The 56651-nt window shown below is 54.7% G+C and carries 58 protein-coding genes and 2 tRNA genes (2 of these 60 cut by a window edge); 27 read left to right on the top strand and 33 right to left on the bottom strand.

From position 1 onward, the window contains the following. On the bottom strand, positions 1-242 hold the 5' portion of the coding sequence (locus AAIR21_RS06790; RefSeq protein WP_020883561.1) for a DeoR family transcriptional regulator. It extends 568 nt beyond the left edge of the window; 242 of the gene's 810 nt are visible here — the first part of the coding sequence; it begins with the start codon at positions 240-242; its stop codon lies off the left edge, out of view. Between the two features lie 251 nt (positions 243-493). On the opposite strand from AAIR21_RS06790, the gene kbaZ reads away from it, so the two are divergent. The 11 genes from kbaZ (at position 494) to AAIR21_RS06735 (ending at position 12581) form a co-directional block, all read left to right on the top strand. Continuing rightward, entirely contained in the window at positions 494-1789 is a 1296-nt protein-coding gene (gene kbaZ, locus AAIR21_RS06785; protein WP_020883560.1) for a tagatose-bisphosphate aldolase subunit KbaZ, read from the top strand. 19 nt (positions 1790-1808) lie between these two features. Then, positions 1809-2282, top strand: a complete 474-nt coding sequence (agaV, locus tag AAIR21_RS06780) for a PTS N-acetylgalactosamine transporter subunit IIB (protein WP_014171751.1) — start codon at positions 1809-1811, stop codon at positions 2280-2282. A gap of 10 nt (positions 2283-2292) precedes the next feature. Beyond that, positions 2293-3072: a PTS N-acetylgalactosamine transporter subunit IIC gene (agaW, locus tag AAIR21_RS06775; RefSeq protein WP_020883559.1), complete on the top strand. Its 780-nt coding sequence runs from the start codon at positions 2293-2295 to the stop codon at positions 3070-3072. Continuing rightward, positions 3062-3940 carry a PTS N-acetylgalactosamine transporter subunit IID gene (gene agaE, locus AAIR21_RS06770; protein WP_020883558.1) on the top strand — a complete coding sequence of 293 codons (879 nt, stop codon included), beginning with the start codon at positions 3062-3064 and terminating at the stop codon, positions 3938-3940. Before agaW ends, agaE begins: the two co-directional genes overlap by 11 nt. 15 nt (positions 3941-3955) lie before the next feature. Further along, on the top strand, positions 3956-4390 hold the full coding sequence (gene agaF, locus AAIR21_RS06765) for a PTS galactosamine/N-acetylgalactosamine transporter subunit IIA (protein WP_183516731.1): 435 nt from the start codon (positions 3956-3958) through the stop codon (positions 4388-4390). Further along, complete coding sequence (gene nagA, locus AAIR21_RS06760) at positions 4387-5520, top strand: N-acetylglucosamine-6-phosphate deacetylase (RefSeq protein WP_183516732.1); 1134 nt, start codon at positions 4387-4389, stop codon at positions 5518-5520. The genes agaF and nagA overlap by 4 nt, the downstream gene beginning before the upstream one ends. Positions 5521-5766: 246 nt before the next feature. Continuing rightward, positions 5767-6915, top strand: a complete 1149-nt coding sequence (locus tag AAIR21_RS06755; RefSeq protein ID WP_183516733.1) for an SIS domain-containing protein — start codon at positions 5767-5769, stop codon at positions 6913-6915. A 12-nt stretch (positions 6916-6927) separates the two neighbouring features. Beyond that, positions 6928-7800 (top strand): tagatose-bisphosphate aldolase subunit KbaY, encoded by an 873-nt coding sequence (gene kbaY, locus AAIR21_RS06750; RefSeq protein ID WP_014171757.1) that lies wholly within the window; start codon positions 6928-6930, stop codon positions 7798-7800. 118 nt (positions 7801-7918) lie between these two features. Next, positions 7919-9490 carry a maltose/glucose-specific PTS transporter subunit IIBC gene (gene malX, locus AAIR21_RS06745; protein ID WP_020883553.1) on the top strand — a complete coding sequence of 524 codons (1572 nt, stop codon included), beginning with the start codon at positions 7919-7921 and terminating at the stop codon, positions 9488-9490. Between the two features lie 12 nt (positions 9491-9502). Next, positions 9503-10675: a MalY/PatB family protein gene (locus AAIR21_RS06740; RefSeq protein WP_183516734.1), complete on the top strand. Its 1173-nt coding sequence runs from the start codon at positions 9503-9505 to the stop codon at positions 10673-10675. Positions 10676-10691: 16 nt separating this feature from the next. After that, positions 10692-12581, top strand: a complete 1890-nt coding sequence (locus AAIR21_RS06735) for an enterotoxin (RefSeq protein WP_183516735.1) — start codon at positions 10692-10694, stop codon at positions 12579-12581. A gap of 36 nt (positions 12582-12617) precedes the next feature. Here the strand turns inward: AAIR21_RS06735 and rsmI are convergent, their stop codons facing one another. Beyond that, positions 12618-13478, bottom strand: a complete 861-nt coding sequence (gene rsmI / locus AAIR21_RS06730) for a 16S rRNA (cytidine(1402)-2'-O)-methyltransferase (protein WP_014171761.1) — start codon at positions 13476-13478, stop codon at positions 12618-12620. 62 nt (positions 13479-13540) lie between these two features. Here rsmI and AAIR21_RS06725 point away from each other — a divergent pair, with 62 nt between their 5' ends. The 4 genes from AAIR21_RS06725 to dolP are packed head-to-tail and all read left to right on the top strand — an operon-like array spanning position 13541 to position 17235. Next, a complete protein-coding gene (locus AAIR21_RS06725; protein ID WP_183516736.1) occupies positions 13541-15685 on the top strand; it encodes a penicillin-binding protein activator in 2145 nt (714 codons plus the stop codon). Next, complete coding sequence (locus tag AAIR21_RS06720) at positions 15643-16038, top strand: YraN family protein (RefSeq protein ID WP_020883549.1); 396 nt, start codon at positions 15643-15645, stop codon at positions 16036-16038. Before AAIR21_RS06725 ends, AAIR21_RS06720 begins: the two co-directional genes overlap by 43 nt. A 21-nt stretch (positions 16039-16059) precedes the next feature. Then, a complete protein-coding gene (gene diaA / locus AAIR21_RS06715; protein WP_003861754.1) occupies positions 16060-16650 on the top strand; it encodes a DnaA initiator-associating protein DiaA in 591 nt (196 codons plus the stop codon). Between the two features lie 9 nt (positions 16651-16659). Continuing rightward, the gene (dolP, locus tag AAIR21_RS06710) at positions 16660-17235 is read left to right on the top strand and encodes a division/outer membrane stress-associated lipid-binding lipoprotein (RefSeq protein WP_014171764.1); all 576 of its coding nucleotides are present in this window, start codon (positions 16660-16662) and stop codon (positions 17233-17235) included. Between the two features lie 51 nt (positions 17236-17286). Here the strand turns inward: dolP and AAIR21_RS06705 are convergent, their stop codons facing one another. Both AAIR21_RS06705 and AAIR21_RS06700 read right to left on the bottom strand, forming a co-directional pair. Continuing rightward, positions 17287-18324 (bottom strand): permease, encoded by a 1038-nt coding sequence (locus AAIR21_RS06705; protein WP_063156892.1) that lies wholly within the window; start codon positions 18322-18324, stop codon positions 17287-17289. Between the two features lie 40 nt (positions 18325-18364). Next, the gene (locus AAIR21_RS06700) at positions 18365-19009 is read right to left on the bottom strand and encodes an NAD(P)H-binding protein (RefSeq protein WP_047355536.1); all 645 of its coding nucleotides are present in this window, start codon (positions 19007-19009) and stop codon (positions 18365-18367) included. Positions 19010-19139: 130 nt separating this feature from the next. On the opposite strand from AAIR21_RS06700, the gene AAIR21_RS06695 reads away from it, so the two are divergent. After that, on the top strand, positions 19140-19658 hold the full coding sequence (locus AAIR21_RS06695) for a type 1 glutamine amidotransferase domain-containing protein (protein WP_183516737.1): 519 nt from the start codon (positions 19140-19142) through the stop codon (positions 19656-19658). Here AAIR21_RS06695 and AAIR21_RS06690 read toward each other — a convergent pair. Continuing rightward, complete coding sequence (locus AAIR21_RS06690; RefSeq protein ID WP_044866070.1) at positions 19638-20072, bottom strand: YhbP family protein; 435 nt, start codon at positions 20070-20072, stop codon at positions 19638-19640. The genes AAIR21_RS06695 and AAIR21_RS06690 overlap by 21 nt on opposite strands. Positions 20073-20086: 14 nt before the next feature. Between AAIR21_RS06690 and AAIR21_RS06685 the strand changes: the two genes are divergently transcribed. Next, positions 20087-20416, top strand: coding sequence for a GIY-YIG nuclease family protein (locus AAIR21_RS06685; RefSeq protein WP_183516738.1), 330 nt, complete (start codon positions 20087-20089; stop codon positions 20414-20416). Here the strand turns inward: AAIR21_RS06685 and AAIR21_RS06680 are convergent. Together AAIR21_RS06680 and ubiT are read right to left on the bottom strand one after the other, a co-directional pair. Continuing rightward, complete coding sequence (locus AAIR21_RS06680; RefSeq protein WP_014171770.1) at positions 20403-20906, bottom strand: GNAT family N-acetyltransferase; 504 nt, start codon at positions 20904-20906, stop codon at positions 20403-20405. The genes AAIR21_RS06685 and AAIR21_RS06680 overlap by 14 nt on opposite strands. Next, positions 20900-21424 (bottom strand): ubiquinone anaerobic biosynthesis accessory factor UbiT, encoded by a 525-nt coding sequence (ubiT, locus tag AAIR21_RS06675; RefSeq protein ID WP_020883544.1) that lies wholly within the window; start codon positions 21422-21424, stop codon positions 20900-20902. Before ubiT ends, AAIR21_RS06680 begins: the two co-directional genes overlap by 7 nt. Before the next feature lie 211 nt (positions 21425-21635). Here ubiT and ubiU point away from each other — a divergent pair, with 211 nt between their 5' ends. The 3 genes from ubiU (at position 21636) to AAIR21_RS06660 (ending at position 24614) form a co-directional block, all read left to right on the top strand. Then, entirely contained in the window at positions 21636-22631 is a 996-nt protein-coding gene (gene ubiU / locus AAIR21_RS06670; RefSeq protein ID WP_020883543.1) for a ubiquinone anaerobic biosynthesis protein UbiU, read from the top strand. Between the two features lie 7 nt (positions 22632-22638). Next, on the top strand, positions 22639-23517 hold the full coding sequence (locus AAIR21_RS06665) for a U32 family peptidase (RefSeq protein WP_032680199.1): 879 nt from the start codon (positions 22639-22641) through the stop codon (positions 23515-23517). Positions 23518-23606: 89 nt separating this feature from the next. Next, a complete protein-coding gene (locus tag AAIR21_RS06660; RefSeq protein ID WP_063156895.1) occupies positions 23607-24614 on the top strand; it encodes a luciferase-like monooxygenase in 1008 nt (335 codons plus the stop codon). 45 nt (positions 24615-24659) lie between these two features. On the opposite strand, the gene mtr is transcribed toward AAIR21_RS06660, so the two are convergent. From mtr to AAIR21_RS06600, 12 genes are all read right to left on the bottom strand, one after another. Then, positions 24660-25904 carry a tryptophan permease gene (gene mtr, locus AAIR21_RS06655; RefSeq protein ID WP_025202927.1) on the bottom strand — a complete coding sequence of 415 codons (1245 nt, stop codon included), beginning with the start codon at positions 25902-25904 and terminating at the stop codon, positions 24660-24662. Between the two features lie 142 nt (positions 25905-26046). Then, positions 26047-27951: a DEAD/DEAH family ATP-dependent RNA helicase gene (locus tag AAIR21_RS06650; RefSeq protein WP_183516740.1), complete on the bottom strand. Its 1905-nt coding sequence runs from the start codon at positions 27949-27951 to the stop codon at positions 26047-26049. Continuing rightward, positions 27944-28024, bottom strand: a complete 81-nt coding sequence (yrbN, locus tag AAIR21_RS06645) for a protein YrbN (protein ID WP_100122156.1) — start codon at positions 28022-28024, stop codon at positions 27944-27946. Before yrbN ends, AAIR21_RS06650 begins: the two co-directional genes overlap by 8 nt. A gap of 107 nt (positions 28025-28131) precedes the next feature. Then, positions 28132-29016: a lipoprotein NlpI gene (gene nlpI, locus AAIR21_RS06640; protein WP_013098912.1), complete on the bottom strand. Its 885-nt coding sequence runs from the start codon at positions 29014-29016 to the stop codon at positions 28132-28134. A 108-nt stretch (positions 29017-29124) separates the two neighbouring features. After that, entirely contained in the window at positions 29125-31263 is a 2139-nt protein-coding gene (gene pnp, locus AAIR21_RS06635; protein ID WP_014171780.1) for a polyribonucleotide nucleotidyltransferase, read from the bottom strand. Between the two features lie 242 nt (positions 31264-31505). Next, positions 31506-31775, bottom strand: coding sequence for a 30S ribosomal protein S15 (gene rpsO, locus AAIR21_RS06630; protein WP_013098914.1), 270 nt, complete (start codon positions 31773-31775; stop codon positions 31506-31508). Positions 31776-31930: 155 nt separating this feature from the next. After that, a complete protein-coding gene (gene truB, locus AAIR21_RS06625) occupies positions 31931-32881 on the bottom strand; it encodes a tRNA pseudouridine(55) synthase TruB (RefSeq protein ID WP_014171782.1) in 951 nt (316 codons plus the stop codon). Then, entirely contained in the window at positions 32881-33285 is a 405-nt protein-coding gene (gene rbfA, locus AAIR21_RS06620) for a 30S ribosome-binding factor RbfA (protein WP_014171783.1), read from the bottom strand. The genes truB and rbfA overlap by 1 nt, the downstream gene beginning before the upstream one ends. A gap of 88 nt (positions 33286-33373) precedes the next feature. Then, a complete protein-coding gene (gene infB / locus AAIR21_RS06615) occupies positions 33374-36061 on the bottom strand; it encodes a translation initiation factor IF-2 (RefSeq protein ID WP_014171784.1) in 2688 nt (895 codons plus the stop codon). A 24-nt stretch (positions 36062-36085) separates the two neighbouring features. Further along, positions 36086-37588: a transcription termination factor NusA gene (gene nusA / locus AAIR21_RS06610; RefSeq protein ID WP_014171785.1), complete on the bottom strand. Its 1503-nt coding sequence runs from the start codon at positions 37586-37588 to the stop codon at positions 36086-36088. 28 nt (positions 37589-37616) lie between these two features. Then, the gene (gene rimP / locus AAIR21_RS06605) at positions 37617-38069 is read right to left on the bottom strand and encodes a ribosome maturation factor RimP (protein ID WP_014833432.1); all 453 of its coding nucleotides are present in this window, start codon (positions 38067-38069) and stop codon (positions 37617-37619) included. A 207-nt stretch (positions 38070-38276) separates the two neighbouring features. Next, positions 38277-38353, bottom strand: a tRNA-Met gene (locus tag AAIR21_RS06600). 287 nt (positions 38354-38640) lie between these two features. Between AAIR21_RS06600 and argG the strand changes: the two genes are divergently transcribed. After that, positions 38641-39987 (top strand): argininosuccinate synthase, encoded by a 1347-nt coding sequence (gene argG / locus AAIR21_RS06595; protein WP_020883538.1) that lies wholly within the window; start codon positions 38641-38643, stop codon positions 39985-39987. A 165-nt stretch (positions 39988-40152) separates the two neighbouring features. On the opposite strand, the gene AAIR21_RS06590 is transcribed toward argG, so the two are convergent. The 6 genes from AAIR21_RS06590 to rlmE all read right to left on the bottom strand — a co-directional run bounded on the left by AAIR21_RS06590 (position 40153) and on the right by rlmE (position 45745). Beyond that, positions 40153-40239 (bottom strand) — tRNA-Leu (locus tag AAIR21_RS06590). A 9-nt stretch (positions 40240-40248) separates the two neighbouring features. Then, the gene (gene secG / locus AAIR21_RS06585) at positions 40249-40581 is read right to left on the bottom strand and encodes a preprotein translocase subunit SecG (protein ID WP_020883537.1); all 333 of its coding nucleotides are present in this window, start codon (positions 40579-40581) and stop codon (positions 40249-40251) included. A gap of 223 nt (positions 40582-40804) precedes the next feature. Continuing rightward, positions 40805-42142, bottom strand: coding sequence for a phosphoglucosamine mutase (gene glmM / locus AAIR21_RS06580; RefSeq protein WP_014171789.1), 1338 nt, complete (start codon positions 42140-42142; stop codon positions 40805-40807). Next, complete coding sequence (gene folP, locus AAIR21_RS06575) at positions 42135-42983, bottom strand: dihydropteroate synthase (protein WP_020883535.1); 849 nt, start codon at positions 42981-42983, stop codon at positions 42135-42137. Before folP ends, glmM begins: the two co-directional genes overlap by 8 nt. A 98-nt stretch (positions 42984-43081) precedes the next feature. Continuing rightward, positions 43082-45016, bottom strand: coding sequence for an ATP-dependent zinc metalloprotease FtsH (gene ftsH, locus AAIR21_RS06570; RefSeq protein ID WP_025202925.1), 1935 nt, complete (start codon positions 45014-45016; stop codon positions 43082-43084). Between the two features lie 102 nt (positions 45017-45118). Beyond that, positions 45119-45745, bottom strand: a complete 627-nt coding sequence (rlmE, locus tag AAIR21_RS06565) for a 23S rRNA (uridine(2552)-2'-O)-methyltransferase RlmE (RefSeq protein ID WP_014171792.1) — start codon at positions 45743-45745, stop codon at positions 45119-45121. A 127-nt stretch (positions 45746-45872) separates the two neighbouring features. Here rlmE and yhbY point away from each other — a divergent pair, with 127 nt between their 5' ends. Further along, positions 45873-46166 carry a ribosome assembly RNA-binding protein YhbY gene (gene yhbY, locus AAIR21_RS06560; protein ID WP_003861814.1) on the top strand — a complete coding sequence of 98 codons (294 nt, stop codon included), beginning with the start codon at positions 45873-45875 and terminating at the stop codon, positions 46164-46166. 151 nt (positions 46167-46317) lie between these two features. Here the strand turns inward: yhbY and greA are convergent, their stop codons facing one another. Next, on the bottom strand, positions 46318-46794 hold the full coding sequence (greA, locus tag AAIR21_RS06555; protein ID WP_014171793.1) for a transcription elongation factor GreA: 477 nt from the start codon (positions 46792-46794) through the stop codon (positions 46318-46320). 227 nt (positions 46795-47021) lie between these two features. Here greA and dacB point away from each other — a divergent pair, with 227 nt between their 5' ends. Genes dacB through pmrB form a run of 3 tightly spaced genes read left to right on the top strand, consistent with a single transcriptional unit; the run spans position 47022 to position 50160 of the window. After that, entirely contained in the window at positions 47022-48455 is a 1434-nt protein-coding gene (dacB, locus tag AAIR21_RS06550) for a serine-type D-Ala-D-Ala carboxypeptidase (protein ID WP_020883534.1), read from the top strand. Between the two features lie 2 nt (positions 48456-48457). After that, on the top strand, positions 48458-49120 hold the full coding sequence (gene pmrA / locus AAIR21_RS06545; RefSeq protein ID WP_014171795.1) for a two-component system response regulator PmrA: 663 nt from the start codon (positions 48458-48460) through the stop codon (positions 49118-49120). Continuing rightward, on the top strand, positions 49117-50160 hold the full coding sequence (pmrB, locus tag AAIR21_RS06540) for a two-component system sensor histidine kinase PmrB (RefSeq protein WP_014171796.1): 1044 nt from the start codon (positions 49117-49119) through the stop codon (positions 50158-50160). Before pmrA ends, pmrB begins: the two co-directional genes overlap by 4 nt. 32 nt (positions 50161-50192) lie before the next feature. On the opposite strand, the gene cgtA is transcribed toward pmrB, so the two are convergent. From cgtA to rplU, 4 genes are all read right to left on the bottom strand, one after another. Then, on the bottom strand, positions 50193-51365 hold the full coding sequence (gene cgtA, locus AAIR21_RS06535) for an Obg family GTPase CgtA (RefSeq protein ID WP_014171797.1): 1173 nt from the start codon (positions 51363-51365) through the stop codon (positions 50193-50195). A gap of 15 nt (positions 51366-51380) precedes the next feature. Next, on the bottom strand, positions 51381-52346 hold the full coding sequence (locus tag AAIR21_RS06530) for a DMT family transporter (RefSeq protein WP_014171799.1): 966 nt from the start codon (positions 52344-52346) through the stop codon (positions 51381-51383). A 96-nt stretch (positions 52347-52442) separates the two neighbouring features. Then, positions 52443-52700, bottom strand: a complete 258-nt coding sequence (rpmA, locus tag AAIR21_RS06525; protein ID WP_004385076.1) for a 50S ribosomal protein L27 — start codon at positions 52698-52700, stop codon at positions 52443-52445. Between the two features lie 19 nt (positions 52701-52719). Next, complete coding sequence (gene rplU / locus AAIR21_RS06520) at positions 52720-53031, bottom strand: 50S ribosomal protein L21 (RefSeq protein ID WP_003025032.1); 312 nt, start codon at positions 53029-53031, stop codon at positions 52720-52722. A 256-nt stretch (positions 53032-53287) separates the two neighbouring features. Between rplU and ispB the strand changes: the two genes are divergently transcribed. Continuing rightward, a complete protein-coding gene (gene ispB / locus AAIR21_RS06515) occupies positions 53288-54259 on the top strand; it encodes an octaprenyl diphosphate synthase (RefSeq protein WP_020883532.1) in 972 nt (323 codons plus the stop codon). A 231-nt stretch (positions 54260-54490) separates the two neighbouring features. Continuing rightward, entirely contained in the window at positions 54491-54778 is a 288-nt protein-coding gene (gene sfsB, locus AAIR21_RS06510) for a DNA-binding transcriptional regulator SfsB (protein WP_014171802.1), read from the top strand. A 61-nt stretch (positions 54779-54839) separates the two neighbouring features. Here sfsB and murA read toward each other — a convergent pair whose 3' ends face one another. The 3 genes from murA to mlaB all read right to left on the bottom strand — a co-directional run. Then, positions 54840-56099, bottom strand: a complete 1260-nt coding sequence (gene murA / locus AAIR21_RS06505) for a UDP-N-acetylglucosamine 1-carboxyvinyltransferase (protein ID WP_020883531.1) — start codon at positions 56097-56099, stop codon at positions 54840-54842. A 50-nt stretch (positions 56100-56149) separates the two neighbouring features. Beyond that, on the bottom strand, positions 56150-56404 hold the full coding sequence (gene ibaG, locus AAIR21_RS06500) for a BolA family iron metabolism protein IbaG (RefSeq protein WP_008501458.1): 255 nt from the start codon (positions 56402-56404) through the stop codon (positions 56150-56152). Between the two features lie 126 nt (positions 56405-56530). Then, positions 56531-56651 carry the final stretch of a lipid asymmetry maintenance protein MlaB gene (mlaB, locus tag AAIR21_RS06495; protein ID WP_014171806.1) on the bottom strand. The gene runs 173 nt beyond the window's last position, so 121 of the gene's 294 nt are visible here — the last part of the coding sequence; its start codon lies beyond the right edge, outside the window; the stop codon is at positions 56531-56533.

The following is a 56651-nucleotide window of genomic DNA, read 5'->3' as shown; positions in this document are numbered from 1 at the left end:
GAGGGTTCAGTGCCAGGCGCATTGCCTTCACAAATCAGCGCTCCGCCATAAGCACGAACGGCAATGCCCTGCTTCTCAAGAAACGCCAGGTCGTTACGGATCGTCACCGTGGAAACGCCATATAAATGAGAAAGATCGTTAACCTGCACGCTTCCCTGTGCCCGCAACCGCTGAATGATCTGCTCTCGCCTTTCACTGGTGCCGGTGACGCGCTTCTCCGCGGATGAATCGGTGCTGCTCATGCGAGCTCCTTAATAAATGGTCTTTCGTTTCATTTCGTTTTGTCTATTAACGCCTTTCTTTTATGGGAATGCAAGCCCTGCCTGCTTCCAGTCAGCGCACTCTCTCGTCGCTGAAACCTTTCATTATGTTTCTTTTGTGAAACAGATCGGAAAACCATTATCTTTCGTTTTATTTTTATACCACCATGATGCAGGATTAAATGAAACAAAACGAAAGATGAAAACCATCACCATCCGAAATGGAGAGGAAAGTGAAACATCTGACAGAAATGGTGGAACAACATAAACGGGGGAATGCGAACGGGATTTATGCCGTTTGTTCCGCACATCCACTGGTACTTGAAGCCGCAATTCGTTACGCCCAACTGCATCACACGCCGCTGCTGATTGAAGCCACCTCTAATCAGGTGGATCAATTTGGCGGTTACACCGGTATGACACCCGCCGATTTTCACGGGTTCGTCTGTAAGCTGGCGGAATCCCTTGGTTTCCCGACATCGCAACTGATCCTCGGCGGCGATCATTTAGGGCCAAACCGCTGGCAAAACCTGCCTGCCCGGCAGGCGATGGCGAATGCCGAAGATCTAATCAGAAGCTATGTCGCTGCCGGGTTTAAAAAGATCCACCTCGACTGCAGCATGTCCTGCGAAGACGATCCAGTACCTTTAACCGACGCCATCGTTGCCGAGCGCGCGGCGCGCCTGGCGAAAATTGCGGAGAAAACCAGCCTGGCGCACGCTGATGTCGCTGACCTGGTCTATGTCATCGGTACGGAAGTGCCGGTTCCGGGCGGCGCGCATGAAACGCTCACCGAGCTTGCCGTCACGACCCCAGAAGCCGCGCGTGCCACCCTTGAAGCTCACCGCCACGCGTTCGAGAAAGAAGGGTTAAGCGACATCTGGCCACGCATTATTGGCCTGGTGGTTCAGCCTGGCGTTGAGTTTGACCACGCACACGTGTGTGACTATCAACCGCAAAACGCCGTCGCCCTGAGTCATATGGTTGAAGCTTACGACACGCTGATATTTGAAGCGCACTCTACCGACTACCAGACACCGCAGGCGCTGCGCCAGCTGGTGAAAGATCACTTCGCCATCCTCAAAGTTGGCCCGGCACTGACCTTTGCCCTGCGTGAAGCGTTGTTCTCGCTGGCCGCCATTGAAGAAGAGTTGCTGCCTGCAAAAGCCTGTTCGGGCCTGCGTCATGTCCTGGAAAACGTGATGCTCGATCGCCCCGAATACTGGCAAAGCCATTATCACGGTGATGGCAATGCGCGACGCCTGGCACGCGGGTATAGCTACTCCGATCGGGTGCGCTATTACTGGCCGGACAGCCAGATCGACGAAGCCTTTGCGCGACTGGTACGCAACCTGGCAGACGAACCGATCCCGCTGCCGCTGATCAGCCAGTACCTGCCGTTGCAATACAGCAAAGTTCGCGAGGGTGCTCTCAAGTCGACACCACGGGACCTCATCCTCGACCACATTCAGGACATACTCCAGCAGTACCATGCCGCCTGCGAAGGCGTAACGACTCAAAACGCATAATTAAAAAGAGGAAAGCGCTATGCCAAACATTGTCTTATGCCGCATCGATGAACGCCTGATCCACGGTCAGGTAGGTGTGCAATGGGTTGGGTTTGCGGGGGCCAACCTGGTGCTGGTCGCTAATGATGAAGTCGCTGAGGATCCGGTTCAACAAAACCTGATGGAGATGGTGCTCGCAGAAGGGATCGCCGTGCGTTTCTGGTCGCTGCAAAAAGTGATCGACAACATTCATCGCGCTGCCGAGCGCCAGAAAATTCTGCTGGTCTGCAAATCACCCGCGGATTTTCTGACGCTGGTCGAAGGCGGCGTGCCCATCACCCGTATCAACGTAGGAAACCTGCATTACGCCAGTGGCAAAAAACAAATTGCCAAAACGGTCTCTGTCGATGCGAACGATATCGCCGCATTTAACGGCCTGAAAGCCGCCGGAGTGGAATGCTTCGTTCAGGGTGTTCCGACTGAGACTGCTTTGGATCTCTTTAAACTGCTCTGAGGGATTCACAATGGAAATTAGTCTCTTGCAGGCATTCGCGCTGGGCATTCTCGCCTTTATCGCGGGCCTGGATATGTTTAACGGGTTAACACACATGCACCGCCCGGTGGTGCTCGGGCCGCTGGTTGGCCTCATTCTGGGCGATCTGCACACCGGTATTTTAACGGGCGGTACGCTGGAGCTGGTCTGGATGGGGCTGGCTCCGCTGGCCGGCGCGCAACCGCCAAACGTCATTATCGGCACGATTGTCGGCACCACGTTCGCGATCAGCACCGGTGTGAAGCCGGATGTCGCCGTTGGGGTCGCAGTCCCGTTTGCGGTTGCGGTACAGATGGGGATCACTTTCCTGTTCTCCGTCATGTCCGGGGTGATGTCACGCTGTGACCGCATGGCAGCCAATGCGGACACGAACGGCATCGAAAGGGTCAACTATCTGGCACTGCTGGCGCTCGGTATCTTCTATTTTCTGTGTGCCTTCCTGCCGATCTACTTTGGCGCTGAACACGCGAAAACCGCCATTGATGTGCTGCCGGAACGTCTGATTGACGGCCTCGGCGTCGCCGGCGGCATCATGCCCGCGATTGGCTTCGCCGTATTGCTGAAAATCATGATGAAAAACGTCTATATCCCTTACTTTATCATCGGCTTTGTTGCCGCAGCCTGGTTGAAACTGCCGGTGCTGGCGATTGCCGCGGCTGCGCTGGCAATGGCGCTGATTGACCTGATGCGTAAATCGCCTGAACCGGCGACACCTGCAGCCCAGAAAGAGGAATTCGAAGATGGCATCTAATCAAACTACGCTGCCTGGCGTTTCTGAACACGAAGAGACGCTGCTCACGGGCGTGAATGAAAACGTCTATGAAGATCAACATATTGGTGCCGAGCTGACGAAAAAGGATATTAACCGTGTCGCCTGGCGTTCGATGCTGCTGCAGGCCTCGTTTAACTATGAACGTATGCAGGCTTCCGGCTGGCTGTATGGCCTGCTGCCCGCGCTGAAAAAGATCCATACCAACAAGCGGGATCTGGCCCGCGCCATGAAAGGCCATATGGGCTTCTTCAATACGCATCCATTTCTGGTGACATTTGTCATTGGCATCATCCTGGCGATGGAACGCTCCAAGCAGGATGTCAACAGTATCCAGAGCACCAAGATTGCCGTGGGGGCACCGCTTGGCGGCATTGGCGATGCCATGTTCTGGCTTACGCTATTGCCAATTTGCGGCGGGATCGGCGCAAGCCTTGCCCTGCAAGGCTCCATACTGGGTGCGGTGGTCTTTATTGTGCTGTTTAACGTAGTGCATCTTGGCCTGCGTTTTGGCCTGGCACATTACGCCTACCGGATGGGTGTGGCAGCCATCCCGCTGATTAAAGCCAATACCAAAAAGGTCGGCCATGCGGCTTCCATCGTGGGGATGACGGTCATTGGCGCGCTGGTGGCAACCTACGTACGTCTCAACACCACGCTTGAAATCAAGGCCGGGGATGCGGTGGTCAAGCTGCAAGCCGACGTTATCGACAAACTGATGCCCGCTTTCCTGCCGCTGGTCTATACCCTGACCATGTTCTGGCTGGTTCGTCGCGGCTGGACCCCACTGCGCCTGATCGGTATCACCGTGGTGCTGGGGGTTGTCGGTAAGTTCTGTCACTTCCTGTAAAGCAAAGAGGTCGCAATGTTAGGCATTATTTTGACGGGTCACGGCGGGTTTGCCAGCGGGCTTGAACAGGCGATGAAACAAATCCTCGGCGAGCAGCCGCAGTTTATCGCCATCGATTTTCCTGAAAGCTCCACCACCGCGCGGCTGACCGCGCAGCTTGAACAGGCAGTCAGTGAACTGGACGAGCAGCACGATATTGTGTTTCTCACCGATCTGCTCGGGGGGACGCCGTTCCGGGTGGCATCAACACTCGCCATGAAAAGACCCGGCAGCGAAGTGATTACCGGTACAAACCTGCAACTGTTGCTTGAGATGGTACTGGAGCGCGACGGGTTAAGCAGCGAAGCCTTTCGTCTGCAGGCCCTGGAATGCGGGCATCGCGGCCTGACCAGCCTGATGGATGAGCTGGGGCGCTGTCGTGAGGAAGCCCCCGCTGAGGAAGGGATATGAGTCAGGTGCTGCGCGCGCGTCGTCTGCTGACCGAGCAGGGCTGGCTGGAGGATCACCAGCTACGCATGGAGAGCGGAATTATCACCGCCATCGAGCCGATCCCAGCTGGCGTGCATGCCCGGGATGCCGACCAGCTTTGCCCGGCGTATATCGATACCCACGTTCACGGTGGCGCGGGTGTGGACGTGATGGATGATGCCCCAGAGGTGCTGGACACGCTGGCGATGCATAAAGCGCGTGAAGGCACAGGGGCCTTTTTACCGACGACCGTCACCGCACCGCTGGAGACTGTCCACCGGGCGCTCGCACGCATCGCCCGGCGCTGCATGTCCGGGGGGCCTGGCGCGCAGATACTGGGCAGCTATCTTGAAGGTCCCTACTTTACGCCACAGAACAAAGGGGCACATCCGCCGGCGCTGTTTCGTGAGCTGGATGTCAGCGAACTGGACTCGCTGATTGAAGTATCGCAACACACCCTCAGGGTTGTCGCTCTGGCACCGGAGAAACCCGGTGCGTTGCAGGCCATTCGCCACCTTAAGCAGCGTGGGATACGGGTCATGCTGGGTCACAGCGCCGCGACGTACGATCAAACGCTTGACGCTTTTGAGGCGGGCGCTGATGGGTTAGTGCACTGTTATAACGGCATGACCGGGCTCCATCATCGTGAACCCGGTATGGTCGGTGCAGGCTTGACGGACCCGCGGGCATGGCTGGAACTGATTGCCGACGGGCATCACGTTCACCCGGGTGCTTTGCGGCTGTGCGCCTGCTGTGCCAAAGAGCGGATCGTTCTGATTACCGATGCCATGCAGGCCGCAGGGATGCCCGACGGACGTTACAGGCTATGTGGCGACGAGGTCAACATGCACGGTGGGGTGGTACGCACCGCTTCCGGTGGGCTTGCAGGCAGCACGCTGTCTCTCGATGCCGCCGTGCGCAATATGGTGGCGCAGGCGGGAATAACGCCAGCGGATGCGATCCATATGGCCTCGCTGCACCCTGCCCGCTTGCTGGGTATTGATCGCCAGCTCGGTTCATTAAAACCGGGCAAGCGTGCCAATATGATTGCGCTGGATGAAGGTTTCCACCTTCAGCAGATCTGGATCCAGGGTTTGGTTCTCCCCCTTTAGACCTTTCATTGTCCCGTTATTGGGCCTTGCGGCAAGCGATCGCAAGGTCTTTCTTTTCCTTTCCTTAATCATTGCCTTTTCTTTGCCGATCACACTTTTCGTTTTATTTCTTTTCTTTCGTTGAACTTTCGATTTCTTTTCTATAGATTTTATTTAACTGCTTAAGTGAACAAGTGAAACGAAACGAAAGATAGCGACACGTTTGCCAGCGTCTGATGTGGAATTCACACGACTAAGGACTGAGTTATGTCAGAAACCAACACTACCGCCACCACCGGCACATGGACCGAAGAAGAGATCCGCCAGCAACCCGCCAGCTGGATCCGCTCACTCAACAATATCGATAACCTGCGCGCGTCGATCGATAACTTCCTGACGCCGCTGCTGCGCAAGCGCGAGTTGCGGATCGTGTTGACGGGGGCTGGCACCTCGGCCTTTATCGGCGACATCATTTCGCCCTGGCTCGCCAGCCACACCGGGAAAAACATTACCGCCGTACCGACGACCGATCTGGTCACGAATCCGATGGACTACCTGAGCGCCGCACACCCGCTGCTGCTGGTGTCGTTTGCCCGTTCCGGCAATAGTCCGGAAAGCGTAGCCGCCGTTGAACTGGCAAACCAGTGTGTGCCGGAGTGCTACCACCTGTCGATCACCTGTAATGAGGCGGGAAGCCTTTATCAGACCGCGGTAAACAGCGATAACGCGTATGCGCTGCTGATGCCTGCCGAAACACACGATCGCGGGTTCGCGATGACCAGCAGCATTACCACCATGATGGCAAGCTGCCTGGCAGTCTTCGCCCCGGAAACGATCAACAGCCACACCTTCCGCGATGTGGCCGATCGCTGCCAGACGATCCTCACGTCACTGGGCGATTTCAGCCAGAGCGTCTTTGGCAACAATCCGTGGAAAAGGATCGTCTATCTGGGAAGCGGGGGGCTGCAGGGGGCCGCTCGTGAATCGGCGCTGAAGGTGCTGGAGCTGACGGCAGGCAAGCTGGCGGCGTTCTACGATTCCCCAACCGGTTTCCGTCATGGCCCTAAATCGCTGGTGGATCGCGAAACGCTGGTGGTGGTGTTTGTCTCCAGCCACCCCTATACGCGGCAGTACGATCTGGATCTGCTTGCTGAGCTGCGCCGCGATCGTCAGGCCATGCGCGTGGTGGCCATTGCCGCCGAAACCGATCCGGTCATTGAGGCAGGCCCGCATATCCTGCTGCCCCCTGCCCGCACGTTTATCGATATGGAGCAGGCCTTCTGCTTCCTGATGTACGCCCAGGTCTTTGCCCTGTCCCAGTCACTTCGTGTGGGCAATACCCCGGATACACCGTCCGCCAGCGGCACGGTTAACCGTGTCGTGCAGGGCGTCGTTATTCATCCGTGGCAGGCTTGAGAGGATCCGATCATGAGTATTATTTCGACAAAATATCTTCTGCTGGACGCCCAGGCGAAAGGCTACGCCGTACCGGCGTTCAACATCCATAACGCGGAGACGATCCAGGCGATCCTCGAAGTGTGTAGTGAAATGCGATCGCCGGTGATCCTCGCGGGCACGCCGGGCACCTTTAAGCACATTGCCCTGGAAGAGATCTACGCCCTGTGCAGCGCGTACTCCACCACCTACGACATGCCGCTGGCGCTGCACCTCGATCATCACGAATCACTCGACGACATTCGTCGCAAAGTTAACGCGGGTGTGCGCAGCGCGATGATCGACGGCAGCCACTATCCGTTTGAGCAAAACGTAAAGCTGGTGAAATCAGTGGTCGACTTCTGCCACCTCAACGATTGCAGCGTTGAAGCCGAACTGGGCCGCCTGGGCGGCGTGGAAGATGACATGAGCGTGGACGCTGAAAGCGCGTTTCTGACCGACCCGCAGGAAGCGAAACGCTTCGTTGCGCTGACCGGCGTCGACAGCCTGGCCGTGGCCATCGGAACCGCTCACGGTCTTTATACCAAACGGCCAAAAATCGACTTCCGACGGCTGGCTGAAATCCGCGACGTGGTGAGCGTACCGCTGGTGCTGCACGGGGCGAGTGATGTGCCGGATGACGATGTTCGCCGCACCATAGAGTTGGGCGTTTGCAAAGTGAACGTGGCAACCGAGCTAAAAATTGCGTTCTCTGGCGCCGTTAAGGCCTGGTTTGCCGAGAACCCGCAGGGCAACGATCCACGTTTCTACATGCGGGTTGGTATGGATGCCATGAAAGACGTGGTCAGAAGCAAAATCACCGTGTGCGGCTCGGCGAACCGATTGCTGCTCCCGGCGGAAGCCTGATCTCATCGCATAGAACATCAGTAACTCAAAAATAACTATAAGCCTCGCAAATATGAAGGCGCGTCCTTAAGCCAGACAGCGCCTTCCATTACGATAAATAATTCCGAGGAGTCCCTACATGACACAGGAAAAGTCGTTTAAATCGAAAGCGTGGGAGTTTTTTCAGAGCCTGGGAAAGACCTTTATGTTCCCGGTCTCCCTTCTGGCCTTTATGGGGTTATTGCTAGGTATCGGTAGTTCTGTTACCAGCCCCTCCACCCTCAAAAGTTTCCCCTTTTTGGGCGGCGAATTAACTCAGCTCACCTTTGGCTTTATTGCCATGGTTGGCGGCTTCGCCTTTACCTATCTTCCCCTCATGTTTGCCATGGCGATCCCAATGGGGCTGGCCAGACGCAACAAAGCAGTAGGCGCTTTTGCCGGGTTTGTTGGCTATATGCTGATGAACATGAGCATCAATTATTACCTGATTGCGACCCACCAGCTTGCCGATGCCGCCTCCATGAGACAAGTCGGGCAATCGATGGTACTGGGCATTCAAACCCTGGAGATGGGTGTGCTGGGCGGTATCGTGGTTGGGGTCATTACCTTTTTCCTGCACGAACGATTTCAGGACACCGTTTTACACGACGCGTTCGCCTTCTTTAGCGGCATTCGTTTTGTGCCGATTATCACCGCCCTCACCCTCTCACTGGTGGGGCTGTTTATTCCCCTGCTGTGGGAATACGTTGCGCTGGGCATTACCGGGATTGGCCATATTATCCAGAGCACCAGCGTGTTCGGCCCGTTCCTCTACGGCGTGGGGGTACTACTGCTCAAACCCTTTGGCCTGCACCATATTTTGCTGGCGATGGTGCGCTTCACGCCCGCGGGCGGTATTGAAATGGTCAATGGTCATGAAGTCGCCGGGGCGCTGAACATTTTCTACGCCGAACTGAAAGCGGGTCTGCCGTTCAGCCCGCACGTTACCGCGTTCCTGTCGCAGGGCTTTATGCCGACCTTTATCTTCGGCTTACCGGCGGTGGCATACGCCATCTATCGCACGGCCCGCCCGGAAAACCGCCCGGTGATTAAAGGCCTGCTGCTCTCCGGCGTGCTGGTCTCCGTCGTCACCGGGATCTCCGAGCCTATTGAATTCCTGTTCCTGTTTATCGCTCCTGCCCTTTACGCCTTCCATATTGTGATGTCGGGCCTGGCCCTGATGGTCATGGCTCTGCTGGGGGTGACCATCGGCAACACCGACGGCGGCATTCTGGATCTGCTTATTTTCGGGGTCATGCAAGGGATGTCGACCAAATGGTATCTGGTATTCCCGGTAGGCATTGCCTGGTTTGCCCTCTACTTCTTCGTCTTCCGCTGGTACATCCTCAAACACGATATTAAAACGCCGGGCCGTGAAGTGGACACCCAGGGTGCACAGCAGGCCGTCGAGGCCAATACCCGGGCACGCGGAAAATCGAAATACGATCATGGGCTTATCCTGCGTGCGCTCGGCGGTAAAGAGAACATCGAGTCGCTTGATAATTGCATTACCCGGCTGCGTCTGGTGGTGAAAGACATGAGTCTGATCGACCAGCAGGCGTTAAAAGAGGCCGGTGCATTGTCGGTTGTGGTGCTGGATGCGCACAGCGTCCAGGTGATCATCGGCCCGCAGGTGCAAAGCGTAAAAACCGGCATTGAAGCCTTAATTTAACAGGGGGTTGTGGTGTTTAATTTTGACGAAATCATTGAGCGTAAAAGCGACCGGTGTCGAAAATGGGATCACGCCTTTGTCCGCTCGCGCTTTGGTGATGTGCCTGAAGGTTTTATCCCGCTGTGGATTGCCGATATGGATTTCACCTCCCCACCTGCCGTGACAGAAGGTTTCCAGCGCATCGTGGAGCATGGCACCTTCGGCTACACCTGGTGCTTTGACGAATTTTACGATGCGGTTATCGCCTTCCAGCGCGAACGACATCATGTTGACGTCGATGAATCGTGGATCACGCTGACGTACGGTACTGTCTCCACGCTGCATTATACGGTTCAGGCGTTTTGTAAACCTGGCGACACGGTGATGATGAACACACCGGTGTACGATCCGTTTGCCATGGCCGCCCAGCGTCAGGGGGTAGCAATACTGGCAAACCCACTGTGCGTGAGGGAAAATCGCTACCAGCTTGATTTTAATCTGGTGGAAGAACAGCTCAGAACGTACCGTCCAAAACTGTGGTTCTTCTGCTCGCCGCATAACCCTTCCGGCAGGATCTGGCACGCCGATGAGATACGCCAGGTGTCAGACCTCTGTCAACGCTACGGCACCCTTCTGATGGTTGATGAGGTCCACGCCGAACATATTCTGGACGGTCATTTCGTCAGCTGTCTGGCATCCGGCTGCGCGGCGCAGGACAATCTGATCCTGCTGACCTCCCCGAATAAAGCGTTCAACCTTGGCGGGCTGAAAACCTCCTACGCCATCATTCCGGATGCCACCCTGCGCCAGCGCTTTCGCCACCAGCTTGAGAAGAATGCCATCACCTCACCCAATATATTCGGGATATGGGGAATTATTCTTGCCTACCAGCATGGTTTGCCGTGGCTCGACGCGCTGAACGGCTATCTGCGCCGTAACGCTGGCTATCTGGCAGAGGCCATCCAGACCCACTTCCCGGCCTGGAAAATGATAAACCCGGAATCATCGTATCTGGCCTGGGTTGACGTCAGCGCAGATGAACGTAGCGCCACTGAATTGACCCGACATTTCGCCCATCAGGCTGGCGTCGTCCTCGAAGATGGCAGCCACTATGTCCAAAACGGCGAACACTACCTGCGCATTAATTTCGGCACCCAGCGCTACTGGCTGGAGCAGTCCATCACCCGAATGCTGAAGCATTACTAATAAGGATCTTACCCTGATGAAAAAAGTGCTCACACTCTCGATGCTTGCCTTGTGTGTTTCTCATGGCGCGGCGGCAGCGCAATATGCGCTCGATAATGACTCCATTGCCCTCTCGTTTGATGACGCCAGTTCAACGGTAGTAGTGAAAGACAAAACGGCTAACCATCCGCTTACGCCGCAGGAGCTGTTCTTTCTGACCCTGCCGGATGAGACCAAAATTCACACCGCAGATTTTACAATTAAGCATGTAGAAAAACAGGACAACGCGATTGTCATTGATTTCACCCGTCCGGATTTTAACGTGACGGTGAAGCTGAATCTGGTGAAGGGAAAATACGCCAGTATTGATTACACCATTGCGGCCGTCGGCCAGCCGCGAGAGGTGGCGAAAATCACCTTCTTCCCGACGAAAAAGCAGTCTCAGGCACCGTACGTTGATGGCGCCATCAACAGCTCGCCCATTATTGCTGATTCGTTCTTTATCCTGCCGGATAAGCCAATCGTTAATACGTATGCCTATGAAGCGACGACCAATCTGAACGTGGAGCTGAAAACGCCGGTTCAGCCTGACGCGCCGGTCAGCTTTACCACCTACTTTGGTACGTTCCCGGAAACCAGCCAGCTGCGCCGTAGCGTAAACCAGTTTATCGACGCCGTGCGTCCACGGGCGTACAAACCCTATCTGCACTATAACAGCTGGATGGATATCGGCTTCTTTAACCCCTACACCGAACAGGATGTGCTGGGGCGGATGGATGAGTGGAATAAAGAATTTATCACCGGACGCGGCGTGGCGCTGGATGCATTCCTGCTGGACGATGGCTGGGACGATCGTACCGGACGCTGGCTGTTTGGCCCGGCCTTCAGCCACGGCTTTGGTAAGGTCAGGGAAAAAGCGGACAGTCTGCACAGTTCCGTCGGGCTGTGGCTCTCACCGTGGGGAGGTTATAATAAGCCGCGCGATATTCGCGTCTCCCACGCCAAAGAGTACGGCTTCGAAACGGTAGACGGGAAGCTGGCTCTCTCGGGCCCGCGCTACTTCAAAAACTTCAATGAGCAGATCATCAAGCTGATTAAAAACGAACATATCACCTCGTTTAAGCTCGACGGGATGGGCAACGCCAACTCGCATATTACTGGCAGCCAGTTCGCGTCCGATTTTGATGCGTCTATCGCCCTGCTGCATAACATGCGCAGCGCAAACCCCAATCTGTTTATCAACTTGACAACCGGTACCGACGCCAGCCCGTCCTGGCTGTTCTATGCCGACTCCATCTGGCGTCAGGGAGATGACATCAACCTTTACGGCCCCGGCACGCCGGTACAGCAGTGGATGACCTACCGCGATGCTGAAACATACCGCTCTATTGTGCGTAAAGGCCCACTGTTCCCGCTGAACTCGCTGATGTACCACGGGATAGTTAGCGCGGAAAATGCCTATTACGGACTGGAGAAGGTGCAAACGGACAGCGATTTTGCCGATCAGGTCTGGAGCTACTTCGCCACAGGGACGCAACTGCAGGAGTTATATATCACGCCATCAATGCTGAATAAGGCGAAATGGGACACCCTGGCGCAGGCAGCAAAATGGGCGCGAAATAACGCCAGCGTGCTGGTGGATACGCATTGGATCGGTGGCGACCCGACGGCGCTTGAGGTTTACGGCTGGGCCTCCTGGAGCAAAGACAAAGCCATTCTGGGCTTGCGAAACCCGTCAGATAAGCCGCAAACCTATTATCTGGATTTGGCAAAAGACTTTGAAATCCCGACAGGGGGCATGGCGCAGTTCAGTCTGAACGCCGTGTACGGCAGTAACACAAGCGTACCAGGAGAGTATCAAAAGGCCGTGGTGATTACGCTGCAGCCGCTGGAAACGCTGGTGTACGAGGCCATTCCTGCGAAGTAAAATAAACTGGCCCGGCGTGATTGCCGGGCCGATATATTACCCCTGCTGCTCCAGCGCATACTTATACAGTGCGTTTTTCTTCACGCCGTGGATCTCTGCCGCCAGCGCAGCCGCTTTCTTGAGCGGCAGTTCAGCCTGCAGCAGCGCAAGTGTACGAAGCGCATCGGCAGGTAATGCGTCCTCCTGCGCCTTATGTCCTTCGACAATCAGCACCATCTCGCCCTTGCGGCGGTTTTCGTCTTCCTTCACCCACGCCAGCAGTTCTCCTACCGGTGCGCCGTGAATAGTTTCCCAGGTTTTGGTCAGCTCGCGTGCCAGCACCACGTAGCGGGCTTCCCCCCAGACGGTCACCATATCTTCCAGGCTTTCCAGCAGGCGATGCGTAGATTCGTAGAAAATCAGGGTGCGCGGTTCAGCTTCCAGCGCTTTTAACACGTCGCGTCGGCCTTTGGATTTGGCAGGCAGGAAACCTTCATAGCAGAAGCGGTCGGAAGGCAGACCCGCAGCGCTCAGCGCCGCGATAGCCGCACATGGGCCAGGCAGCGGCACCACGCGGATCCCGGCTTCACGGCAGGTACGCACCAGATGGTAGCCGGGATCGTTAATCAGCGGCGTACCCGCATCGGAGACCAGGGCAATGTTCTGCCCTTCTTTCAGCTTCGCCACCAGCGTTTCGGCTTTTTGTTGCTCATTGTGATCGTGTAACGCGAACAAACGCGCGCTAATGGCGAAGTGCTGGAGCAGTAAGCCTGTGTGTCGGGTATCTTCAGCGGCAATTAAATCAACAGCCTGCAATACGGTAAGCGCACGTTGGGTAATATCAGATAAATTCCCGATAGGAGTAGGTACAATATAGAGCTGGCCTTGAGAATTATCTGCCGTTTCGTGTTGTTTCATTGTTTCGTCCGTATTGCCGATTTAATATTGAGCATTGCGTAAAAAAAATCACTGGATACAGTATGGTACCGTTAACGTTTCTTCGAAAAAAAGCCACGCGCAGCGTGCCGCTCCTGCTGGCAGCCCTGATCTTTGCAGGCTGTGGCACCCAGGCACCCGACCAGAGCACCGCCCATTTGCAGGGTTCTGCTCAGGCTGACTCTGGCTTTTATCTGCAACAAATGTCGCAGAGTTCAAATGATACCAAGACCAACTGGCAATTACTCGCCATTCGTGCACTGCTGAAAGAGGGGAAAACCCAGCAGGCTGCCGAATTGTTCAACCAGTTGCCAAAAGATCTGAATGATGTTCAGCGTCGTGAGCAGAGCCTGCTCTCTGCCGAGCTGAAAGTCGCGCTGAAAGATTACGATGCCGCGAAAAAGATCCTCGGGGATATCGACGTGAGCGCGCTGGACAAAAATCAGCAGGCTCGCTTCTGGCAGGCGGGCATTACCGCTGAACAGGGCCGCCCTTCCCTGACGCTGCTCCGTGCGCTGATCGCCCAGGAGCCTCTGCTCGGCGGGGCTGATAAGCAGAAAAATATCGATGCCACGTGGCAGGCGCTGGCCTCTATGACGCAGGAGCAGGCGCGTGCACTGGTGATCAATGCAGATGAAAACGTCCTGCAGGGCTGGCTGGATCTGCAGCAGATGTGGTTTAACAACCGCAACGATCCGAAGATGCTGAAAGCCGGTATCACTGACTGGCAGACCCGCTACCCGCAGAATCCGGGCGCGAAAATGCTGCCGACGCAGCTGGTAAACGTGCAGAACTTTAAGCCGGCCTCGACCAGCAAGATTGCACTCCTTCTGCCCTTAAACGGTCAGGCGGCGGTATTCGGTCGCACTATTCAGCAGGGTTTTGAAGCCGCGAAAAACGGCACGACGCCAGTGACGGGCAGCGCAGTACCGACCCAGGCAGCACAGGCGGCAAACGTGAACGACGTGGTCAGCCCTTCCGCCGCTGAAACCAGTGACCTGACCACCGCGCAGACGCCGGCACAGGGAACGATGCAGAACCCGGTAACGGCCCCTACGACGGCAACGCCAGCGCCGGCTGAAACTCAAGCAGCTCCGGCGACTGACGCCGCGTCTGAACAACCTCAACCGCAGAACGTTCAGCCTGCACAGCCCGCAGAACAAACGGCACAACCTGTCGCGCAAACACCGCCGGTGGCCACCACCAGCGCGAACCCGGGTGCTGAGCTGAAAATCTACGACACCAGTTCGAAGCCGCTTGACCAGGTACTGGCGCAGGTTCAACAGGATGGTGCGAGCATCGTTGTCGGCCCGCTGCTGAAAAACAATGTCGAAGAGTTGATGAAGAGCAATACCACGCTGAACGTGCTGGCACTCAACCAGCCAGAGCAGGTTCAGAACCGTGCCAATATTTGCTACTTCGCGCTGTCGCCGGAAGATGAAGCCCGCGATGCGGCGCGTCATATTCACGAGCAGGGTAAACAGGCTCCGCTGTTGCTCATCCCACGCAGTACGCTGGGGGATCGCGTTGCTAATGCTTTTGCCGATGAGTGGCAGAAGTTGGGCGGCGGCATTGTGCTGCAGCAGAAATTCGGCTCCGCGTCTGAACTGCGCGCGGGCGTCAATGGCGGAGCGGGCATTGCCCTCAACGGCAGCCCGGTCAGCGCAAGCCTGCCGCAGCAGCAGAGTGTGACCATTGGCGGTCTGTCGATCCCTGCGCCACCTACCGACGCGCAGATCAGCGGTGGCGGTAAAGTGGATGCAGCGTATATCGTTGCCACCCCGCAGGAAATCGCCTTCATCAAACCGATGATTGCAATGCGTAACGGTAGCCAGAGCGGCGCAACGCTGTACGCCAGTTCACGCAGCGCGCAAGGTACCGCCGGCCCGGATTTCCGTCTGGAGATGGACGGCCTGCAGTACAGCGAGATTCCCATGCTCGCAGGCAGCAACCCGGCACTGATGCAGCAGGCGCTGAGCACCGTCCGCAACGACTACTCTCTGGCACGTCTGTATGCCATGGGTGTCGATGCCTGGGCGCTGGCGAACCACTTTACCCAGATGCGTCAGGTGCCGGGCTTTGAGCTTAACGGCAATACCGGCGATCTGACGGCCACTCAGGATTGTGTGATTAACAGGAAGTTATCATGGCTCAAATACCAGCAGGGGCAAATCGTCCCGGCCAGTTAAGCCGTAAAGAGACCGGTGACGCGTGGGAATTAAAAGCGCGTCGCTGGCTTGAAGGCAAAGGACTGCACTTTATCGCCGCTAACGTTCGCGGACGTGGCGGCGAAATCGACCTCATCATGAAAGACGGTGAGGTCATCGTGTTTGTAGAAGTTCGCTACCGACAGTCTTCCCGTTTTGGCGGCGCTGCCGCCAGCGTGACGTTCGCCAAACAACATAAATTATTACAGACTGCCCACTTGTGGCTTGCCCGCCATAATGGGAGTTTTGATACTGTGGATTGCCGGTTCGATGTGGTAGCCTTCACCGGCAATGCGATCGAATGGCTGAAAAACGCTTTTGGCGAAGACGCATAATTAAGATTTAAAAGGGATAACGTGCTCGAAAGAATTAAAGTGTGCTTCACTGAAAGCATCCAGACTCAGATTGCAGCGGCGGAAGCCCTTCCGGACGCTATCTCTCGTGCCGCCATGACGCTGGTGCAATCCCTGCTCAACGGCAACAAAATCCTCTGTTGTGGCAATGGCACTTCAGCCGCCAACGCACAGCATTTTGCTGCCAGCATGATCAATCGTTTTGAAACAGAACGACCGAGTTTACCCGCCATTGCACTTAATACCGATAATGTGGTCTTAACAGCGATTGCTAACGATCGTCTGCATGATGAGATTTACGCAAAGCAGGTGCGAGCCCTGGGTCATGCCGGAGATGTTCTGCTGGCAATCTCCACGCGCGGCAACAGCCGGGACATTGTCAAAGCCGTTGAAGCCGCCGTCACCCGCGACATGACTATCGTTGCCTTAACAGGCTATGACGGTGGTGAGCTGGCGGGTTTGCTTGGGCCGCAGGATGTGGAAATCCGCATTCCCTCTCACCGTAGCGCGCGCATTCAGGAGATGCATATGCTTACGGTGAACTGCTTATGCGATTTGATCGATAACACGCTTTTCCCTCACCAGGATGATTAAGGAGTTCTTATGAAGGCTTTATCGACCCTCGCAGTCCTTATGTCTGCATTACTGCTTCAGGGATGTATCGCTGCGGCTGTCGTGGGTACCGCCGCGGTTGGTACTAAAGCGGCAACCGACCCGCGTTCCGTAGGGACACAGGTCGATGACGGTACGCTGGAGCTGCGCGTCAACAGTGCGCTGTCGAAAGACGAACAAATCAAGAAAGAAGCGCGTATCAACGTCACGGCCTATCAGGGCAAAGTGTTGCTGACGGGCCAGTCGCCGAATACCGAACTCTCCAGCCGCGCAAAACAGATCGCAATGGGCGTTGAGGGCACCACGGAAGTCTTCAATGAAATCCGTCAGGGGCAGCCAATCAGCTTGGGTACCGCGTCGTCTGATACCTGGATCACCACCAAAGTACGCTCCCAGCTGCTGGGCTCGGACCAGGTGAAATCCTCAAACGTGAAAGTGACAACGGAAAACGGCGAAGTGTTCCTGCTGGGTCTGGTCACCGACCGTGAAGGGAAAGCGGCGGCCGATATCGCCAGCCGGGTGAGCGGCGTGAAACACGTCACCACCGCCTTCACCTACATCAAGTAACCAGAACGTCTGACAGAAAGCCCGGTAAGCGGTAACGCTACCGGGCTTTTTTTATACCAGTGCAATACTTCCTACTATCACCCCGCTCAGCGCCACCAGCCCCGCGGTCAGCCACAGCGCTTTCGCCGGGAATGACTTACGCAACATGACAAGCGACGGCAGGCTGATTGCAGGCAGGGTAATCAGCAGCGCCAGTGCAGGCGCGGTGCCCATCCCGGCCAGCATCATGGTCTGAACAATGGGAATTTCAGCGGCCGTTGGGATCACGAACAGGCAACCGGCAACGGCCATTGCAACGACCCACAGCAGCGTGTTGTCGATAGCCCCGTCCGCATGCGGGAACAGCCAGACGCGCGCCGCGCCCAGCACCAGAACCGCCAGGATATAGACCGGGATGGTGCTCCAGAAAAGTTGCCACAGCGCCCTGCCCCAGCGCGCGAAGAAGCCGCCCTGCGGTTCGCTGATATCCACGTCAACTGACGCAGGCGCTACGGTTTTGTCTTTCACCAGATGTTGCACCAGGGTCGCCACGACCAGCACCGTCAGCAGCCCGGCCACCAGACGAATAAAGGCGAAATGCCAGCCCAGCACAAAGCCCATAAACACCAGCGTCGCCGGGTTTAACAACGGGTTCCCCATCCAGAAAGCAAGCGCACCGCCCATCGAGACGCGCTGACGACGCATCCCGGCGGCCACAGGCGCCGCACAGCACGAGCACATCATGCCCGGCAGGGAGAAAATCGTCCCCAGCAGCGTACCCTGAAAGCGGGGCTGACCGAGGGTTTTCACCAGCCAGTGACGCGGGATAAGCACCTGAATCAGCGAGCCCAGCAGGACGCCCAGTACCGCGGCTTTCCAGACGGCAAGGAAATAGACCATGGCGTAATCCCACGCCGCCTGAAGCGGGCTGGAATCAGCCTGAGCGAGAATAGATTTTCCGATACTGTGCGTTTCGGCGGCCGTGAAGGCTTTACCGTAGTACGGCTGCCATTTCACATACCAGAGGCCGATGATGACCACGAGAAAGAAGAGCGCGGGCTTCCACCATTGAACAGGTGAAGCCGCCTGAGATGAAGACTGACCAGTCATAGCATTCCCCGGAGAGTAGTAGGTTATTAGCCGGGGGAGTTTACGCCTCGCCCTGTGCGATTTCACGCAGTTTTGCCGACGGGATGATATTCACGCCCTCCTTCGATGGCGAGAGCCCTTCTTTTAGCATCGCACGCGCCACGTCCGCTGCCTCAATGGATTTCCAGTTACCCGGCAGGATGCGGAACAGAGGCGCGAAAAACGATTCGTTAAAACGGCGTTCATCCCGATGCCCGAGCAGCATGGAGGGGCGAACAATGGTCAGTTGCTCCCACTTCTGGGCAATCAGCGCCTCTTCCATTTTGCCCTTCACCTTGTTGTAGAAAAAAGGTGACCCGGCATTGGCACCGAGCGAACTGATCACCACAAAATGTGTTGCCCCCAGCTTTTTAGCCGTCAGCGCCGTATCGACCACCAGCGTGTAGTCCGCATGCACAAACGCCTCTTTACTGCCCGCTTCACGCAGCGTTGTACCGAGGCAGCAAAAGGCGATATCAACAGGATCCTGTACCTGCGCCAGTGCATCGGTAAGCTGCGGGTCGTGGGGGTTAAAGACGCCGGAGATATCCGCGAGAGGCCGACGCGTCGGGGCGGCAATATAGTTAACCCGGTGCTCCTGAAGCAGCAGCCGCAGCAGATGTCCGCCCACCAGCCCGGTCGCGCCGGTAATCAGTACCTGACTCATCTCATCTCCCCTTTACAGAATTGTCCGTTTGCGAACTCAGCGTCGTCGACCACACTTAGAAGTCTGTTACAGGTAAGTATTTACCACAAGCGGAGAAAAATCTGTCTGAAGCCAAAACAACGGAGGAAGCATGGGCAAGAAAATCGCAGTCTTGATCACCGACGAGTTTGAAGATTCAGAATTCACCTCGCCAGCCGAGGCATTTCGCAAGGCAGGACATGAGGTCATCACCATTGAGAAAGAGGCGGGTAAAACGGTGAAAGGCCATAAGGGCGAAGCCAGCGTGACCATCGATGAAACCATCGATAACGTCAGCCCGTCAGATTTCGATGCCCTGCTGTTACCCGGCGGTCATTCACCGGATTCCCTGCGTGGGGATGAACGGTTCGTGACCTTCACGCGAGACTTTGTCTCGACGGGCAAACCGGTCTTTGCCATCTGCCACGGTCCGCAGCTGCTCATCAGCGCAGATGTCGTGCGCGGGCGTAAACTCACGGCCGTGAAACCGATCGTTATCGATCTGAAAAATGCGGGGGCTGAGTTTTACGATCAGGAAGTTGTGAACGACACAGATCAGCTGATCACCAGCAGGACCCCGGACGATCTGCCCGCGTTTAACCGTGAAGCGCTACGCCTGCTCGGCGCGTAGCCAGTGAAGCTTTGTGCCAAAGCCCAGGGTGTTGTCGGTAAATTTCAGCTCATCAAGGCGGATTTCCCACACCGGAGCTTTTAGCGCAATGGCAACCGGAAAGCGGCGCGTGTAGCGTTTTCGCTGCGCGTCGCTCTCTTCTCCGTCCAGGCGGCGGATCTCCCCTTTAAATTGCAGGCCACGAATCAGCGCGACCGTTTTAGGCTGGCCGTTCACCGTGCCCGCCACCTTCGCCTGCGAACCCGACATTTGCGCATGACGGGTTTTATCCTCGCTCAGGACATAAAAGGCGACGCGCTCGGGATCGTAGTAATAAAACGCGTTTGCACACCACATTTCACCTTCGTCATACACGCACCAGGTGACGACATGCTGTTTTGCCAGCCAGCGGTTAATGGTGGTCAGAGTTTCCATTTTCGCTCTCTCTCATGCTAAGGTGCGTTCACCTTAACATACTGAATCTGTATACCGTGTGCTGGTTTCTCTATCTTGTTCGTACCGCCGATAACGCCCTGTACACCGGGATCACTACCGATGTGGCGCGGCGTTTTCTGCAACATCAAACGGGGAAAGGTGCCAAAGCGCTGCGGGGGAAAGGGGAATTACAGCTCGCCTTTTCAGCGCCCGTTGGCGACAGATCGCTGGCGCTCAGAATGGAATACCGCATTAAGCAGCTGACGAAGCGTCAGAAAGAGCGCCTCGTCACCGGAGACGGCTCCTTTGAGGCGCTTCGCGACAGCCTGATTAAAAGCGATTGAAATGGTCGTGGTACTCAACCAGACCGTTCACGCCGTTAAACGCGTCATCCGCCAGACGATGCACCTGGAAGGCGGATTCCGTTCCCGGCCAGCGGCAGCGGAGATCGTAATGCGCTGCCGGTTCGAAGCCTAAACGGCCATAGAACGTAGCATCCCCCAACGTCACCACGGCGGCATAGCCAAATTCGTTGAGCGAGTCCAGCCCTTCGTAAACCAGCTGGCGCGCCAGCCCCTGGCCGCGGTAGTGCTCATCAACCGCCAGCGGTGCCATTCCTACCCACTGTAGCTCTTCGCCCTGAACGGTAACCGGGCTGAAGGCAACATAGCCCACCACCTGACCTTCGTCATCGGTGGCAACCAGCCCCAGCGTAATCAGGCCGTCTTCGCGGAGATCGTGGACCAGTTGCGCTTCGTCATCCCGCGCAAAAGAGCGGCGTAACAACGCATCTATACCCGGTGCATCAATCCCAATTTCGACTCGAATCAGCATGGCTCACCTACTGAAGTGTGTTTACTTTCCGGCGGGGTTTTCAGCCCCGCCTCAACGAAATCTGCCATTTGCATCAACATCACACGCAGCGCTTTCGGCATCTGCTCCAGCTCAATGGCATCCATTAAATTCTTCACGTACAGACCAAGTTCCGTATCGCCTTCGATAACCAGGCGGCGCTGGAAGAAGAGTGTGTCCGGATCCTGCTTACGCGCGGCGATCATCAGCAGATCGCTGGCGCTGGCGCTAAAGCTCACATCCGCGTCGGCGGACTCACGGACGATCAGTTGGTCATTCTCAACAGAGGTAAACCAGCGCAGCCCGATATCGTGGACGTCAATGCTTAACCAGCGCCCTTCCAGGAACGCCAGCTCACCGTCCTGCAGTGCCTGGCGGAATTGCCAGCTCAGCACCTGCTCCAGCACCTGGCGTTTAAGCGCGAACGGGGCCAGTTTTACCGGCACGCTCAGCATTGATGGACCAAATTGTACGAGACGTGAACGCAGTTTATCCAGCACGAGCTTTACTCCCTGATAGCTATAGTCCTGCTATTTTGCCATATCCGAAGCACAACATAGCGGCGTAAATCAACAAACTGTCGTCAGGTGTACCTCATTATTGGTGCCATCAATACGCCATTAGCTGCCTTAAATCAAAAATTGTCGCGTATGGGTTAATTAAAATCCCAGCTCGTTAACAAATTTGCGATCGACTACATCAGGATAAATTATGGAGCTGCTCTGCCCAGCCGGAAATCTTCCGGCGCTTAAGGCGGCCATCGAAAATGGGGCCGATGCGGTCTATATCGGGCTGAAAGATGATACCAACGCCCGCCATTTTGCTGGCCTCAACTTTACGGAGAAAAAGCTTCAGGAAGCCGTTACCTTCGTCCACCAGCACCGCCGCAAACTGCATATCGCCATCAATACCTTCGCCCATCCTGATGGCTACGCCCGCTGGCAACGCGCGGTGGATATGGCAGCACAGCTGGGCGCCGATGCGCTGATCCTCGCCGACCTCGCTATGCTTGAGTATGCGGCAGAACGCTATCCCCATATTGAGCGTCACGTCTCCGTTCAGGCATCTGCCACTAACGAAGAGGCGGTGCGTTTTTATCATCGTCACTTTGATGTTGCCCGCGTGGTGCTGCCACGCGTGCTCTCTATTCATCAGGTTAAGCAACTCGCGCGCGTCACGCCAGTACCACTGGAAGTTTTTGCCTTTGGCAGCCTGTGTATCATGGCCGAAGGCCGTTGCTATCTCTCTTCCTATTTAACCGGCGAATCCCCCAATACCGTTGGGGCCTGCTCGCCCGCCCGCTTTGTTCGCTGGCAACAAACGCCGCAGGGGCTGGAATCGCGCCTGAACGACGTGCTGATTGACCGCTATCAGGATGGCGAAAATGCCGGTTACCCGACGCTGTGCAAAGGCCGCTATCTGGTAGACGGCGAGCGTTACCACGCGCTGGAAGAGCCAACCAGCCTTAATACGCTGGAACTGCTGCCAGAACTGCTGGCCGCCAATATCGCCTCGGTGAAAATTGAGGGCCGCCAGCGCAGCCCGGCGTACGTAAGCCAGGTGGCGAAAGTCTGGCGCCAGGCTATCGATCGCTGCATGGCAGACCCGCAGAACTACGCACCGCAACCGGCGTGGATGGAGACACTCGGTGCGATGTCCGAGGGTACACAAACCACGCTTGGCGCGTATCACCGTAAATGGCAGTGAGATAATCATGAAATATTCATTAGGGCCGGTGCTCTACTACTGGCCAAAAGAGACGCTGGAAGATTTTTACCACCAGGCCGCGACCAGCAGCGCAGATGTGATTTACCTCGGTGAAGCGGTATGCAGCAAGCGCCGCGCCACCAAAGTGGGCGACTGGCTGGATATGGCGAAAAGCCTCGCCGGAAGCGGTAAACAGGTGGTGCTCTCAACGCTCGCCCTCGTCCAGGCCTCCTCCGAACTGGGTGAACTCAAACGCTACGTAGAGAACGGTGAATTCCTGCTGGAAGCCAGTGATCTGGGCGTAGTGAACATGTGCGCCGAACGCAGGCTGCCGTTTGTCGCAGGCCATGCGCTGAACTGCTATAACGCCGTGACGCTGCGCCTGCTGCTTAAACAGGGGATGACGCGCTGGTGCATGCCGGTCGAACTCTCGCGCGACTGGCTGGCTAACCTGCTCAACCAGTGCGAAACGCTGGGCATTCGCAATCAGTTTGAGGTGGAAGTACTGAGCTATGGTCATCTGCCGCTGGCCTATTCTGCCCGCTGCTTCACCGCCCGCTCTGAAGACCGTCCGAAAGACGAGTGTGAAACCTGCTGCATCAAGTACCCGAACGGGCGCAGCATGCTGTCGCAGGAAAATCAGCAGGTGTTCGTCCTGAACGGTATCCAGACCATGAGCGGCTATGTGTATAACCTCGGCAATGAACTGGCGTCGATGAACGGTCTGGTCGACATGGTGCGCCTGTCACCGATGGATACGGGCGTATTCGCCATGCTGGATGCCTTCCGCGCCAATGAAAACGGTGATGCTCCGCTGCCGTTAACCGCTAACAGCGACTGTAACGGCTACTGGAAACGCCTCCCCGGGCTGGTGCTACAGGGCTGAAGAAGAAATGTAAAAGCTCACTTTGTTAACAACGGTTATTAAATTTTAATGCACTATTAAAAGATTCACCGTCGACAAAGTGAGCTGTTATGACTGATAAAACCATTCCGTTTTCGGTGCTGGATCTGGCGCCGATCCCTCAAGGCTCCTCAGCTCGAGAAGCCTTTACCCACTCTCTCGATCTCGCTCGCCTGGCAGAAAAACGCGGTTATCACCGTTACTGGCTGGCTGAGCACCACAATATGGTTGGTATCGCCAGTGCGGCGACCTCCGTGCTGATTGGTTACCTGGCGGCGAACACCACCACGCTGCATCTTGGCTCCGGTGGCGTGATGTTGCCGAACCATGCCCCGCTGGTGATTGCCGAGCAGTTTGGTACGCTGAATACCCTCTATCCTGGCCGTATCGACCTGGGTCTTGGGCGTGCGCCGGGCAGCGACCAGCCGACCATGCGCGCCCTGCGTCGCCATATGAGCGGCGACATCGATAACTTCCCGCGCGATGTGGCTGAACTGGTGGACTGGTTTGACGCGCGTGACCCTAACCCGCACGTGCGCCCGGTGCCAGGCTACGGTGAGAAGATCCCGGTGTGGCTGTTGGGCTCAAGCCTGTACAGCGCGCAGCTTGCCGCGCAGCTGGGGCTGCCGTTCGCCTTTGCCTCGCACTTCGCGCCAGATATGCTCCACCAGGCGCTTCACCTCTATCGCACAAACTTCAAACCTTCAGAGCGTCTGGAAAAACCGTATGCGATGGTGTGCATCAACATCGTTGCCGCCGACAGCAATCGCGATGCGGAATTCCTGTTCACCTCCATGCAACAGGCTTTTGTGAAGCTGCGTCGCGGTGAGACCGGCCAGCTGCCGCCGCCGGTGGAGAATATGCATCAGCTGTGGTCGGCATCCGAACAGTATGGCGTTCAGCAGGCGCTGAGCATGTCGCTGGTGGGGGATAAGGCAAAAGTGCGTCACGGGCTGGAGACGGTGCTGCGTGAGACACAGGCGGATGAAATTATGGTTAACGGCCAGATTTTCGATCATCAGGCACGCTTGCATTCGTTTGACCTGGCGATGCAGGTGAAAGAGGAAGTGTCAGGTTAGCGCGGTTTGTTCCCCTCTCCCGTCGGGAGAGGGTGACAGGTGGTGTTACTGATACACCGGCAGCAGGTTAAAACTCGACAGGACATGCACCAGCGCGTTGCCAATACCGAACACCAGAATCAGCGCAATCATCGGCTTTCCGCCCCAGACGCGGAATTTCGGGCTGCCGAAGCGTTTACGTGATTTGCGTGCCAGCAGCGCAGGCACAATCGCCGCCCAGATGGTGGCCGCCAGCCCGGCATAGCCGATGGCATAGAGGAAACCATTCGGCCACAGCAGACCGCCAACAATCGGTGGCAGGAAAGTCAGCAGCGCGGTTTTAAAGCGCCCCATAGCAGAATCATCAAAACCAAACAGATCGGCCAGGTAGTCAAACAGGCCCAGCGTCACGCCGAGGAAAGAGCTCGCGACGGCAAAGTTAGAGAATACCACCAGCAACAGATCCAGACTGCGGCTGTTCAGTACGCCGCTCAGCGCCTGTACCAGTACATCAATGTTACCGCCCTTCTGCGCAATGCCGATAAATTCAGGACGCGGGATATTGCCCATCGTCCCCAGCAGCCAAATCACGTACAGCGCCAGCGCCAGCAGCGTGCCGTAGATCAGGCACTTCACAATCGTGCGGGGATCTTTACCGTAATACTTCATCAGGCTCGGCACATTACCGTGGTAACCAAACGATGCGAGACAGAACGGCAGGGTCATCAGCAGGTACGGCGTGTAAGCGGTATTCGTCTCCGCCACGTTGAACAGCGTGGCCGGCGTAACGTGCCCAAGCAGGCTGCCGAAGGTCAGGAAGAAGGTGATCACCTTCGCGCCCAGCACAATCGCCGTCATGCGGCTCACCGCTTTGGTGCTCATCCAGACGATAAACGCGACGCCCAGCGCGAAGCACAAGCCCGCCACTCTTGCCGGCACGTTCAGCGACAACTCCGAGAATGTGTGATGCAGAATGGAGCCGCTCGCTGAGATGTACGCGTAAGTCAGGATGTAGAGCACAAAGGCAATGGAGAGGCCGTTTATCAGGTTCCAGCCTTTGCCTAACAGGTCTTTAGTGATGGTGTCGAAGCTGGAGCCAATGCGGTAGTTCAGGTTGGCTTCGAGGATCATCAGCCCGGAATGAAGCATACAGAACCAGGTAAACACCAGTGCCGCCAGCGACCAGAAGAACCACGCACCGGACATAACCACAGGCAGGGAGAACATCCCGGCACCAATGATGGTTCCGCCGATGATCACCACGCCGCCAAGCAGCGAAGGTGACGTTTGGGTGGTGGTAAGTGTCGCCATACAGCCTTTTCTCCAGTCAATAATGCGGTTATGCATGTTAATGTGCAGCACTGTACCAGTACAAGAGTACAAAAGGAATAAAAAAAGCCCCGACAGTGTTTATCGGGGCTGTATAGATTACTTTACGTCAGAAACGAAAGGCTTACGCGTCACCGAAACGACGACGAGCGGTACCTTCTTCACGACGTGGGCCACGGCTTTCGCGACGCTCGCCAGAGAAACGACGACCTTCGCCTGCGCCAGCGCGGTTGCCTTCGCTACGACCGCCTTCACGACGTTCGCCACCGAAACCACGACCACCGCCACGACGTTCGCCACCACGGTCAGTACGTGGCTGGGCATCGCCCATCAGCTGCATGTTCATCGGCTTGTTCAGGATGCGGGTGCGAGTAAAGTGCTGCAGTACTTCGCCCGGCATGCCTTTTGGCAGCTCGATGGTAGAGTGAGATGCGAACAGCTTGATGTTACCGATGTAACGGCTGCTGATGTCGCCTTCGTTAGCGATCGCGCCAACGATATGACGAACTTCAACACCATCATCACGGCCCACTTCAATGCGGTACAGTTCCATTTCGCCAGCGTCACGACGCTCACGACGTGGACGCTCTTCGCCACTGCGCTCTGGACGGTCAGCACGTGGACCACGATCGTTACGGTCGCCACGACGTTCGAAACGCTCGTCACGGTCACGGAACTCACGCTTAGGACGCATCGGTGCATCTGGTGGCACGATCAGGGTACGTTCGCCCTGTGCCATTTTCAGCAGTGCTGCGGCCAGCGTTTCCATATCCAGCTCTTCGCCTTCAGCGGTAGGCTGAATCTGTGCCAGCAGCGTACGATACTGGTCCAGGTCGCTGCTTTCCAGCTGCTGCTGGACTTTCGCGGCGAATTTTTCCAGACGGCGTTTGCCCAGCAGTTCTGCATTTGGCAGTTCCGCTTCTGGAATGGTCAGCTTCATGGTGCGTTCTATGTTACGCAGCAGACGACGCTCGCGGTTCTCAACGAACAGCAGCGCACGACCTGCACGACCCGCACGACCGGTACGACCGATACGGTGAACGTAGGACTCGGAGTCCATTGGAATATCGTAGTTAACAACCAGGCTGATACGCTCAACGTCCAGACCACGTGCTGCCACGTCGGTTGCAATCAGGATATCCAGACGACCGTCTTTCAGGCGCTCCAGCGTCTGCTCACGCAGAGCCTGGTTCATGTCACCGTTCAGCGCTGCGCTGTTGTAGCCGCTACGCTCCAGCGCTTCAGCCACTTCCAGGGTCGCGTTTTTGGTACGAACGAAGATAATCGCCGCATCAAAATCTTCCGCTTCCAGGAAGCGAACCAGCGCTTCGTTTTTACGCATACCGTATACAGACCAGTAGCTCTGGCTGATGTCCGGGCGAGTAGTCACGCTGGACTGAATGCGCACTTCCTGCGGCTCTTTCATGAAGCGGCGGGTAATGCGACGAATCGCTTCTGGCATGGTTGCAGAGAACAGAGCGGTCTGATGACCTTCCGGGATCTGCGCCATAATCGTTTCTACGTCTTCGATGAAGCCCATACGCAGCATTTCATCTGCTTCATCCAGTACCAGACCGCTCAGTTTAGAGAGGTCAAGAGTACCGCGCTTCAGGTGATCCAGCAGACGGCCCGGCGTACCGACAACAATCTGTGGACCCTGGCGCAGGGCACGTAACTGCACGTCATAACGCTGGCCACCGTACAGGGCCACCACGTTTACGCCGCGCATATGTTTAGAGAAATCAGTCATAGCTTCTGCAACCTGAACAGCCAGTTCACGGGTTGGAGCCAGGACGAGGATCTGCGGTGCACGCAGTTCCGGATCGATGTTGTGCAGCAGCGGCAGCGAGAACGCTGCGGTTTTGCCGCTACCAGTCTGGGCCATGCCCAGCACGTCACGACCAGACAACAGATGTGGGATACATTCTGCCTGGATCGGAGATGGTTTTTCGTAACCCAGATCGGTAAGGGCTTCAAGGATAGGAGCCTTCAGGCCCAGATCTGCAAAAGTGGTTTCGAATTCAGCCATGTAGTACGAGTGCCTCAATGTCAATGGCGGCCAGTCTACTTAGCTCATCGTGAAAATGATTAGCAATTTTCATTGAAAAGTGTGAACCGGCTCAAAGTAGATGTATTGACGAACAACAACGCCCTCACCAGTTAAGGTGATGGCAATCAAAAGATTACGGGCTGATGTTTATGTCGTCAGCTATTGCTGGTCCGATTCTGCCAGGTCGTCTTGCTCCTGGCCCAAGAGCGATAATTCCAACAATGCATAACGGTGCTCAACGAAGTTGTGTACGTTGTTAGCAACCGCTAATTTGAACAGTGCCGTAGCGCTGTCCTTATCCCCCAGACTTAGGTAGTACTTACCTAAATAGAAGTTGGTTTCACTGAGATGCTCAGCGAGCGAGGTGTTATCCGTTGCGTCCGCCTTGAGGCGTTCCATCAGCGTTGCTTCGCTAATGTTGCCCAGGTAGAACTCGACAATGTTCCATCCCCACTGTTCCTTGTCCGATTTATCGAAGCGCTGTTTCAGTGCTTCTTTTGCCTGCTTCTCATCGAGCTTCTGCTCAACGATGTATAACCACAGACTGCGGAAAGGATCATTAGGATCGTCTTGATAAAACGCCAGCAGATCATCTTGCGCTAACTTATCACGACCGCCGTAATACAGGGCGATACCGCGATTCAAGTGCGCGTAGTTGTAAGTTGGATCAAGCTCAAGTACAGAATCAAACGCTTCATAGGCAGCATCAAAATTGCCTGCCTGCGTTAAATAAATGCCTAAGTAATTGAATACTTCAGGCATATCAGGTCGGATTGCCAGCGCTTGTGAGAAATCATTCCGCGCTAATGCCCTCAGACCGAGACTATCATACAACACTCCGCGCTCATATAAAAGCTGTGCGCGTTCGTCATCGGTTAAAGCCCGACTGGCAAGAATTTGTTCCATGCGTGCCAGAATCACTTCCTGCTGCAAAGTCGGTTGCAATGGCACTGCGAGGACTTCGCTCTTACGCCAGGCAGAGTTGCTGCATCCTGCCAGCGTTAAAGCTGTCGCAACGAAACACCAGCGCAAAAAAGGCTTCATTTCCCACTCCCGAAGACAACTATTGGATGAACGTCCTGTCCCCCGGCGGCTTAACAAGGCGTCCTGCCTGATAATAGGCCCTCCGCCGAAGCGGAGGGCAAATGCAACTTACTCGCCTTGCTGTTCTGCTGCCGATGCTTCTGGCGCAGCAGCCGGCTGAGACTGCTCGGTTGCTTCTTTAATGCTCAGACGGATACGGCCCTGGCGGTCAACTTCCAGAACTTTAACCGGGACTTCCTGACCCATCTGCAGGTAATCGGTCACTTTCTCAACGCGCTTGTCAGCGATTTGAGAGATGTGAACCAGACCTTCTTTACCGCCACCGATGGCAACAAACGCGCCAAAGTCAACGATACGGGTCACTTTACCATTGTAGATACGGCCCACTTCGATTTCTGCAGTAATTTCTTCGATGCGACGAATAGCGAATTTCGCTTTCTCGCCGTCGGTCGCTGCAATTTTCACCGTACCGTCATCTTCGATTTCGATAGTGGTGCCAGTCTCTTCGGTCAGAGCACGGATAACGGAACCGCCCTTACCGATAACATCTTTGATCTTGTCTGGATTGATCTTGATGGTGTGGATACGCGGAGCGAACTGAGAAATGTCGCCACGTGGCGCGTTGATCGCCTGTTCCATCACGCCCAGGATGTGCAGACGAGCACCTTTAGCCTGGTTCAGCGCAACCTGCATGATCTCTTTGGTGATACCTTCAATTTTGATATCCATCTGCAGCGCAGAGATACCGTCGCGGGAACCCGCAACTTTGAAGTCCATATCGCCCAGGTGGTCTTCGTCGCCCAGAATGTCAGACAGAACAACAAAGTTCTCGCCTTCTTTCACCAGGCCCATTGCGATACCCGCAACGGCGGCTTTGATTGGCACGCCTGCATCCATCAGCGCCAGAGATGCACCACACACGGAAGCCATGGAAGAAGAACCGTTAGATTCGGTGATTTCAGAAACCACACGAACGGTGTACGGGAATTTGTCAGCATCCGGCATCACTGCCAGCACACCACGCTTCGCCAGACGACCGTGACCAATTTCACGACGCTTAGGCGAACCCACCATACCGGTTTCACCTACGGAGTATGGAGGGAAGTTGTAGTGGAACAGGAAGCTGTCAGTACGCTCGCCCATCAGTTCGTCGATGTTCTGCGCGTCACGTGCTGTCCCCAGGGTCGCGGTAACCAGCGCCTGCGTTTCGCCACGGGTGAACAGTGCAGAACCGTGAGTACGTGGCAGAACGCCAGTACGCACGTCCAGACCACGGATCATGTCTTTTTCGCGGCCATCGATACGCGGCTCACCCGCCAGGACGCGGCTACGAACCACGTTTTTCTCGATAGCGTGCAGAATTTCGCTCAGCTCGTTAGCATCCAGCGTTTCGTCTTCAGCAATCAGCGTTGCGATAGTTTCGTCTTTGATCACGTCAACCTGAGCATAACGCTCCTGTTTGTCGGTGATGCGATAAGCATCGCTCAGACGAGATTCAGCCAGCGCAGCAACGCGTGCATTCAGCGCGTCGTTGACGGCTTCAGGCTGCCAGTCCCAACGTGGTTTGCCCGCTTCTTTAACCAGATCGTTGATGTTCTGAATAACGATCTGCTGCTGATCGTGGCCAAAGACCACCGCGCCCAGCATCTGGTCTTCGCTCAGCAGTTCCGCTTCGGATTCAACCATCAGCACAGCCGCTTCAGTACCAGCAACAACCAGGTCCAGCTTACTTTCTTTCAACTCTTCCTGCGTTGGGTTCAGCACGTACTGGTCGTTGATGTAACCAACGCGTGCAGCACCGATTGGGCCATTGAATGGAATACCAGACAGTGACAGGGCCGCGGAAGCACCGATCATCGCAACGATATCCGGGTTAACCTGTGGGTTAACGGAAACAACGGTCGCGATAACCTGCACTTCGTTCACGAAGCCTTCCGGGAACAGCGGACGAACCGGGCGGTCAATCAGACGCGCAATCAGGGTTTCGCCTTCGCTTGGACGGCCTTCACGACGGAAGAAGCCACCCGGAATTTTACCGGCAGCGTAGGTACGCTCCTGGTAGTTAACGGTCAGTGGGAAGAAGTCCTGACCTGGTTTTGCTTTTTTCTGGCCAACTACGGTTACGAATACCGCAGTGTCATCCATGCTTACCATAACGGCAGCAGTAGCCTGACGTGCCATCATGCCGGTTTCCAGCGTGACGGTGTGTTGACCATACTGGAATTTACGAACGATCGGATTCAGCAAAGTTCTGTCCTTTCTTAAATGTATGACAGCACACCACCGGTGTGCTGACGATTTAACCCGACCTTCTTCGCATCCTCGCGACTAATGACAACCAACACCCCCATGGGTGAAGCCTCTCATTAGCCGCGCGAACCTCTGCAATGAAGATCATTTATAGCAACAATACAATAGTTTCCAGTGAATTGCTGCCGTCTGGTTGAAAAAAGGGGCCATCAGGCCCCCTTTTCTGAAACTCGCAAGACTTAGCGACGCAGACCCAGACGCTCGATCAGCGCGGAGTAACGTGCAACATCTTTACGTTTCAGGTAGTCGAGCAGTTTACGACGCTGAGAAACCATACGCAGCAGACCACGACGGCTGTGGTGATCTTTTTTGTGCTCTGCAAAGTGACCCTGCAGGTGGTTAATCTGTGCAGTCAGCAGTGCAACCTGAACTTCGGTAGAACCGCTGTCGTTAGTACCACGACCAAACTCAGAAACGATTTTAGCTTTAGCTTCAACGCTTAGAGACATTTTCAAACTCCAGAATATAAAGAATGTAAGGATGCCGATCTCTAATTCAGCAATCCCAGTATACGTCCCGCAATATGTTAAACAATTTGCCGAACGTTAAGCCGCGATATTCTACTCGTCTCCCCTGCTTATCGCAAGGCGAGCCGTTATCGCTATCAGGCTTCAACCGGATACTCAACGACCAGGCGACGCGGCGCGACGCGCCCTTCGCCATCCATTTCACCCATGCCGATAAACTTACCTTCATCCCCCTCGGTCACGCGCACCAGACCTTCAGAAGGAGCACTGGTGGTACGAACCGGGTTTCCGTTCTTAAAGTAAACGGAGGATGTTAAAGGAAGATTAACAACCGGGAAATCGGCCGCCGGGCTGTCCATTGGCATCAGCAGCGGATCGAGCAAATCGGCCGGCGCAATCTCCTGCGCTTCCGCCTGCTCAACCAACTCGCGCAGATGTTCAAGGGTCACCATTCGCTCAACCGGGTACGTGCTGACAGCCAGGCGACGCAGGTAAATCACGTGCGCACCGCAACCCAGCTTTTCACCCAGGTCGTCAATGATGGTACGAATATAGGTGCCTTTCGAACAGTGAACTTCCAGCTCCAGCTCATCGCCTTCGTGACGAATAAAGAGCAGTTCGTACACGGTAATCGGACGGGGTTCGCGAGGAACGTCAATGCCCTGGCGCGCATATTCGTACAGTTTTTTACCCTGGTACTTCAGCGCCGAATACATTGACGGTACCTGCAGCGTGTCGCCACGGAAACTTTCCAGCGCAGCATCAAGTTGCTCCGCGCTGAAGGTCACCGGACGCTCTTCTACCACCTGACCATCGGCATCGGAGGTGTCCGTGCGCTGGCCTAGTCGGGCGATGACCCGATAGCGCTTATCGGAGTCCAGCAGGTACTGGGAAAACTTTGTCGCTTCCCCCAGGCAGATCGGCAGCATGCCGGTCGCCAGCGGATCGAGCGCGCCCGTGTGGCCCGCACGGTTGGCGTTAAAAATACGCTTAACTTTTTGCAGCACGTCGTTGCTGGAAGCGCCCTGGGGTTTATCCAGCAGCAGCACACCATGCACGTCGCGACCGCGACGACGAGGACGACTCATTAGTCCTCCTTGCTGTCGTCCGTTGGGTTAACACGACGTTCGTCGTCATGTTTCACCACGCTGGTCACCAGGTTAGACATGCGCATACCTTCGACCAGAGAGTTGTCGTAGAAGAAGGTCAGCTCAGGCACGATACGCAGACGCATCGCTTTGCCGAGCAGAGAGCGGATGTAGCCAGAGGCTTCCTGCAGCGCTTTAATGCCGTTTTTTACCGCGGCTTCGTCCTGATCGTTCAGGAAGGTCACGAACACTTTGGCATACGCCAGGTCGCGGGACATTTCCACGCCGGACACGGTGGTCATGACACCCACGCGAGGATCTTTAATTTCACGTTGCAGGATGAGAGCGATCTCTTTCTGCATTTCTTGCGCTACGCGCTGCGGGCGACCAAATTCTTTCGCCATAATAAATTCTCCAGACAAAAAAGGGGCAAAAAGCCCCTTTTAAAATTATTACCGGGTGGCGCTTTGCTTACCCGGCCTGCATCGATGATTAAGCAATCGTACGCTGAATTTCGATGATCTCGAACACTTCGATCATGTCGCCAACGCGAACGTCGTTGTAGTTCTTCACGCCGATACCACATTCCATGCCGTTACGGACTTCGTTAACGTCATCTTTGAAGCGGCGCAGGGATTCCAGCTCGCCTTCGTAGATAACCACGTTGTCACGCAGTACGCGGATTGGGTTGTGACGTTTGATGATACCTTCGGTAACCATACAGCCCGCGATCGCACCAAATTTCGGTGATTTGAACACGTCACGCACTTCAGCCAGACCGATGATCTGCTGTTTCAGCTCTGGAGACAGCATGCCGCTCATCGCTGCTTTCACTTCGTCGATCAGGTTATAGATGACGGAGTAGTAACGCAGATCCAGACTTTCAGCATCAATCACTTTACGTGCAGACGCGTCAGCACGTACGTTGAAGCCGACCAGGATTGCATTGGATGCAGCAGCCAGGGTGGCGTCGGTTTCGGTGATACCCCCTACGCCAGAACCGATGATCTTCACTTTAACTTCGTCAGTAGACAGTTTCAGCAAGGAGTCGGAGATCGCTTCCACAGAACCCTGAACGTCGGCTTTCAGAACGATGTTCACTTCGTGAACTTCGCCTTCGGTCATGTTCGCAAACATGTTCTCGAGTTTAGATTTCTGCTGACGAGCCAGTTTAACTTCACGGAATTTGCCCTGACGATACAGTGCAACTTCACGCGCTTTCTTCTCGTCACGTACGACGGTCACTTCATCACCCGCAGCCGGCACACCGGACAGGCCCAGGATTTCCACTGGAATGGACGGACCTGCTTCCAGAACTTCCTGGCCCAGTTCGTTACGCATCGCACGAACACGACCGTATTCGAAACCACACAGGACGATATCGCCTTTATGCAGGGTACCTTCACGAACCAGAACAGTTGCAACCGGACCACGACCTTTATCCAGGAAGGATTCGATAACCGCGCCGCTCGCCATACCTTTACGAACCGCTTTCAGCTCCAGAACTTCAGCCTGCAGCAGGATAGCGTTCAGCAGGTCGTCGATACCGGTACCGGCTTTCGCAGATACTGGGATGAACTGCGCTTCACCGCCCCACTCTTCCGGCATAACACCGTACTGGGAGAGTTCGTTTTTAACGCGATCCATGTCAGCTTCTGGCTTATCGATCTTGTTCACTGCAACCACCAGAGGCACCTGCGCCGCTTTCGCGTGCTGGATAGCTTCAATGGTCTGTGGCATTACGCCGTCGTCTGCAGCAACAACCAGTACAACGATATCCGTTGCCTGAGCACCACGAGCACGCATAGAGGTAAACGCTGCGTGGCCCGGGGTATCCAGGAAGGTGATCATGCCGTTGTCGGTTTCTACGTGGTACGCACCGATGTGCTGGGTAATACCACCCGCTTCACCGGAGGCCACTTTCGTCGAACGAATGTAGTCGAGCAGAGAGGTTTTACCGTGGTCAACGTGACCCATGATGGTCACTACAGGCGCGCGCGGTTCTGCCGCTGCGCCGGTGTCACGGTCGCTCATTACTGCTTCTTCCAGCTCGTTTTCACGACGCAGGATAACTTTGTGGCCCATCTCTTCGGCTACCAGTTGCGCAGTTTCCTGGTCGATAACCTGGTTGATGGTGGCCATTGCGCCCAGTTTCATCATCGCTTTGATGACCTGAGAGCCTTTAACCGCCATTTTGTTGGCCAGATCGCCAACGGTGATGGTTTCACCAATCACTACGTCACGGTTAACAGCCTGAGCTGGCTTCTGGAAGCCCTGCTGCAGTGCGGAACCTTTACGCTTGCCGCCTTTACCACCGCGGATCGCTGCACGTGCTTCTTCACGGTCAGCTTTAGATTCAGCGTGCTTGTTGCCTTTTTTGGCTGGGCGAGCAGCTTTGGTGCTGCGAGTACGGCCACGACCACCTTCAACTTCACGGTCGTTATCGTCTTCTGCCTGGCGCGCATGCTGAGAAGTGGTGACGTGATAATCGCTGGTGTCTTCAGACGCTTCAGCAGGGTTCACACCGTTCTTCTCGTTTTCTTCAGCCATACGGCGCGCTTCTTCAGCTACACGGCGAGCTTCTTCTTCAAGCTTGCGGCGGGCTTCTTCTTCCGCTTTACGCTTCAGCTCGGCAGCTTCATTTTCACGGCGGGCTTTTTCAGCCTGGGCGGTTTTTGTCATTTCGTCGGTCTGTTGATTGCTCACTTTGTCTTTTTCCGCAGCTTCACGCTTCACTTTATCACTTGCGTCGCGTTTCGCTTTTTCTGCGGCCTCACGTTCAGCTTTTAATTCTGCTTCACGTTTGGCAGTCGCTTCTGCCTCACGCTGAGCTTGTTCTTCCGCTTCACGCTGTGCCTGCTCTTCCGCAGCAAGGCGTTCTGCCTCTTGCGGATCACGTTTTACAAAGGTGCGTGTCTTGCGGACTTCAATTTGTACCGATTTGCTTTTACCACCGGTACCAGGGATATTCAACGTGCTACGCGTTTTGCGCTGCAGCGTCAGCTTGTCAGGCGTCGAACCGTGTTCACGGTTCAGGTGCGCTAACAAGGTTTGTTTTTCTTGCGCGTTCACCGAGTCATCAGCGGACTTCGGGATCCCTGCATCAGCAAATTGCTGTACCAGGCGGTCCACGGAGGTCTGAATCTCGGCAGCCAGCGATTTTACAGTTACATCAGTCATGCTGTTCCTTCCTGCTACAGTTTATTACGCTTCGTCGCCGAACCAGCAAATATTACGTGCGGCCATGATGAGTTCGCCGGCTTTCTCGTCGGTTAAACCTTCGATATCAGCCAGGTCATCAACGCCTTGCTCAGCGAGATCTTCCAGCGTACAAACACCACGGGCAGCCAGCTTGAACGCAATCGCACGATCAAGACCTTCCAGATTCAGCAGGTCATCAGCCGGCTTCTTATCGCCAAGGCTTTCTTCCTGAGCCAGTGCCAGGGTGGTCAGTGCGTTTTTAGCGCGTTCACGCAGGGCTTCAACGGTGGCTTCATCAAGACCGTCGATTTCCAGCAGCTCTTTCATTGGCACATAGGCCAGTTCTTCAAGGGTAGAGAAACCTTCTTCAACCAGAACAGTGGCGAAATCTTCGTCAATATCCAGGTATTTCGTGAAGGTATCGATCGCCGCATGGGCTTCAGCCTGATGCTTAGCCTGCAGGTCATCAACGGTCATTACGTTGAGTTCCCAGCCGCTCAGCTGTGACGCCAGGCGTACGTTCTGACCGTTACGGCCGATTGCCTGCGCCAGGTTGCCCGCTTCAACAGCGATATCCATGGTGTGTTTGTCTTCGTCAACAACGATAGACGCCACATCCGCCGGAGCCATTGCGTTAATCACGAATTGCGCCGGGTTGTCGTCCCACAGGACGATATCGATACGCTCGCCGCCCAGTTCGGTAGAAACCGCCTGAACACGCGCACCGCGCATACCTACGCAAGCACCGACCGGGTCGATACGCTTGTCGTTGGTTTTCACCGCGATTTTCGCGCGTGAACCCGGATCGCGGGCAGCCGCTTTAATCTCGATAACTTCTTCGCCGATTTCCGGTACTTCGATACGGAACAGTTCAATCAGCATCTCTGGCTTGGAACGGGTCACAAACAGCTGTGCACCACGCGCTTCAGGGCGTACGGCATACAGAACGCCACGAATACGATCACCCGGGCGGAAGTTTTCACGCGGCAGCATGTCTTCACGCAGGATAACGGCTTCAGCGTTACCTGGCAGCCCTTCAGATTTGATTTCCAGAGAGATGTTGTCGCGGTTTACTTTCTTCACCACGCCGGTAATGATCTCACCTTCCTGATCGCGGAACTGATCGACAACCAGCGCACGCTCAGCTTCACGGACTTTCTGGACGATAACCTGTTTTGCGGTTTGCGTGGTGATACGGTCGAAGGTGACAGATTCAATCTGATCTTCAACATAGTCACCCACGTTCAGGCTTTCGTCTTCAAAACGCGCCGCTTCCAGGGTGATCTCTTTCGTCGGTTGGGTCACCTCTTCAACGATTACCCAACGACGGAATGTATCGAAGTCACCGCTTTTACGATCGATTTCTACGCGAACATCGATCTCTTGTTCGTATTTTTTCTTGGTTGCTGTAGCCAGTGCACTTTCCAGCGCTTCGAAAATCTTCTCACGCGGCAGTGATTTCTCGTTGGAGACGGCTTCAACAACAGCCAAAATTTCTTTGTTCATCGCGGGCTTTTCACCTCAATCCAGACTGTTAAAAGTGGGGAACCAGGTTCGCCTTCTGGATATTACTCAGCGCGAACACTTCATCTTTGCCTTCGACTGTAACCGTGATCATTTCACCATCAACGGCTTTGATAATTCCCTGCCATTTACGGCGGTTCTGTACGGCCATACGCAGAACGAGAGCCACTTCTTCACCGGTAAAGCGCACATAGTGCTCGGCCGTGAACATCGGGCGATCGAGGCCGGGTGAGGAAACTTCCAGGTTGTACGCAACGGTAATCGGGTCTTCAACATCAAGAACCGCACTCACCTGGTGGCTAACATCAGCACAATCATCAACATTGATGCCATCTTCACTATCAATATAGATGCGCAGCGTCGATGTACGGCCGCGAACGAATTCGATGCCGACCAGTTCGTAGCCCAGTGCTTCGACCGGTGCAGTAATCATCTCTGTTAATTTTTGCTCTAATGTGGACAAGCCCACCCCCAAGACATAAAAAAAGGGCGTAAAGCCCAGTTATTCTGTAGTCAGATAACAAAAAACCCCGATAAATCGGGGCTTTAGATAACTGAACCCTATAGCCGCAACTGCGGCCTGGAGCACTCTCCGAAAGAATTTTTTCAAATCCAGCTACGAAGGCTCTAAGTCTTCACAGTATATTTGAAAAAGAACTTTATGGGAAAGTGGTTGCGGGGGCCGGATTTGAACCGACGACCTTCGGGTTATGAGCCCGACGAGCTACCAGGCTGCTCCACCCCGCGCCTGAAACGTGGCAAATTCTACGCGTTTTGGAGAGAATTTGCAAATAATGCTGGGATTTGGTACCGAAGACGGGACGTAAAATCGGCGTTTAGTATATTGATAGTGAACCCCACCTGTCAAGCCAGTTTCCGCCAGGTCAAACAAAGGGAAAATTTTACAAAAAACGCACGAGTCTCTTCCGGTCATCGACAAAAGATGATTAAATGAATACTCACTTATTTTGCATAAACATGCATCGAGAGCGAAAGCGGTCTCTTAATCAGTCAATCAAGCAGGGTTTTATTTTATGACGACGATTCTCAAGCATCTTCCGGTAGGACAACGTATTGGCATCGCTTTTTCAGGCGGCCTGGATACCAGCGCTGCACTGCTGTGGATGCGCCAGAAGGGAGCGGTTCCGTATGCATATACTGCGAACCTGGGTCAGCCGGATGAGGACGATTATGATGCAATCCCTCGTCGCGCTAAAGAGTATGGCGCAGAGAACGCGCGCCTGATTGACTGCCGTAAGCAACTGGTCGCTGAAGGTATTGCTGCTATTCAGTGTGGTGCTTTCCATAATACTACCGGCGGCCTGACCTATTTCAATACCACCCCGCTGGGCCGTGCAGTGACCGGTACCATGCTGGTTGCCGCCATGAAAGAAGATGGCGTAAACATCTGGGGTGATGGCAGTACGTATAAAGGAAACGATATCGAACGTTTCTATCGTTATGGCCTGCTGACCAACGCCGAGCTGCAGATTTATAAACCGTGGCTCGATACCGACTTTATCGACGAGCTGGGCGGCCGTCATGAAATGTCCGAGTTTATGATCGCCTGTGGCTTCGACTATAAGATGTCCGTTGAGAAAGCCTACTCTACCGATTCCAATATGCTGGGTGCGACGCACGAAGCGAAGGACCTGGAATTCCTGAACTCCAGCGTGAAGATCGTTAACCCGATCATGGGTGTGAAGTTCTGGGACGAAAACGTCAAAATCCAGGCGGAAGAAGTTACCGTGCGTTTCGAGCGCGGCCATCCGGTTGCCCTGAACGGCAAGACCTTCTCTGACGATGTGGAACTGATGCTGGAAGCTAACCGTATCGGTGGCCGTCACGGTCTGGGCATGAGCGATCAAATAGAAAACCGTATTATCGAAGCAAAAAGCCGTGGCATCTATGAAGCCCCTGGGATGGCGCTGCTGCACATTGCTTATGAGCGTCTGCTGACCGGTATTCACAACGAAGACACCATCGAGCAGTATCACTCCCATGGTCGTCAGCTGGGTAAACTGCTGTACCAGGGCCGTTGGTTCGACCCACAGGCCCTGATGCTGCGTGATGCACTGCAACGTTGGGTGGCAAGCGCGATCACCGGTGAAGTGACGCTGGAGCTGCGTCGCGGGAATGACTACTCGATTCTGAACACCGTGTCCGACAACCTGACTTATAAAGCAGAGCGTCTGACCATGGAGAAAGGTGAATCCGTGTTCTCTCCGGACGATCGTATTGGCCAGCTGACCATGCGTAACCTGGACATCACCGATACCCGTGAGAAGCTGTTCAACTACGTTGAGAATGGCCTGCTCTCCGCAAGCGCCGGTAATGGCCTGCCGCAGGTTGAAAACCTGGAGCACAGCGTTAAGAAGTAAGGCTTACGCAGAAATGCAAAAGGCGCCCACTGGGCGCCTTTTTTACGACCGCTACAGAACCGTTCCCGCTGGCACGAACGTACCCGCCGACGAAAACGCCCCTTCTACAGACGAAATCTACAGACGAAAAAAAAGACGTCTTTCGACGTCTTTCTTCTGGAATATTGGTACCGAGGATGGGACTCGAACCCACAAGCCCGTTAGGGCACTACCACCTCAAGGTAGCGTGTCTACCAATTCCACCACCTCGGTACTGAATACTTAGTGCGGGATATCGCTGGTCGGCTTAGCCGGTGCAGCTGGCTGAGTCTGCTCAGTTTTCGCTGGCGCGCTCAGATTTTCCCACTCGCTTCCTTTGCTGGTCTTGTTGCTGTTGATATTGCCAAGCGCCAGACTGATGATGAAGAACAGCGTAGCCAGAATCGCCGTTGTGCGGGTCATGAAGTTCGCAGAACCACTTGAACCAAACAGCGTACCGGAAGCGCCTGCTCCGAAGGAGGCTCCCATATCAGCGCCTTTACCTTGCTGCAGCATGATCAGCGCTACGAGAGCGATGGCTACAATAAGGAAAATAACTAAAAGAGCTTCGTACATAATCAACCTGTTCCTTGCGGATTTGCCGCATACCAATGCTTCGACCAATTAGCAGGATTTTTGTTTCCCACTGAAGCGGGTGTGAATACTAACCAAAGCGAATGTGCTTCGCAAGGGCAATTTTGACGCATTGTATCAACTGCGGAAAAAAACAGCAAAAAGCCATCAATTGCTCAAAACAAAGGCGGCAAGCGCCGCCTTTTTAATCACTTAACGTGAAAAACTATGCAGCTTTTACGGCATCCGCAATACGGTGTGCAAATTCATTCACCTGCGCCTCGTCTTCGCCTTCCACCATTACGCGGATCAGCGGTTCGGTTCCAGATTTACGCAGCAGAACACGCCCACGGTTGCCCAGGGCTGCTTCAACGTCAGCCATCACCGCTTTCACATTTTCATTTTCCAGTGGATCGCCTTTACCGGCGGTGAAACGCACATTCACCAGGATCTGCGGGAACATTTTCATGCCGCTGCAGAGATCGTGCAGGCTCATATGGTTGCGCGCCATGGCGGCAACAACCTGCAGCGCAGCGACGATACCGTCTCCGGTGGTGGTTTTATCCAGCAGGATCACGTGGCCTGAGTTTTCAGCCCCGATGCGCCAGCCTTTTTCCTGCAGTTTTTCCAGCACATAGCGGTCGCCCACTTTTGCACGGACAAACGGAATACCCAGCTGTTTCAGCGCCAGCTCCAGACCCATGTTGCTCATCAGCGTGCCTACTGCACCGCCGCGCAGCTGGCCCTGACGCAGACCTTCACGCGCAATGATATAGAGGATCTGGTCGCCGTCGACCTTATTACCTTCGTGATCGACCATGATCACGCGATCGCCGTCGCCATCCAGTGCGATGCCCAGATCGGCTTTTTCCGCCAGAACGCGCGCCTGCAGAGCACGAACGTCAGTCGCACCCACCTGTTCGTTAATATTCAGTCCATCGGGCTCACAGCCGATGGTAATCACGTTCGCACCCAGTTCGCGGAAAACATTCGGCGCAATGTGATAGGTCGCACCGTTGGCGCAGTCCACCACAATTTTAAGATGGGCCAGGCTCAGTTCGTTCGGGAAAGTACCTTTGCAGAATTCGATGTAACGACCCGCGGCATCGACAATGCGGTTCGCTTTACCCAGCTCGGCGGAGTCGACACAGGTGATCTCTTTTTCCATCTCCGCTTCGATCGCCTCTTCCACTTCATCCGGCAGCTTAGTGCCGTCGATGGAGAAGAATTTAATGCCGTTGTCGTAAAACGGGTTATGCGACGCCGAAATCACAATCCCTGCTTCAGCACGGAAAGTACGCGTCAGATATGCCACAGCAGGCGTTGGCATTGGGCCAGTGAAGGAAGCGGAAAGCCCCGCGGCAGCCAGACCGGCCTCCAGCGCTGACTCCAGCATATACCCGGAGATACGGGTATCTTTACCAATGATGATTTTACGGGAGCCATGACGCGCAAGGACTTTACCCGCTGCCCACCCCAGTTTCAGGACAAAATCAGGGGTGATTGGCGCATCACCCACGCGCCCACGAATACCATCGGTACCAAAATATTTACGATTACTCATAGCGTTTGTTTTCCTTCGCTGCCAGTGTAGCTTCCACTACACGCATGGCTTCTACTGTTTCTTTAACGTCATGGACACGAATAATGTGCGCGCCCTGCATCGCCGCAATTACAGCGCAGGCCAGGCTTCCGCTCAGACGTTCGCTCGGCCCTACATTCAGTAACTGACCAATCATCGACTTTCTCGACATACCAACCAGCAATGGCAGGTCGAAATGATGGAATTCCGATAAGCGCGCAAGCAGCTCATAATTGTGAGAGAGATTTTTACCGAAACCGAACCCCGGGTCGAGCAGCAATTTCTCTTTTGCGATACCCGCACGTTCACAACGTGCAATATGCTCAATAAAGAAGCGATTTACGTCGGCATAAACATCGTCATACTTTGGCGCTTCCTGCATGGTTTTCGGCTGTCCTTGCATGTGCATCAGGCAAACCGGTAGCCCGGTCTCCGCGGCCGCCTCCAGTGCGCCAGGCTCCGTCAGCGAGCGAATATCATTGATGATGTGAGCACCCACTCTCGCGACTTCACGGATCACTTCAGGTTTAGACGTATCGACGGAGATCCACACCTCGAACCGCTGTGCGATAGCTTCAACCACAGGCACCACGCGCGCCAGTTCTTCTTCCACCGAAACGTCTGCCGCCCCAGGGCGCGTCGATTCCCCGCCCACGTCAATGATGGTGGCGCCCGCGTTAATCATCAAATTTGCGTGTTTCACAGCCTCGATAAGCGTGTTATGCGTGCCGCCGTCAGAGAAGGAGTCAGGCGTGACATTCAGGATACCCATCACATGCGGATGTGAGAGATCGAGATGCGAGTCCTGGGCGAATAGTTTCATGGTCAAATCCCTGGTATCAATATGGTTTTACAGAAAAGAAAAACCCCGGAGCAAGCTCCAGGGTTTGAGGTGCAAACATAGATTTCAACAGCAGTGACTTACTTGTCGCCCAACTGTTCTGACATGGTGTTGCCCGGGTTCGGCGTACGCGGTTCATCGACCGGACGCGGCGCACGCGGTGTGCCATTATTGTCAGAATTGTTGGAAGCGCCTGGGTCTTCCCAACCCGCTGGCGGACGCACTTCGCGGCGAGCCATCAAGTCGTCAATCTGCGGAGCATCGATGGTCTCATATTTCATGAGCGCATCTTTCATCGAATGCAGAATGTCCAGGTTATCGTTCAGGATCTGACGGGCGCGATTGTAGTTACGCTCGATCAGCAGCTTCACTTCCTGGTCAATGATACGTGCGGTTTCATCGGACATGTGTTTCGCTTTCGCCACGGAGCGGCCCAGGAATACTTCGCCTTCTTCTTCCGCATACAGCAGGGGACCCAGCTTCTCGGAGAAGCCCCATTGGGTCACCATGTTACGCGCCAGGTTGGTCGCGACTTTAATGTCGTTGGACGCACCGGTCGAAACATGTTCCGCGCCGTAAATAATCTCTTCTGCCAGACGACCGCCGTAAAGGGTTGAAATCTGACTTTCCAGTTTCTGACGACTGGCGCTGATGGCATCGCCTTCCGGAAGGAAGAACGTCACACCCAGCGCACGACCGCGCGGAATAATCGTCACTTTATGCACCGGATCGTGTTCCGGCACCAGGCGACCGATAATCGCGTGACCGGCTTCGTGGTAAGCCGTGGACTCTTTCTGCGCTTCCGTCATCACCATGGAGCGACGTTCCGCACCCATCATGATTTTGTCTTTCGCTTTTTCGAACTCCACCATCGACACAACGCGTTTGTTACCGCGAGCAGCGAACAGTGCAGCTTCGTTGACCAGGTTTGCCAGGTCAGCACCGGAGAAGCCCGGCGTACCACGCGCGATGATTGCCGCGTCGACATCCGGTGCCAGCGGTACGCGACGCATGTGAACTTTCAGAATCTGTTCACGACCACGTACATCCGGCAGACCAACCACAACCTGACGGTCGAAACGGCCTGGACGCAGCAGCGCAGGGTCAAGAACGTCCGGACGGTTAGTCGCCGCGATAACGATAATACCTTCGTTACCTTCGAAGCCATCCATCTCAACCAGCATTTGGTTCAGCGTCTGTTCACGTTCATCGTGACCACCGCCCAGGCCTGCGCCACGCTGGCGGCCTACGGCGTCGATTTCATCGATGAAGATAATGCACGGTGCTGCCTTCTTGGCCTGCTCGAACATGTCACGCACACGAGATGCACCAACACCCACGAACATTTCAACGAAGTCAGAACCTGAAATAGTAAAGAACGGCACCTTCGCTTCACCCGCGATGGCTTTCGCCAGCAGGGTTTTACCGGTACCCGGAGGCCCCACCATCAGAACGCCTTTCGGGATCTTACCGCCCAGTTTCTGGAAACGGCTCGGCTCGCGCAGGTATTCAACCAGTTCGCCCACTTCTTCTTTTGCTTCGTCGCAACCTGCAACGTCGGCAAATGTGGTCTTGATCTGATCTTCCGTTAGCATACGCGCCTTGCTCTTACCGAACGACATGGCACCTTTGCCACCGCCGCCCTGCATCTGGCGCATAAAGAAGATCCAGACGCCAATAAGAAGCAGCATCGGGAACCAGGAGATGAAGATAGAAGCCAGCAGGCTTGGTTCTTCTGGCGGCTCGCCTACCACCTTGACGTTTTTGGTCAGAAGGTTATCAAGCAGCTTAGGATCGTTCACCGGGATGTAAGTCGTGTAACGGTTACTATCTTTCTTGGTAACGTTGATCTCACGTCCGTTGATACGCGCTTCGCGAACCTGGTCCTGATTGACCTCCTGCAGGAAGGTAGAATAATCCACCTTGCGGCCATTCGACTCGCTGGGCCCAAAGCTCTGGAATACTGACATCAGCACAACGGCAATGACCAGCCAGAGTATTAGGTTTTTCGCCATGTCACTCAAGGGATTAACCTCATATTACAACTGTGTTAAAAACAGCGTCAGGATACTCTATATCCCGTGTCATTCAAACTTTCGTCTGAAAGACGCGGGTTATCATTTTCGCCCGGTCGCTACAATATACACTTCTCGGGAACGGGCCCGGGAAGAGTCCGGCTTACGAACTTTAACCTTCGCAAACAGGGAGCGAATTTCCTTAAGATACTCCTCGAAACCTTCGCCCTGAAACACCTTCACAACAAAACTACCACCAGGCGCTAGTACATCACGACACATTTCTAACGCTAGCTCCACCAAATACATGGCGCGGGGGATATCCACCGCCGGTGTTCCACACATATTTGGTGCCATATCTGACATGACAACCTGGACCTTACTATCACCTACACGCTCAAGTAGCGCTTTCAGCACTAATTCATCACGAAAGTCGCCCTGAAGGAAGTCGACACCGACGATGGGATCCATTGGTAAAAGGTCGCATGCGATGATTCGGCCCGTTCCGCCGATCTGCGTAACCGCATACTGGGACCATCCGCCAGGTGCTGCACCGAGATCGACAACCGTCATTCCCGGCTTAAAAAGTTTGTCACTTTGCTGTATTTCATCAAGTTTAAACCAGGCACGGGAACGCAACCCCTTTTTCTGTGCCTGTTGAACATATTTATCGCTAAAGTGTTCCTGAAGCCAGCGGCTGGAGCTGGCAGAACGCTTTTTACCTGTCATTTAACATTTCCGTCCTGGTTCATCGTTACTTGCCTGTGACGTAAATTTCTACGCAGCTATTTGGCGATATAAGGGAGATGGCGGTAGAATGAACCGTTTTCAATCCCAACGTAAGCAAAAATATACGATGAATCTGAGTACTAAACAAAAACAGCACCTTAAAGGTCTGGCACATCCGCTCAAGCCTGTAGTCATGCTTGGCAACAATGGTTTGACCGAAGGGGTGCTTGCCGAGATTGAACAAGCGCTGGAACACCACGAGCTGATCAAGGTGAAAATCGCCTCTGAAGACCGAGACACTAAAAACCTGATCGTGGAAGCCATCGTGCGTGAAACGGGTGCCTGTAATGTACAGGTCATCGGTAAAACGCTGGTGCTCTATCGCCCATCTAAAGAGCGTAAAATCTCGCTGCCACGCTAAGGATATCCTGAATCGAACACATTTTCTGTGTAAAACGAGGGATTTCTGTCAGCAGGTGAGCAAAATGCCACGCTCCTTGAGTTGATAAAAGGCCGCTATGCGGCCTTTTTCTTTTCTTTACAATGTATCAACATCTTAGTCGAGATGCGAATTACAGGTATTCAACCTTAATAATTTCGTATTCCACTTCGCCACCCGGGGTGCGGATAGTGACAACATCATCCTGCTCTTTGCCAATCAGGCCGCGAGCAATCGGGGAGTTCACCGAAATCAGATTCTGTTTAAAGTCCGCTTCATCATCACCCACGATGCGATAAGTCTGCTCTTCGTCATTGTCCAGGTTCAGCACGGTAACGGTTGAACCAAAAATGACGCGGCCATTGTTAGGCATTTTGGTGATATCGATAACCTGCGCATTGGACAGTTTTGCTTCGATATCTTTAATACGCCCTTCACAGAAGCCCTGCTGCTCACGCGCCGCGTGGTATTCAGCATTCTCTTTCAGGTCGCCATGCTCACGCGCATCCGCGATAGCGGCGATGATTTCAGGGCGACGAACGGATTTCAGAAAATCCAGCTCTTCGCGCAGTTTTTCGGCACCACGTAAGGTCATCGGAATAGCTTGCATTTGTTATACCTCTTAAACATTCCTGTTGGGAGCAGTGTTCCCTGCCCCGGCCCCCATGAGCGGGCCAGAAGCAAAAAGAAAACCGACCCGGGAGCGAAGCCCCAGGTCAGCAACAATTTTCAATTTGATACGCATTTTACCGCGAAGTTCACTATGGGTCATCGTTTACTTTGCAGTGCTATGCACCGTAGTATGACGGTTTGTTTTCGGGTTGTTAGCGCGAGATTATGCGATTTTCCAGATTTATCATCGGATTGACTACCAGTATAGCGTTCAGCGTTCAGGCCGCGAATGTTGATGAGTACATTAATCAGCTACCCGCAGGTGCCAACCTTGCCTTGATGGTGCAGAAGGTCGGGGCGCAGTCGCCAGAGATTGACTATCACAGTCAACAGATGGCGCTGCCTGCCAGTACCCAGAAGGTGATCACCGCACTCGCCGCCCTGCTTCAGCTTGGGCCTGACTTCCGTTTTACCACCACGCTCGAGACCAAAGGCAACATCGAGGGTGGCGAACTGAAAGGCGATCTTATCGCTCGTTTCGGGGGAGATCCTACGTTTAAACGCCAGGATATCCGCAACATGGTCGCGTCGCTGAAAAAATCTGGCGTGCAGAAGATTGATGGCAATGTGTTAATCGACACCTCTATTTTTGCCAGCCACGATAAAGCGCCAGGATGGCCGTGGAACGACATGACGCAGTGCTTTAGCGCTCCGCCAGCCGCCGCGATTGTGGATCGTAACTGCTTCTCCATTTCACTTTACAGCGCGCCAAAACCGGATGACTTAGCATTTATTCGCGTGGCGTCTTACTACCCGGTGACGATGTTCAGCCAGGTTCGTACCCTCGCAAAAGGCTCCCCGGATGCGCAGTATTGCGAGCTGGACGTGGTGCCAGGCGATCTTAACCGCTTCACGCTGACCGGGTGCCTGACACAGCGCGCCGACCCATTGCCGCTGGCCTTTGCGATACAGGATGGCGCAAGCTATGCGGGTGCCATTCTCAAGGATGAACTGAAGCAGGTGGGAATAACCTATTCCGGTACCCTGCTGCGCCAGACGCAGGTTAATCAACCCGGTACGGTCATCGCCAGCAAACAATCTGCGCCGCTGCACGATTTGCTACGGATTATGCTGAAAAAGTCTGACAACATGATTGCTGACACGGTGTTCCGTATGATTGGTCACGCGCGTTTCGGCGTGCCAGGAACCTGGCGTGCGGGTTCCGACGCCGTACGTCAGATCCTGCGCCAACAGGCGGGGATCGATCTTGGCAACACCATTGCCGTCGATGGCTCCGGGTTATCGCGGCATAATTTGATCTCCCCGGCAACGATGATGCAAGTACTTCAGTACATTGCACAACATGACACTGAGCTAAACTTTATTTCGATGCTGCCACTTGCCGGGCATGACGGTTCGCTTCAGTACCGTGCCGGCCTTCATGCGGCCGGGGTGGACGGAAAAGTTTCAGCCAAGACAGGTTCACTGCAGGGGGTTTATAACCTTGCAGGCTTCATCACTACCGCCAGCGGGCAACGCATGGCATTCGTGCAGTATCTTTCCGGCTATGCCGTCGAACCGACCGACCAGCGTAATCGTCGTATTCCACTGGTTCGCTTCGAAAGCAGGCTTTATAAGGACATCTACCAGAATAACTAGCGATGAAACTACTCATAGTTGAAGACGATCTGTTATTGCAGGAAGGGCTGGCTCTGGCGCTGGCCAATGAAGGATATGCCCTCGACTGCGCCGCCACGGCGGCTGAGGCGGATGCCCTGATCCAGAGCGGCGAGTACAGTCTGGTGATCCTCGATTTAGGCTTACCGGATAAAGACGGCGCTACGCAGCTAAGCCAGTGGCGCCGCCGGGGTATCGCCAATCCGGTATTGATCCTGACGGCACGGGATGCCATTGAAGATCGTATCAACGGCCTCGATTCTGGCGCTGATGATTACCTGGTGAAACCGTTTGCCCTTGCGGAGCTTCAGGCGCGGGTACGGGCGTTGATTCGTCGTTATCAGGGACACAGCGATAACTTACTGACCGACGGCGATATTACGCTGAATCTGCAAACCCAGCAGGTGCTGTGCCAGTCCCTGCCGGTTGAAGTAACCCCTAAAGAGTTCGCGCTGCTGACGCGCCTGATTATGCGCAGCGGACAAACGGTACACCGCGAAACCCTGCAGCAGGATATTTATTCCTGGCAGGACGATCCGGGCTCAAATACCCTCGAAGTGCATATTCACAATCTGCGTCGCAAACTGGGTAAAGACCGGATTAAAACTGTCCGTGGCGTAGGCTACCGTCTGGAGAGCCAGAAATGAACAGCATGCGTCGGCGATTAATGGTTCTGCTGGCGGTCATTCTGTTATTTTTCCAGCTGATAAGCGTGATCTGGCTCTGGCATGAAAGCCGTGAACAGATTGGTTTTCTGGTCAACGAAACGCTCTCGGCGAAATCGCGCAATAATCATGTCGAGAAAGAGATTCGCGAAGCGATTGCCTCGCTGCTGGTCCCCTCTCTGGTGATGGTCGGTTTTACGCTGTGCTTCTCATTCTGGGCGGTCACCTGGATAACCCGGCCGCTGAATCAACTGCGCGTCAGCCTGGCGAACCGCTCGGCGGATAACTTAACCCCACTCCCTGTCTATTCCGACATGGAAGAAATTGGTGCCGTCACAACCTCGCTCAACCAGCTCCTCGCCCGTTTGGATCACACCATTCAACAGGAACGTCTCTTCACTGCGGACGCCGCTCACGAGCTGCGAACGCCGCTTGCGGGGATCAGACTGCATCTGGAACTGATGGCGCAGTCCGGCTCTCCACAGGCCACGACGTTAATTACCCGTATCGATCAGCTGATGCACACGGTTGAGCAACTGCTGATGTTGTCCCGTGCCGGACAGGCGATGGCGAGCGGTCACTATGAAACCGTCAACTGGACAGACGATATCATCATGCCGCTCGGTCTTGGACATGAAGCCAAAGAGCACACGGTGATATGGCCGGACAAAAGTCCGCTCACAGTGCAGGGTGATGCGGTACTTCTGCGTTTGATGCTGCGCAATCTGCTTGAGAACGCCGGGCGCTACAGTCCGTCAGGCACAACGATTCGCGTGACTCTGGCCGACGTTGACGGGGGGACACAGGTCAGCGTTATCGATCAGGGGCCGGGGATAGATGAAGCGCACCGCCAGTCGATTACTGAACCGTTCCGTCGTCTTGACCAACGCTACGGTGGCAGCGGCCTGGGGCTGAGCATTGTGCAACGTATCGTGCAGCTCCACCACGGCAAGCTGACGCTGGAGAATGGTGCTGAGGGCGGCTTAATCGCCAGCTGCTGGTTGCCGTCCAGCCTGCAATAAAAAAGCCCCCTTCCGGGGGCTTTAAACTGCGATTAGTGCTTGTAGATGAACTCGACACCTTCTTCGTCGTCTTCATCCCAGTCGTCGTCCCAGTCTTCTTCCTCTTCCACTTCCAGCTCTTCGAGCTGTTGGCGGTGGTAGTCATCCCACATGAATTCGACTTTTTCTGGCTGTTTCGCTTCTTCAGCCTGAACAACCGGGTTCTCGATGATAAAGGTCATCACATCCCAGCACAGATCTTTCACGCCAACCTGGCTTGCCGCGGAGATCAGGTAGTATTTATCTTCCCAGCCCATCGCTTCAGCAATGGCTTTCGCTTTCGCTTCCGCTTCGGCTTTATCCATCAGATCGATCTTGTTAAAGACCAGCCAACGCGGCTTGTTCGCCAGTTTTTCGCTGTATTTTTCCAGCTCGCCGATAATGATGCGGGCATTTTCTACCGGATCGGAACCGTCGATTGGATCGATATCGATGAGATGCAGCAGTACGCGGCAGCGCTCAAGGTGTTTCAGGAAGCGGATACCCAGACCGGCACCTTCTGCAGCACCTTCAATCAGACCCGGGATATCAGCAACCACAAAGCTCTTCTCGTTATCCATACGGACAACGCCCAGGCTTGGTACCAGCGTGGTAAACGGATAATCCGCCACTTTTGGCTTAGCTGCAGAGACCGCGCGAATAAACGTCGATTTACCGGCGTTTGGCATACCCAGCATCCCGACATCGGCCAGAAGCATCAGCTCCAGCTGCAGATCGCGCTTGTCGCCCGGCGTACCCATCGTTTTCTGACGCGGGGTACGGTTTACGGACGATTTGAAACGGCTGTTACCCAGACCGTGCCAGCCGCCTTTCGCCACCATCAGACGCTGACCGTGTTTGGTCATATCGCCCATGGTTTCGCCCGTCCCTTGGTCAATCACACGCGTACCGACCGGAACCTTAATGGTCACGTCTTTACCGCGTTTGCCCGTACAGTCACGGCTTTGACCGTTCTGACCACGCTCAGCGCGGAAGGATTTTTCGAAACGGTAGTCGATCAGCGTGTTGAGGTTCTCATCCGCCTCCAGCCACACGTCCCCGCCGTCACCGCCGTCACCGCCGTCAGGACCGCCACGTGGAATATATTTCTCACGGCGGAAGCTCACGCAACCATTGCCGCCATCACCTGCCACGACCAGGATTGTCGCTTCATCAACAAACTTCATTTTACTCTCCGTAACTCATTCGCCTGAGCGGGGGACTACTACGACCGCTTCATTTTTGCGCCAACGCCCCCAAAGACGATGACCAATGGCGGAATACATCGCGCCCGCAACCACGACAAACGCACCGAGATAGCCCAACATGTTGAGCATCGGTCTGACGAAGACATCGGGCCAGGCCATTGATAACAAATCTGAAAATAACAGCGTAAACAGCGGGGTAAGCGTAATGAGTGCGCTCACCTGTGCTGCCTGCCAGCGCGCCATCGCTTCGGCCAGCGCGCCATAACCGACCAGCGTGTTCAGCCCACAAAAAATGAGGCACGCCAGTTGCCAGTCGCTAAGCTGGGTAATCACACCCGGTTTTGCTAACGGCAATAATGCTATTGTACACAAAGTGTACAGCAAAAAGAGGATCTGCTGTGAGGCCAAACGACGCAATAACACCTTTTGCGCGACGCCATAGCTCACCCAAACCGTTGCTGCTCCCACTCCGAAGATCACACCCCAGGTGTAATCCGTCAGTCGGGTAAAAATCTCTATCAGACTGGTGTTGAAGAACATCACCAGACCACAGAGCAACATGCTCGCCCCGATAATTTGCGTGCCACGCATCTTCTCCTTGAGGATAAAGACGCTGGCGACCATCATGCCGACCGGTGAAAGCTGACCAATCACCTGCGACGCCGTGGGGCTAAGATACTGCAGGGAAGAACTGAACAGTATAAAGTTACCGAACAGGCCACCCGTCGCGATAGCCAGCAACACCAGCCAGCGCGGTTTACGGAAGATACGCAACGGCGGAAGCTTACCTTTGATCGCGAGGATGGCCCCAAGGCCGATACTTGCCATCAGAAAGCGATAAAATACCACCGTTGGCGGCTCCATCACTTCCAGTACCTGCTTCATTGCAATTGGCAGCGCACCCCAGCACATTGCGGTCGTGAGCGCCAAAAGAATACCAATGCCGGCCTGCTGCTTCATGCCCGTTTTCCCTACAGAAAAAATTACCGGGTTTCCAATGTAAAAAGCCCCGCAACAGGTTGCGGGGCTTTAATCCGTTACCGGACCGAGAAAACCTTACTCAGCAACGATGCTGATGTATTTACGGTTGTTCGGGCCTTTAACTTCAAATTTCACTTTACCGTCTGCTTTAGCAAACAGAGTGTGGTCACGACCGCAACCTACGTTGTTGCCAGCGTGGAATTTGGTGCCACGTTGACGAACAATGATGCTACCCGCCAGAACGGATTCGCCACCGAAACGCTTAACGCCCAGGCGTTTAGCTTCTGAATCGCGACCGTTACGTGTGGAGCCGCCAGCCTTTTTATGTGCCATTTAAATCTCTCCTCAGGTCTTAGGCGCTGATGCCAGTAATTTTCACATCAGTGAACCACTGACGGTGGCCCTGCTGCTTACGGTAGTGTTTACGACGACGAAACTTAACAATTTTAACTTTCTCGCCACGACCGTGAGCAACAACTTCAGCTTTGATAACGCCGCCATCAACGAAAGGAACGCCGATTTTGACTTCTTCACCGTTTGCGATCATCAGAACTTCTGCGAACTCAACAGATTCGCCAGTTGCGATGTCCAGCTTTTCCAGGCGAACGGTCTGACCTTCGCTTACTCGGTGTTGTTTACCACCACTTTGGAAAACCGCGTACATATAAACTCCGCTTCCGCGCACATCCTCGTATGAATCAGAGTGCGCTATAAATATTCACAATAGGGCGCGAATATTACGCAAAACGCGAGCCTTTGACAAGTGCTACCATCAATACATGAAGAAAAAAAACACAACGCGTAAGGTAACGTTTATCTGAGCCGTTTTTTCAGTACAATCAGCACTACTATTGATAAACCTAACCCTTCGTTACCCCATTGAAGATGGGATAAACAGGATAAAAAGCCCGGCTTTTGCGATGAATTTAGAAAAAATCAACGAGTTAACCGCGCAAGATATGGCGGGTGTGAATGCAGCAATCCTGGAGCAACTCAATTCTGACGTTCAGCTGATCAATCAGTTGGGCTATTACATCGTCAGCGGCGGCGGTAAACGCATTCGCCCGATGATTGCCATCCTGGCTGCCCGAGCCGTCGGCTATCAGGGAAATGCTCACGTCACGATCGCGGCACTGATCGAATTTATTCACACTGCGACGCTTCTTCATGATGATGTTGTGGATGAATCAGACATGCGCCGGGGTAAAGCCACCGCCAACGCCGCCTTTGGCAATGCTGCCAGCGTCCTGGTGGGGGATTTTATCTATACCCGTGCCTTCCAGATGATGACCAGCCTGGGTTCGCTGAAAGTGCTGGAGGTCATGTCTGAAGCCGTTAACGTGATTGCTGAGGGCGAAGTGCTTCAGCTGATGAACGTCAACGACCCTGACATCACCGAAGAAAACTACATGCGCGTAATTTACAGTAAAACCGCGCGCCTGTTTGAAGCGGCTGCACAGTGTTCCGGCATTCTGGCTGGCTGTAGCGAAGCCCAGGAAAAAGGGCTGCAGGACTATGGCCGTTATCTGGGTACCGCATTCCAGCTGATTGATGATTTGCTGGATTACAGTGCAGACGGCGAAACGCTCGGCAAAAACGTGGGTGATGACCTGAACGAAGGCAAACCGACGCTGCCGCTACTCCATGCGATGCGCAACGGGTCAGCCGACCAGGCGAAAATGATCCGTGAAGCGATCGAGCAGGGAAATGGTCGTCATCTTCTGGAACCCGTGCTGGAAACAATGGCCATTTGCGGATCGCTGGACTGGACGCGTCAGCGTGCCGAAGAAGAGGCGGATAAAGCCATCGCCGCACTTCAGGTCATCCCGGACAGCCCATGGCGCGATGCGCTCATTGGTCTTGCCCATATCGCCGTTCAGCGCGACCGTTAATCCTGCTCTCCCCTCCCCGCGGCCCTCGCGGGGAGATTCCAGTACACACCTGTATATTCCTCTTTCACGTAAACGCACCGGTTTACAGACCGCATGAATAAAGCCATGCCTTATTCTGAATATCCCTACCAGTAACGCGAACTTTTTAGAACAAGAAATTGAAATGGGTATAGTAAGGCCAGTCGTTTCAGACGAAATGGCGTAAGTGAATCCGAACTTAAGGACAGCGTTATGGACACGAAATTTATCGACTGGCACACAGCAGATATCATTGCGGCACTGCGCAAAAAAGGCACATCACTGGCTGCGGAATCTCGCCGCCATGGCCTGAGTTCTTCAACCCTGGCAAATGCCCTGACGCGCCCCTGGCCGAAGGGAGAATTGATCATTGCGACGGCGCTGGATACGCATCCGTGGGTGATCTGGCCTTCGCGTTACCACGATCCCATTACCCATGAATTTATCGACAGATCGCGCATGATCCGCCAGAGGAAAGTGAAGAAAGACCCGCAGGAATAGCGGTTTTTTTGACAGGAACAGCAACCCCCCGGTCATTTCTGGCAGGGGGCTGCCGGAACGATTACTCGCCCTTCACACGCTCAATATTCGCACCCAGCGCGCGCAGTTTATCTTCGATACGTTCATAGCCACGATCGATGTGATAAATACGATCAACGACCGTCGTCCCTTCCGCAATACAACCCGCCAGCACCAGGCTTGCAGATGCACGCAGATCGGTTGCCATCACCTGAGCACCAGACAGTTTCTCAACGCCGTGGCAAATCACGGTATTACTCTCGATCTCAGCATGTGCGCCCATACGAATCAGTTCCGGTACGTGCATAAAGCGGTTTTCAAAGATGGTCTCGGTAATGAACCCCGTCCCTTCTGCCACCAGGTTTAACAGGGTGAACTGCGCCTGCATATCGGTCGGGAAAGCAGGATGCGGAGCTGTACGCACGTTTACCGCTTTTGGACGGTTGCCGTGCATGTCCAGGCTGATCCAGTCTTCACCGATTTCGATATCAGCGCCTGCGTCACGCAGTTTCGCCAGCACCGCATCCAGGGTATCTGGCTGCGCGTTGCGGCAGGTAATTTTCCCGCCTGAAATCGCGGCAGCAACCAGGAACGTCCCGGTTTCGATACGGTCTGGCAGGACACGATACACGCCGCCGCCCAGACGCTCAACGCCTTCGATGGTGATACGGTCGGTGCCCTGGCCGGTGATCTTCGCACCCAGCGCCACGAGGAAGTTCGCGGTATCCACAATCTCCGGTTCACGCGCGGCGTTTTCGATGATGGTAGTACCTTCTGCCAGCGTTGCCGCAGACATGATGGTGACGGTGGCACCAACGCTCACTTTGTCCATGACAATGTGCGCGCCTTTCAGGCGGCCATTCACAGACGCTTTAACATAACCTTCTTCGAGTTTGATCTCGGCACCCAGTTTCTCCAGGCCAAAGATGTGCAGGTCAACCGGACGTGCACCGATTGCGCAGCCACCCGGCAGGGAAACCTGACCCTGACCAAAACGTGCCACCAGCGGGCCAAGCGCCCAGATGGATGCGCGCATGGTTTTTACCAGATCGTAAGGTGCAGAGAAGTTGTTTACGTTGCTGGCGTCGATCCAGACAGAACCGTTACGCTCAACTTTGGTGCCCAGCTGGCTGAGCAACTTCATGGTGGTGTCGATATCTTTCAGCTTCGGTACGTTCTGAATTTCTACCGGCTCTTCCGCGAGCAGCGCAGCAAAGAGGATGGGCAGCGCGGCATTTTTTGCGCCAGAAATTGTGACTTCGCCCTGGAGACGCGTTGGCCCCTGTACACGAAATTTATCCATTGTGTGCTCTCTTATAAATTCAACCGTGCTGCGGGCGTGTCGCCCACAACTCAAAAACCGTTTAGTTTGCGATCGCGTGCCCACTCTTGAGGGGTGAACGCTTTAATCGACAGGGCATGGATGCGGTTATCCGCAATGTATTCCATCAGCGGCGCATATACAGCCTGCTGTTTCTTCACACGGCTCATACCGTCGAACATCTCACCCACAGCAATAACCTGGAAGTGACTGCCATCGCCAGTGACGTGGGCTTCCTGAAGGGAGAGTGCATTCATCAGCACTGTCTGGATTTCATGATTTTCCATGGGTTCTTAATCATCTGATAGTGAAAACAAGCCCAACATCTTAGAGCAAAGTGGCGTCGTCTTAAACAAGCAAAAAGCCCCGACGATGAATCTGTCAGGGCTTTCAGAAGTAACGCACTGAAAATATTAACGAGGCAGTACGTCCTGAGGGAGATTATAGAGCTGGGCCAGGGTGACCACATTATCGCTCGCCGCGTGCAGCGTAACGCTTGTCCCCTGCTTTTTCCCCACGGCAACAAGATGGGCC

It is taken from the genome of Enterobacter sp. PTB (assembly GCF_051130085.1).
Classification (GTDB): Bacteria; Pseudomonadota; Gammaproteobacteria; order Enterobacterales; family Enterobacteriaceae; genus Enterobacter; species Enterobacter ludwigii.
This window is presented reverse-complemented; position numbering and strand designations above follow the sequence as displayed.

Excerpts from the sequence above, each read along its gene's own strand:
- agaV (WP_014171751.1), top strand. The coding sequence starts at position 1,809 with ATGCCAAACATTGTCTTATGCCGCATCGATGAACGCCTGATCCACGGT.
- agaW (WP_020883559.1), top strand. The coding sequence starts at position 2,293 with ATGGAAATTAGTCTCTTGCAGGCATTCGCGCTGGGCATTCTCGCCTTT.
- agaE (WP_020883558.1), top strand. The coding sequence starts at position 3,062 with ATGGCATCTAATCAAACTACGCTGCCTGGCGTTTCTGAACACGAAGAG.
- agaF (WP_183516731.1), top strand. The coding sequence starts at position 3,956 with ATGTTAGGCATTATTTTGACGGGTCACGGCGGGTTTGCCAGCGGGCTT.
- nagA (WP_183516732.1), top strand. The coding sequence starts at position 4,387 with ATGAGTCAGGTGCTGCGCGCGCGTCGTCTGCTGACCGAGCAGGGCTGG.
- AAIR21_RS06755 (WP_183516733.1), top strand. The coding sequence starts at position 5,767 with ATGTCAGAAACCAACACTACCGCCACCACCGGCACATGGACCGAAGAA.
- kbaY (WP_014171757.1), top strand. The coding sequence starts at position 6,928 with ATGAGTATTATTTCGACAAAATATCTTCTGCTGGACGCCCAGGCGAAA.
- malX (WP_020883553.1), top strand. The coding sequence starts at position 7,919 with ATGACACAGGAAAAGTCGTTTAAATCGAAAGCGTGGGAGTTTTTTCAG.
- AAIR21_RS06735 (WP_183516735.1), top strand. The coding sequence starts at position 10,692 with ATGAAAAAAGTGCTCACACTCTCGATGCTTGCCTTGTGTGTTTCTCAT.
- rsmI (WP_014171761.1), bottom strand. The coding sequence starts at position 13,478 with ATGAAACAACACGAAACGGCAGATAATTCTCAAGGCCAGCTCTATATT.
- AAIR21_RS06725 (WP_183516736.1), top strand. The coding sequence starts at position 13,541 with ATGGTACCGTTAACGTTTCTTCGAAAAAAAGCCACGCGCAGCGTGCCG.
- AAIR21_RS06720 (WP_020883549.1), top strand. The coding sequence starts at position 15,643 with ATGGCTCAAATACCAGCAGGGGCAAATCGTCCCGGCCAGTTAAGCCGT.
- dolP (WP_014171764.1), top strand. The coding sequence starts at position 16,660 with ATGAAGGCTTTATCGACCCTCGCAGTCCTTATGTCTGCATTACTGCTT.
- AAIR21_RS06705 (WP_063156892.1), bottom strand. The coding sequence starts at position 18,324 with ATGACTGGTCAGTCTTCATCTCAGGCGGCTTCACCTGTTCAATGGTGG.
- AAIR21_RS06700 (WP_047355536.1), bottom strand. The coding sequence starts at position 19,009 with ATGAGTCAGGTACTGATTACCGGCGCGACCGGGCTGGTGGGCGGACAT.
- AAIR21_RS06695 (WP_183516737.1), top strand. The coding sequence starts at position 19,140 with ATGGGCAAGAAAATCGCAGTCTTGATCACCGACGAGTTTGAAGATTCA.
- AAIR21_RS06690 (WP_044866070.1), bottom strand. The coding sequence starts at position 20,072 with ATGGAAACTCTGACCACCATTAACCGCTGGCTGGCAAAACAGCATGTC.
- AAIR21_RS06685 (WP_183516738.1), top strand. The coding sequence starts at position 20,087 with ATGCTAAGGTGCGTTCACCTTAACATACTGAATCTGTATACCGTGTGC.
- AAIR21_RS06680 (WP_014171770.1), bottom strand. The coding sequence starts at position 20,906 with ATGCTGATTCGAGTCGAAATTGGGATTGATGCACCGGGTATAGATGCG.
- ubiU (WP_020883543.1), top strand. The coding sequence starts at position 21,636 with ATGGAGCTGCTCTGCCCAGCCGGAAATCTTCCGGCGCTTAAGGCGGCC.
- AAIR21_RS06665 (WP_032680199.1), top strand. The coding sequence starts at position 22,639 with ATGAAATATTCATTAGGGCCGGTGCTCTACTACTGGCCAAAAGAGACG.
- AAIR21_RS06660 (WP_063156895.1), top strand. The coding sequence starts at position 23,607 with ATGACTGATAAAACCATTCCGTTTTCGGTGCTGGATCTGGCGCCGATC.
- mtr (WP_025202927.1), bottom strand. The coding sequence starts at position 25,904 with ATGGCGACACTTACCACCACCCAAACGTCACCTTCGCTGCTTGGCGGC.
- AAIR21_RS06650 (WP_183516740.1), bottom strand. The coding sequence starts at position 27,951 with ATGGCTGAATTCGAAACCACTTTTGCAGATCTGGGCCTGAAGGCTCCT.
- yrbN (WP_100122156.1), bottom strand. The coding sequence starts at position 28,024 with ATGAAAATTGCTAATCATTTTCACGATGAGCTAAGTAGACTGGCCGCC.
- nlpI (WP_013098912.1), bottom strand. The coding sequence starts at position 29,016 with ATGAAGCCTTTTTTGCGCTGGTGTTTCGTTGCGACAGCTTTAACGCTG.
- rpsO (WP_013098914.1), bottom strand. The coding sequence starts at position 31,775 with ATGTCTCTAAGCGTTGAAGCTAAAGCTAAAATCGTTTCTGAGTTTGGT.
- truB (WP_014171782.1), bottom strand. The coding sequence starts at position 32,881 with ATGAGTCGTCCTCGTCGTCGCGGTCGCGACGTGCATGGTGTGCTGCTG.
- rbfA (WP_014171783.1), bottom strand. The coding sequence starts at position 33,285 with ATGGCGAAAGAATTTGGTCGCCCGCAGCGCGTAGCGCAAGAAATGCAG.
- infB (WP_014171784.1), bottom strand. The coding sequence starts at position 36,061 with ATGACTGATGTAACTGTAAAATCGCTGGCTGCCGAGATTCAGACCTCC.
- nusA (WP_014171785.1), bottom strand. The coding sequence starts at position 37,588 with ATGAACAAAGAAATTTTGGCTGTTGTTGAAGCCGTCTCCAACGAGAAA.
- argG (WP_020883538.1), top strand. The coding sequence starts at position 38,641 with ATGACGACGATTCTCAAGCATCTTCCGGTAGGACAACGTATTGGCATC.
- secG (WP_020883537.1), bottom strand. The coding sequence starts at position 40,581 with ATGTACGAAGCTCTTTTAGTTATTTTCCTTATTGTAGCCATCGCTCTC.
- glmM (WP_014171789.1), bottom strand. The coding sequence starts at position 42,142 with ATGAGTAATCGTAAATATTTTGGTACCGATGGTATTCGTGGGCGCGTG.
- folP (WP_020883535.1), bottom strand. The coding sequence starts at position 42,983 with ATGAAACTATTCGCCCAGGACTCGCATCTCGATCTCTCACATCCGCAT.
- ftsH (WP_025202925.1), bottom strand. The coding sequence starts at position 45,016 with ATGGCGAAAAACCTAATACTCTGGCTGGTCATTGCCGTTGTGCTGATG.
- rlmE (WP_014171792.1), bottom strand. The coding sequence starts at position 45,745 with ATGACAGGTAAAAAGCGTTCTGCCAGCTCCAGCCGCTGGCTTCAGGAA.
- yhbY (WP_003861814.1), top strand. The coding sequence starts at position 45,873 with ATGAATCTGAGTACTAAACAAAAACAGCACCTTAAAGGTCTGGCACAT.
- greA (WP_014171793.1), bottom strand. The coding sequence starts at position 46,794 with ATGCAAGCTATTCCGATGACCTTACGTGGTGCCGAAAAACTGCGCGAA.
- dacB (WP_020883534.1), top strand. The coding sequence starts at position 47,022 with ATGCGATTTTCCAGATTTATCATCGGATTGACTACCAGTATAGCGTTC.
- pmrA (WP_014171795.1), top strand. The coding sequence starts at position 48,458 with ATGAAACTACTCATAGTTGAAGACGATCTGTTATTGCAGGAAGGGCTG.
- pmrB (WP_014171796.1), top strand. The coding sequence starts at position 49,117 with ATGAACAGCATGCGTCGGCGATTAATGGTTCTGCTGGCGGTCATTCTG.
- cgtA (WP_014171797.1), bottom strand. The coding sequence starts at position 51,365 with ATGAAGTTTGTTGATGAAGCGACAATCCTGGTCGTGGCAGGTGATGGC.
- AAIR21_RS06530 (WP_014171799.1), bottom strand. The coding sequence starts at position 52,346 with ATGAAGCAGCAGGCCGGCATTGGTATTCTTTTGGCGCTCACGACCGCA.
- rpmA (WP_004385076.1), bottom strand. The coding sequence starts at position 52,700 with ATGGCACATAAAAAGGCTGGCGGCTCCACACGTAACGGTCGCGATTCA.
- rplU (WP_003025032.1), bottom strand. The coding sequence starts at position 53,031 with ATGTACGCGGTTTTCCAAAGTGGTGGTAAACAACACCGAGTAAGCGAA.
- ispB (WP_020883532.1), top strand. The coding sequence starts at position 53,288 with ATGAATTTAGAAAAAATCAACGAGTTAACCGCGCAAGATATGGCGGGT.
- sfsB (WP_014171802.1), top strand. The coding sequence starts at position 54,491 with ATGGACACGAAATTTATCGACTGGCACACAGCAGATATCATTGCGGCA.
- murA (WP_020883531.1), bottom strand. The coding sequence starts at position 56,099 with ATGGATAAATTTCGTGTACAGGGGCCAACGCGTCTCCAGGGCGAAGTC.
- ibaG (WP_008501458.1), bottom strand. The coding sequence starts at position 56,404 with ATGGAAAATCATGAAATCCAGACAGTGCTGATGAATGCACTCTCCCTT.